We start from the raw sequence: 57,671 nt of genomic DNA, 5'->3' as shown, positions 1-57,671 counted from the left end.
GCGAATAATCAGTAAACGAGAGATAGACGCTGACGAGAAAAGGAACCAGCGTCAGCGAAAGCATCAGGATCGTTGCCGGCGCGAGCATCGACAGGATGAAGCTGCGCTCGGCGCGTTGAATGGTGATTTGGCTCGAAGGCACTACTCTGTCTTTCTTATCGGGAGCCCCACCGAAATAGTCCGTGAAGCTCGATAATCCGCGTCAGCCCTGAAGGGCGGCGTTGATCTTCGCCGTTGCGGCATCAAGCGCTGTCGGCGCATCGGCCTGACCGGTGACGACCTGATTGATCGCCACGGCGAAGGGATCCAAAATTTCGCTGGACTTGCGGTGAAACCACGCGGCCTTGAAGACCTTTGCATCGCCCGAATTGAGATTGAGAAGCGCCGCATTCGCTGCCGCCTCGCCGAAACGCTTCCGGAAGGCCTCGCTCTTCCATGCGGAGTTGCGCACGGTAGCAAGCCCGCCAGCGGAGCTCAGCATGCAGCCGGGTTTGGAGTTGAGGAAGCTCAGGAGCAGGAAGGCCGCTTTCTTCTTCGTCGAATAAGCGTTGATGCCGGCCTGCCAGGCCCAGATATTTGGCTTGATCGCATGCTCGCCCGCACGCGGCATCGCGGCATAGACGGCATCGGATGCAACCAGACTCTTGTCCGGATTGGAAATGTCGGTGGCGAAGTTGGAACTGTCGCAGCCAAGTGCAGCCGCGCCGCTGGAGAAATCGTTGAGCGCTTCGTACCAGTGGTAGCTGCCGACGCCTATCGGCCCCGCTTCCCGCAACAGCCGACCATACATCTCAACGCCGGCAATGGCTGCATCGCTGTCGAGTACGCAGCGCCCTTCTCCATCGATGATTTCGCCACCATAGGAGAAGACGAAACCACCGCAGGTCCATGGACCAGCCGAGCTATCGGACTTGGCGCGCATGGCGACCCCGGCGACAGTATCGGTTTTCAGCTTCAGTGCAGTTGAAAGCAGCTCGTCCATGGTCGCTGGAACGGCAAGACCGGCAGCGTCAAGCATCGCCTTGTTGGCAAAAAGCGTCTGCGCTTCCGCAGTGATTGACATTGAGTAATTCTGCCCGTCTGCCTGGGTCGGGAACTCGCGAGCCATAGCAAAGATATCGTCCTGGTCGTACCAGGCTGCATCGAAGATCGATTTGTCAGCATAGAATTCATCAAGTGGGGCAGCCCAGCCGGCAGACACAAACTGGCCGAGCGCATGGATCATCATCACGTCCGGTTGAGCCGACTTGGCACCCAGCTTGATCGGCATCTGTGATGTATATTCCGTCTCTGACTGGGTATTCAGCTTGACGTCGATACCCGTCATCTCCGTGAAGATTGGCAGGAGCGGTTCGATGGCAGCGCTCCAAGGATGGGTCATCGCTTCGATCGTCAGGCTCTCACCCTTGAACGCGGTCCAGTCAATGTCGGCCCCGGCAAATGCCGCACGCGCGTCCTCGTTTGCCTGGGCAAAACTCAGTCGCGGCGAAACTGTCAGCCCGAACGCCGCAGCTGCTGCACCCGTCATTAGTCCACGGCGGGTCAGATGGATACCTCTGCTCATTGTTCCTGCTCCTCTCAGTAAGGTTGCCGCAGAGTGCTTTGCCCCGATGCGCGTACATCGGCTCCTCTCTGCCTCCCAGCACGCTGAAAATATCGATACTACTATTCATGTCAAGTGTAGTATTATTATAATTTGTGTGGGACAGTTTGCACTTCAGGACTGTTTCAGCTATGTCAGCAGACAGAAGCAGAGCGTGGAGGGAATGCTTGAACCGGGAGCAGGACGACGTGGACACGCGGGGCGTCATATCGATCAACATTCATGAAACAATCGTCACGACGATGGGAAAACGCATCGTCTCCGGTTACTACGCGCCCGGCGCGGCGATTGGGAGCGAGACAGATATCGGTCGGTCGTTCAACGCATCGCGAACCGCGACGCGCGAGGCGTTGAAAATTCTTGGATCGAAAGGATTGATCGAAGGCAAGCCAAAGATTGGCATTGTCGTGAAACCAAGCGAGCGATGGAACATGATGGACTCCACGGTCCTCGGCTGGGCGCTGCAAGACACGAACCAAGCCAAGAAAGCCATTTCCGATCTCTATGTGCTTCGCAAGGCAATTGAGCCCAAGGCTGCGCGCATGGCGGCACGTAACTATACTCAGGCCGATGAAAGTGCCGTCAGGCGAGCGCTACGCGGTATGGCAACCTATCTAGATGAGAATGATCGCGTGGAGCAGGATGTAGCCTTTCACATCGCGATCCTGGCTGCATCTGGAAATCGCCTTTTCTATTCACTTGGCGAGTTGATTTCTGTTGGTCTACGCCATCTCTTCCATGCCGGCTTGCAAGCAACGGACGAGGAGGATGATCGCTGGATTACGCGTCATAAGCGGGTGGCTGATGCAGTTTTTTCCCGAGAAGAAGATGTCGCTGAAGCAGAAATGAATGCATTGCTGAAGGAAGCGCAGGAGATCCACGAGATCGAGCCTTCATAAGCCAGCACGTGGCATAGCCAAATCTGCGGGACTCAATGCAAAGCGATGATAAATCCATATTGCACGGGAGACGATCTCACGTGCAAGTGACAGCCTTTGAGGAAGGACATGTCGGGCAGAATAACCACCTAAACCAAATATCCTAACTGTGAACCGCGAACAGCTGGGTAATGCCATTGGAATGGTTATTTCATCCCCAAGATCATGTTGCCGTGATTTTTGCCTGCTCTAGGTCTTTTTCAGCCATGTCCAGCACCAGCTTGATAGCTTCAATTGCCTTGGCTTCATCTCTCATGCGTAATGCTTCCACGAGATTGCCGTGAGCTGTTATGGCGTCGTCTCGTGTATCTGCAATCTCGTTCGATGTTTGCAGTGAATATTTGAGAGCTGCACTGATCGTGTGGGAGAGCTGACGGAAAATCTGGTTGTGGCTGGCCTTGAGCAGGCAGGAATGAAAAAGCACGTCAGCTTCCGTGAAGCTTCCGATGTCATTTTCGGCATCCCGCATCATTTGCCAGGCCTTCTCGATATCCGCAATTTCCTGCGTAGTCGCCTTTCTTGCAGCGAGGACGACGGCGGCTGGCTCTATGGAACGCCTAGCTTCCAGCACACAATCAAGCAGGTTGAACTCTACAACCCGATCACCGAGCCATTCAATGACTTGCGGATCCAGAATATTCCATTCTTCATGTTCACACACAATGGTACCGACGCGGGAACGTCCACGAACCAAGCCCTTGGATTCCAACACTTTAAGCGCTTCGCGAATGACTGTCCGGCTCACATTGTAGCGTGCACAAAGATCATTTTCGCGCGGCAAAAAACTGCCCGGTGAGAAGGTGTCGGAGCAGATATCGAGAGCAAGTGCTGAAATGACATTGTGCTTCACGCGCGGGCGCGCCGACACGGATGAGGCTTCCGGCGTCGCTTCGTTCGATGATATTGTTGTCACTCTCAACCTCCACTCTGCAAAGTTACGGCAAGGCGCCTCAACGAAAACTGCGCGCAGTTTTGCCACTTCAGGCGCATTAACTGAAATCAATGGTTCGATCCACCATGACGGTGCGTTCCTATCAATCATGTATGATTATATGGATATTTAGATATTACAACAGGGATAATTCATCATACTAGCTAGTTGACGAATACGATCATTGAAGTTACGAATCTGCAACCGTCGAGGAGGCGGGATAAGTTTTATGGGAGGTCATCATGAGTTTGTTTAAGGCTGCGCTCGTGGCCGGAAGTGTTGCATTCGCCACCCTAACCTCGGCAATGGCCGCGGACGTGAAGATCGGCTTCGTCGTGAAGCAACCAGAAGAACCGTGGTTCCAGGACGAATGGAAATTCGCCGATATCGCGGCCAAGGAAAAGGGCTTCACCCTCGTCAAGATCGCTGCGCAGGATGGCGAAAAAGTGCAGGCTGCGCTTGATAATCTCGGTGCGCAGGGGGCACAGGGCGTGATTATCTGCACCCCGGACGTTAAGCTTGGACCTGGCATTGTGGCGAAGGCTGCAGCCAACGATCTGAAGTTGATGACGGTCGATGATCGTCTTGTCGGTGCCGATGGCCAACCGCTGGAGGACGTGCCTCATATGGGCATTTCCGCCACCAAGATCGGTGAAGCTGTCGGTCAGGCCATCAGCGATGAAGTAAAGAAGCGTGGCTGGGATTGGAAGGATGTCGGTGCAGTCCGCGTTTCCTACGATCAGTTGCCGACTGCAGTTGATCGGGTTGAAGGTGCGCTGTCGGCGATGAAGGCCGCAGGCTTGCCTGAAAGCAATGTTTTCGATGCGCCGCAGGCGAAGACCGATACGGAAGCTGCTCTGAATGCATCAACCGTAGTGCTGAACAAGAACCCTAAAATTAAATATTGGGTTGCCGTTGGTCTTAACGACGAAGCAGTTCTGGGTGCTGTGCGCGCCACAGAAAGCGTTGGCATTTCATCGGACAATGTCATTGCCGTTGGCATTGGTGGATCGGATTCGGCCATCAACGAGTTCAAGAAGCCAAACCCTACCGGTTTCTATGGCACGGTTATCATCTCGCCGAAGCGTCACGGTTATGAAACCGCGCTCAACATGTATGATTGGGTCGCCAATGACAAGGAACCGGAAAAGCTGATCCTCACCACTGGTGAACTTGCTCTGCGCGATAATTACGAGCAGGTGAGAAAAGATCTCGGCATCGAGTAAGTCGAGCTGTTCTTCCCGACGCGGTCGTTGGAACTTCACGCGGCCGCGTCCCTTTTTCACTATATGCGATACCAATCTCCGGAGATGTCATGGATAGCTTTCTGGCGTTCAGTCATATCTCGAAGTCCTATCCGGGTGTGCACGCGCTTTCCGATGTTTCCTTCACGGTGGCTAAAGGCAGTGTTCATGGCCTGATGGGTGAAAACGGCGCGGGAAAATCCACGCTGATCCGTATCCTTTCCGGCGATCAGGCCGCAAATAGCGGTACGATATCCATTGATGGGATCGAGCAGAAATATGCATCCGTTCGTGATGCCTTCCAGGCGGGCGTGGTGGTCGTCCATCAGGAGTTGCAGCTCGTACCGGAGCTGACGGTCGCTGAAAACCTCTGGCTTGGCCGTTTTCCCAATCAGGGTGGCATTATCAATGCCCGCCAGTTGATCGATGAGGTTACCAGAAAGCTTGCCGATATCGGCCTGGACATCGATCCTTCGATCAAGGTAGCGAGGCTTTCCATCGGCGAACGCCAGATGGTGGAGATAGCAAAGGCAATCATGGTCGATGCACGCGTGATTGCACTGGACGAACCAACTTCATCACTGTCTTCGCGGGAAAGTGAAATTCTGTTCAAGCTGATCCGCCGGCTCAAGGCCGAAGGTAAAGTGATCCTTTATGTCTCTCACCGGCTGGATGAGGTCTTCAACCTCTGCAACAGTCTCACCGTGTTGCGTGATGGCAAGCTTGCGGCCCATCACAGCAGCCTTGAGGGTGTCACACGCGATCAGGTGATCGCGGAAATGGTAGGACGAGAAATTTCCGATATCTGGGGCTGGCGAGGTCGACCGATCAAGGATGAGGTGCGGCTGCGGGTCCAAAATCTGAGCGGACCCGAATTGCCCGATCCGGCCAGCTTTGAGGTGCGCAGCGGTGAAATCCTCGGCCTGTTCGGCCTTATTGGCGCCGGGCGCTCCGAAATGCTGCGACTGCTTTACGGTGCTGATAGCCGCCTGAGCGGCAGTGTTGAAGTCGATGGCATAAAGGTTTCAGCAAACAGTCCGCGCAAGTCGATCGAGGCGGGCATTATGCTGTGCCCGGAAGATCGCAAGGCGGATGGCATCCTGCAGGGGCGATCCATTGAAGAAAACATCGCCATTTCGACACGTCGACATTTTTCCCCGATGGGACTGATCAGTCCCCGCAAGGAAGCAGATATCGCCGAAAAGAGCATCAAACAGCTGCGCGTGCGCACGCCGTCGCGCAAACAGGACATCGTCCATCTGTCGGGCGGCAACCAGCAGAAGGTTATTCTCGGACGCTGGCTTTCTGAGCAGAACGTCAAGGTTCTGATGATCGATGAGCCGACACGCGGCATCGATGTTGGCGCTAAAGCCGAGATTTATGAAATTCTCTACGGTCTTGCCGAGAGCGGCATGGCGATTGTCGTCGTTTCGAGCGAATTGCCCGAAGTGATGGGCATTTCGGACCGCATTCTCGTCATGTGCGAAGGCCGCATTGCCGCTTCCGTTGACCGCCCCGGTTTTGACGAGCGCACCATTCTTGCCGCGGCCTTGCCGGATCGCACAGCATCTATTCAATTTGACAGTCAGAAGGTTGCATCACGATGACCGCTTTGAAAAAACTCCTTCTCGGTGAACAGGGGCTGGTGGTGATTTTTGCCATCGCTTTTGCAGTCGTGGCGCTGACGGTTCCCAACTTTCTCACCGAGCGCAACATGCTGGGGCTGCTGCAATCAGTCGTAACCATCGGTATCGTGGCCTGCACGATGATGCTCTGTCTGGCTTCGCGGGATTTTGACCTTTCGGTCGGTTCGAACGTGGCGTTTACTGGCATGATTGCTGTAATGGTTTCCAATGTCAGCGGCTCCATTCTTGTCGGCTTGCTGGCCGCTTTGGCGGCTGGCTTTATTGTCGGGCTCTTCAACGGCGTCGTCATCGCGCGGTTCAAGGTCAATGCTTTGATCGCCACACTCGCCACCATGCAGATTGTTCGCGGCCTGGCGTTGATTTCCTCGGACGGTCGCGCCGTAGGTATCAACGACCCTTCTTTCTATCAGCTCGCGCTTTCGAAGTTCCTCGGTGTACCAACACCGATCTGGGTGATGATCGCTCTATTCGTCGTGTTCGGCTTTGTCCTGAACCGCACCGTCTTCGGCAAGAATACGCTGGCTATCGGCGGCAATCCGGAAGCGTCACGTCTGGCAGGTGTCAATGTTGTGGGGATGCGAATCTGGATCTTCGCGCTGCAAGGACTGATTTGCGCTATTGCAGGCATTTTGCTGGCTTCACGTATTACCTCAGGTCAGCCCAATGCGGCGACCGGTCTTGAGCTTTCCGTTATTTCGGCATGCGTACTCGGTGGTGTGTCGCTGGCCGGCGGACGTGCTGCCATGACAGGCGTGATCGTGGGTGTGCTCATCATGGGCATCGCGGAAAACGTGATGAATCTGCTGAACATCCAGGCATTTTACCAATATGTCGTGCGTGGTTTCATTCTGTTGCTGGCCGTGCTGCTCGACAATCTACGCTCCTCCACCATTGCGTTCAGAGCATAATCCGACCGGAGTGAAAACGAGGATCGATGAGATTGTGCTTTGTATAAAAGGAGTTAGAGCGCCGATCTGATACAATCAGATTGAAATGCGCTCTAGAAGCTGATGGCGACAGATAATGAGGAATGAAATGTTCTATGCTCTGGTCGATTGGGGCACCTCCAGCTTCCGGCTTTGGCTCGTCAATCAGGACGGCGCAGTGCTGGGCGAAAGCAAGAGCGACGAAGGCATGATGAAGGCGGTGGAAACCGGGTTTGCCGCTGTTCTGGAGCGACATCTTCACCAGCTTGGCGCTCCTGCCGATCTGCCCGTCCTCATAAGTGGAATGGCAGGCGCGCGCCAGGGCTGGGTGGAAGCGCCCTATTTGCCCGTTCCTGCACGGCTAGACCGTCTGGCAGAGGAAGCGGTTCATGTACCGAAAGCTGGACGCGATATCCGCATCATCCCCGGCGTCGCGCAAATTCGAAGCGATGCCGCCAATGTGATGCGCGGCGAGGAAACGCAACTTGCGGGTGTCGTTGAAACCTTGCCTGACGGGCTTGTGTGTATGCCGGGCACCCATTGCAAATGGGTCAGTATTGCCGACCGGCAGGTGACTGGCTTCACCAGTTTCATGACCGGTGAACTATTTGCGGTGCTGTCGCAACATTCGATCCTCAAGCACGCTGTCGATCCTGCGAACAATTTTGACGCCCAAACACCGGCTTTCGCACGAGCTGCCGAGCACAGCCTGAAGGCACCGGAACAGGCTCTCGCCATGCTGTTCCAGATTCGAGCCAGTCAGCTTTTGAACTTTGAACAGCACGCCGACGGCGCCGCCCATTTGTCGGGCGTGCTGATCGGCGCCGAAGTCGGCACGGCGTTGCGCAACTACGGTGGCGGCAAAGCGGGGTTGGTCGCATCCGAGCGGTTGAACCGGCTTTACCGGCCCGTAATGGAGCAGGCCGGCTTCAGCGTTCAACTCTTCGATGGCGAGAAAGTCGTGAGAGCAGGATTGCTGGCTGCTGCTCGCTTAATCCATTCCCAGTCTGGAGTATGAGATGAATACCAAACCTGTCTGGCCGTCGCTGCAACGCTCGCTTGTGGCGATTATCCGCGGCATTCGTAACGAAGAGGTGGAATCCATTCTCACGGTTCTGCTGGAAGAAGGTTTTGAGGTGATCGAAATCCCGTTGAATTCTCCACAACCGTGGGATTCCATCGGGCAGGCGGTGAAACTGTTCGGCGACAAGGCGCTGATCGGCGCCGGTACGGTCTTGACTGTGGATGATGTCGCAAAGCTGGCTGATTTCGGCGGCCGCATCATGGTCAGTCCCAACACGGATCCGGAGGTCATCAAGGCTGCGGCTGCACGCGGGCTCTATTCGATGCCCGGATGCTACACGGCCTCGGAAGCGCTTCTCGCACTGAAAAGCGGCGCATCAGCGTTAAAGTTCTTTCCGGCTGGAGCGCTCGGACCGTCCGGCGTCGCAGCGATCAAGACTATCCTCCCGGCAGATGCGGTAGTGGGTGCTGTTGGCGGTGTTTCCGATGCGAGTTTTGCCGATTATGCCAAGATAGGTGTTCGGACCTTCGGTCTCGGCACCAGTCTCTATAGACCCGGAGACGCGATCGAAACAGTCCGGGACAATGCACGCCGTACTATCGCGGCTTACGACCGGGTCTTCGGAACGGCTTGACCTGTTTCCCAAAGTGCGGAGCGGTTCCGCCTGACTTCGCAATGCTCCAGCTCTACGCGCTGACAAAGAGGCTCCCATGGCTTTGCACATCAATTCGAACAAGCTATCGGCCAGCATCTCCGCGCAGGGTGGTGTCATGCTCGGGTTATGGTGGCGACAGGAGAACGGCTCGCAGACTGCATTATTACGGTCTGCGGCGCATGATCAAGTTGGCCCGGGAGATAGCGCGGGGTTTCCCATGGTTCCGTTCGGAAACCGGCTTGGCGGCAACAGTTTCACATTCGAGGGTCGCATTCATCATCTTGCGGCCAACAGCGCGCATGATCCCCTCTACCTGCATGGGGACGGCTGGCTGGCATTCTGGAATGTGGTCGAACGGTCGGAAAACGCGCTGACCCTGAGCTACCGCCATCATAGCGACGGGATCAATCCTTATGATTATACGGCTCGTCAGGTTTTTCGCGTTGACGAGCATGGCTTCAGCCTGCACCTGTCCGTCGTCAACGAAGGCGCGGACGCCCTGCCCTTCGGTCTTGGCTGGCATCCTTATTTTCCACTGCGACCTGATAGTTTGCTTGAGTTTCAGGCCAAGAGTTTTCATGAAGAAGCAGAAGGTTCACTGCCAGGTAACGAGCTGGAATTGAGCGATCCTCTCGATTTTCGAAAGCCGCGTCAGCTGCCCGATCGCTGGATCAATAACGGTTTCTCGGGCCTGGAAGGATCAACACGCATTCTTTGGCCAGAAGCAGGTCTTGCGCTGGAAATGAGTTACGATCCGATCTTCGCCCATGCGTTTCTGTATTTGCCTTATGCAGCAAATTCCGCAACGGCCATGCCGGATTTCTTTTGCCTTGAGCCGATGACTCACAAGGCTAACGGGCAACACCGTCCCGATCTTGGCGGTTTGCGTATTCTTGCTCCGGGTGAAACCTTGGCCGGAACAATTCACCTGACCGTCGACACCCTCCCGAAATCCTTCAGAAGTGAGCGATCCAGATGAAGATAACCAAACTGACGACCTATATCGTTCCGCCACGCTGGCTGTTTCTGAAGATTGAGACTGATGAAGGGATTTTCGGTTGGGGCGAGCCGGTTATCGAAGGCCGGGCGCGGACGGTTGAAGCCGCGGTACACGAATTGTCCGAATATCTCGTCGGCAAGGACCCGCGGCTAATCGAAGATCATTGGAACGTCATGTATCGCGGCGGCTTCTACCGTGGCGGCCCTATTTTGATGAGCGCTATTGCAGGCGTTGATCAGGCACTGTGGGACATCAAGGGCAAGGCGCTCGGCGTGCCGGTGCACGAACTGTTGGGAGGCCAGTGTCGGGATCGTATCAAGGTTTATTCCTGGGTTGGAGGCGATCGTCCATCTGATGTAGCGGCTAATGCGCGGGAGATGGTGGATCGCGGGTTTACCGCGCTGAAGATGAATGGCGCTCAGGAACTCCAGATTGTCGACAGTCACGCCAAGATCGACGCCATTGTCGAAACGATTGGCGCTGTGCGTGCGGCCGTCGGCCCGCATGTCGGTATCGGTGCCGATTTCCATGGGCGGGTCCATCGTCCGATGGCAAAGGTTTTGGCCCGTGAACTGGACCAGTTCAAGCTGATGTTTATCGAAGAGCCAGTGCTGTCTGAAAATGTAGAGGCATTGGTTGAAATTGCCAATCACACATCGACCCCGATTGCTCTGGGCGAGCGGCTTTATTCGCGCTGGGATTTCAAGTCGATCCTGTCGCGCGGTTATGTCGATATTATCCAGCCAGATCTGTCCCATGCAGGCGGTATTACCGAATGTCGTAAAATTGCGGCGATGGCCGAAGCTTATGACGTGGCGCTGGCACCACATTGTCCATTAGGACCAATCGCGCTTGCCGCATGTCTGCAGGTGGATGCGGTAAGCTACAACGCCTTCATTCAGGAGCAGAGCCTGAACATTCACTACAATGAAAGCAATGACATTCTCGATTACATTACCAACCGCGAGGTTTTCGAATATCGCGACGGTTATGTCGCTATCCCGCAAGGGCCGGGTTTGGGCGTTGAGATCGACGAGGATTATGTCAGGGAACGGGCCAAGATCGGCCATGACTGGCGCAATCCCGTCTGGCGTCATGCTGATGGCAGTGTGGCGGAATGGTAATACCAAAACTCGATGAGCTTGACACATTAGGTTTTGGTTAAGCCATTGCCGCGATTGAGCATTTTCAAGGCGTGATGCATGAGCATCTTAGCGTCTCGGTATAAGAGGGAAATAGAGTTATGGCTGACCGGCTTGTCGGAAAACGGATATTCGTCACAGGCGCGGCGCAGGGTATCGGCCTTGCCATCGCACGGGCTTTTGCAAAGGAAGGCGCGCGGCTGTTTCTCATCGACATGGATTTGGAGCGCCTTGAGCATGAAGCTATCGCTTTACGCGAGCAGGGAGCAATATTGGGTTTCGCAAAGGCTGATATTTCAGATGCTTCCGCTATCTCTGCAGCCGTTGTACAGGCAAACGACGAGATCGGAGCCGTCAATGCGCTTGTGAATAATGCCGGCATCAATGTTTTTGCGAAACCGCTGGAAACGAGCGACGATCAATGGAACCGTTGTTTTGACGTCAATCTCAAGGGCGCGTGGAATTGCAGCAAGGCTGTTCTGCCGGGTCTGATAGAACAGGGCGGCGGCGTTATTCTCAACATTGCCTCCACCCACGCTTTCACCATCATCCCACACACATTTCCGTATCCGCTGGCAAAACATGCACTGATGGGCATGACCAAGGCACTGGGTCTGGAATATGCACCACAGCAGATCCGCGTGAACGCAATTGCGCCGGGCTATGTCGAGACCCAGAAAAATGTCGATTATTGGAACAGTTTTCCTGATCCCATGGCGGCGCGAGCGGAAACAATGGCGCTGCATCCGGGCGGGCGGATCGCCTCACCGCATGAAATCGCGATGGCGGCAGTGTTCATGATTTCGGACGAATGCCCGTTCATGAACGCGACATGCCTCACTATCGACGGCGGCCTGAGTGTTCAGCAACATCCTGCATAGGAATTTACCGGAGACACGAAAGCATTTCACTCTCCGTCGTCGGTTTGGGTGACCGTGCTGCCAGGACGAGATCGGTGCGGTCTTCAGGTGTTTTTTTCGATGTAGCGTCCCGTCTCCGCAAGCAGTTCCTTCATGTTCTGTCTCGCGGCGGCGGCATCTCCACGATAGATAGCTTCCGCGACCTGATGGTGGTTCTCGATATTATCGGCGAATGCCTTCGTCGTATAAGGAAACAATGCGTCGAAGATGGCTTCGATGACTTTCTGAAAGCTGAGCAAGACCGGGTTGCCTGTAGCAGCGAGAATCGCCAGGTGAAATGCCTTGTCGGCCGCAACAGCCTTGCTCTCCTCTTCCTGATTGTGTGCCATTCGGCGGTAAGCCTCGATTATTCGTTGTTTTTGGCTCTCGTCGCCGCGTAAGGCAGCAAGCGCTGCAGCCTCCGGTTCTATGATTTGGCGGATTTCGGAAAAGGCCAGCAATTCCTGCTTGGCCAAGGTGCTGGTTGACAGCCACCTTATCAAATCGGCGTCGAGCCAGCTCCAATATTCCCTACTGTTGACATGTGTGCCATGCCTTTGCCGCACGGTGACGAGCCCCTTTGCGGACAATATTTTTATCGCCTCGCGAATGACCGTCCGACTGACCTGATATTCTCGCTCCAGCTCAGGTTCCGAAGGAAACACGACATTGATGGCAAACTCACCCGATACGATGCGTCTTCCCAGCGCATCAACCACCGTCTGTGTCCGGTTCGGCTTCTTCTGATTCATTTGGCCTTCTCCGCTCGTCTGCTTCTGCGTTGGCACGGGTGAAAGGGATTGGCAACAGGCTAATAGCTTAATCCTGTTTGTCGGGTGTCCAGATCCCAAGCTTCCGCTTCAACTCTAGCAAATTTCGGTCTTGATAATCAAACATCATATGTTAAACGTATGATGTTTAAATCAACCATCAAATGTCGACTGGGGAGGAGACGATGAGTAAGGAACACCAGGCCACAATGCGGAAGATAAATCTCCGCATCTTGCCTTTCTTGATGCTGCTGTACCTGATTGCCTATATCGACAGATCCAATATCTCTGTCGCAGCGTTGGGTATGAATGCCGATTTGGGACTGACCAGTCGAATGTACGGGTTGGCTGCAGGTCTGTTCTTCCTTACCTACATCATCTTTGAAGTGCCCAGTAATGTTGCGCTGACCAAGTTTGGAGCGCGACGCTGGATTGCGCGCATCATGATCAGCTGGGGGCTGGTGGCCATGGGTATGGCCTTCATTACCAGTGCGTATCAGCTATACGGGATGCGGTTGCTTTTGGGAGCTGCAGAAGCCGGTTTTACGCCCGGCATCATCTATTATCTGGCGCGCTGGTATCCTTCACAGGAGCGCGCGCACGCAATGTCCTTCTTTTACATCGGTGCTGCTCTTGCATCCGTCATAGGGCTCCCACTTTCAGGCCTGCTGCTTCATGCTGACGGAGCTTTGGGCGTGGCAGGCTGGCGCTGGGTGTTCTTCGTGGAAGGTTTGCCAGCGGTCCTGCTCGGATTCGTCGTGTTGTGGTTCCTGCCAGATCGACCGACGGATGCCAGCTGGCTCTCGCAGGCGGAAGCCTATGAACTGGAGCGAAAGATCGACGCTGAACAAGGCACGGGTCAATCTGAGCATAAGACAGGCTGGCAAACAGCATTCCGAAACGGAAAAGTCTGGCTGCTTGCTGCCTTCTGGTTGTTGCAGGCATTTGGGACGATTGGAATTACGCTTTTCATGCCCTTGATCGTGCGAAGCATTTCAAGTGGCGACGATCTAGCCATCAGCCTGCTATCCGCAGTGCCTTTCATAGCAGCGTGCATCTTCATGTTCTTTAATGGATGTCATTCTGACAGCACGCGTGAACGCGCCTATCATCTGGGTGTACCGCTGACACTTGCAGGCCTGCTGTTGTTAGCCGCGGTATATATTGACAATGCCCATCTTTCTTATGTTCTCATCGTTCTGTCGGTCGGCCTGAACTGGGCGGTTATCCCCATCTTCTGGGCTGTGACAACGGAATATGTTTCGGGGCTGACGGCTGCCGTCTCGATCGCACTCATCAATGCACTGGCCAACGTGGCTGGACTGGTGTTGCTTCCCGCTATCGGCTGGATCAAGGACACAACCAATAGCTATGATCTTGCACTCACACTCGTTTCGGCAGCACTGATACTCGGCGGCTTGTTGGGCATTTCTCTTGCAAAGAAGCTGGCAGCGCCAAAAGGCCTTCAAACGATTATCGATATCCGCAACTCGGCTGATCCTGTCGGCTCCAGCAAAAGACATTGAGATTGATGTATGTCCCGTTTTTCTCCTAGCACCCTTCACGGTATCCACGCCATTCTCTATGCGCTTTTCGATCGGGATGAAAATCTCGATCGCGAAGCGATGCGCCGGCAGACCGAATTGTGCCTTGCGCAGGGCGTGCATGGCGTGGCTGCGCTGGGGCTGGCCACAGAAGCATCCAAGCTGAGCGAAGCCGAACGGTGCCAGATCATGCAATGGCTCGTTGAGGACACCAAGGGACAGGTGCCTGTGGCAATCACCATTTATGGTTCATCTGTCGCAGAGCAGGTACGTCAGGTGCGTGAAGCAGAAAGATTGGGCGTTGATTGGCTCATTCTCCAGCCGCCCATGATCGGGCAGTTTCAGGCCCGCGAATATATGAGCTTTTTCGGCCGCGTTGCAGATAGTACCTCTCTTCCGGTTGCCATCCAGAATGCCCCCGCCCTGATGGGCCGCGGCCTGAATGCCGAAGATATTCGTGAGCTCGGTGAGCGGCATCCCAATATAAAGCTGATCAAAGGCGAAGGGCCGGTCGTTGACATTGCCAATCTGATCCAGGTCACCGCAGGACGGATGCCGGTATTCAACGGACGCGCCGGGCTTGAGCTGCCGGACAATCTGCGGGCGGGTTGCAAAGGGCTCATTCTTGCTCCCGATTGTATCGACTACGCCGTCAGGACCTATGAGTTCTTCATGGATGGGTGGGATGAAGAAGCTCAACGTTCTTACGAGACAATGCTCCCGGCGGTCGTCAATACCATGCAGGGCATCGAGCATCTGATGTGCTATGGCAAGCGTCTCTTTGGGCTACGAGCAGGTATCGAAATTTTTGATCGGGCGCCTGCGCTCAGGCCTACCGAAGCTGGATTGGAGATGGTAACGCGTTTCGCCAAGTCTCTTGGGCCTTTGATCTACGAGGACAGCTAAGCGACCGTTGAAGATCGCCACGCAACATTCGTCTCTATTCCAGCCTAAATATACGGCTCTGTCGAATATTTCAGGGTGTGTTGCAAAATGTGGTTGGGACGGAGCGAGCTGCCTCTGGGCGTCGTTATGCCATGAGCGTTATGAACTGTTGTTTGAGGAAAAGCGCTTTTTCTGGTGAGCAGATGCGAGCATGTCATCTACCATGCCTAACGCATCGTTGCAGCTTCATAGTAAACCATAACAATACCATGACCAACTTATTGGCGTTGACGAATTCCTGTCTGAATGTACTGTTAAATTATAGTATCCACTCCATTATTATGCGTTCATCCTATCGCATGTAGAATTAAACATGCGCATATATTGCAAATAGTGATTTTGCAATAATAATTTACTTTGTAAGTATTGTTCTTTGCGTTTGGAACAGTTTCACTGGGTAGTCAAAAATGAATTTCCGAGTACCTACCTGCATGCGCCGGTGAATCTGCAATATTACTTCAAATAGATGAGTAATCTCTCAGCTATTAGCTCCTTAGTCGGCCTTTTATATTGTTCACGCTCACCTCAGTAGCCGATACTTCTGGTGATCACATCTGCCTGCCCTTTGCAATACCTAAGAAAGAAAATCAAATCAGACGGAGATTATAATGTACGCCAGGAATATTCTATTCAGCATATCATGCCTTATGGCATCTGCAGCCTTTATACCTGTAGCTAGTGCAAAAACCACTACTGGTAAATTGACGGTAAAAATCAATATTGGACAGGCGTGCCAAGTAACGAGCGGTGACAATTCTCTTATCGATTTCGGATATGTCGATGATATCACTCATAACGTTGAGGCTCAAACAAGTGATACATCTGGAATTGAGGTTAAATGCGGCAAGGATATTGCATATACAATAGGTCTTGATGATGGTCAGTCTCCATCAGAACCCGGTCCTGCTTTCCGTAGAATGAAGTCCGCCGCAGGCAACTTTGTCCCTTATAGGCTCTTTAAAGATTCCCAACGCACAACACAATGGGGGACCGATCCAAATTCCGTGAAAGCTACGGGGACTGGGGAAGTACAAAAATTCCCCGTTTATGCCAAGATTTTCAATCAAGACGCAACACCACCCGCTGGTGAGTATACCGACATCGTGAGTGTTATCGTTACATACTAGTTTCCCTTCCCGGAGATATTTCCATGTCCAGATTTACTGTCTTGCTGGCTTCTGTCTCCGGGTTGGTGTGCGTGAGCAGCGTTCAGGCGGCATCCTTGCAGGTATCGCCTGTTTCCCTCGACCTCACCGCGCCAGTCCGTGCATCATCCATAACGCTTCGTAACAATAGTGATGACCGATCCAACGTTCAGATTCGTGTTTACAAATGGACCCAAGTCGCAGGGAAAGACCAACTGACACCCGCCACAGAGGTTATCGTCAGTCCACCAGCCGCCGCACTACAACCCGACAAGGCTTATACCATTCGCGTTGTCCATCTCACCGCTCCTTTTAGGAGTAGCGAAGAAAGCTACCGGCTATTGATTGATGAACTTCCTGAAATCAATGTCCGTCGTCGCGCTGCCGCCGTCAATTTGGCCACACGCTATTCCATTCCGGTGTTTTTCTCAGATCGCTCTGCAACGGCAGATTTGCACTGGAAAATACAGCGTTCCGGCAAGGAATTGGTGATCGAGGCAACCAATACCGGCAATCGCCATGCCAAAATTGCCAATTTGACTGCTTCAACATCCAGTAGCCATGTCAATTTTGGCGGAGGCCTCAATGGCTATGTCCTACCCGGTAGCACGGTGCGCTGGACCGCCTCTGCAGGCCCCATTCAGGTCGGTAGCCATGTAAATATTACGGCCAAAGGGGACGATTATGCGGTTAACCAGACAGCCATGGTCTCGGGCCGCTAAATTGACATTGACAGTCTGGTGTCTGCTGATGGCAGGCACCAGATTACCGGGGGCTCAAGAAGCCGTTTCCGCCAGTCAGCAGGCACAAACATTAATGCTGGGTGTCGTCATCAATGGCCAACCTACTGGCGCACTCGCGGCATTCAAACGTCTTCCCAAGGACAAGTTTGCTGCGACACCCGGCGACCTGCAAACTGCCGGAATTAAGCCTGAAACAGGCAAGCTTGGGCAAGATGGCCTGATCGCACTGGATACGCTGGCTGGCGTCACCTGGCGCTATGATGAACCGGGGCAGCTTATCATATTCACGGCCCCGGATGCAGTTCGCGTTCCCAACCGTATTAATGTCGGCTCAACCAGCAAGTCGATCGATTTTTCCAAGGTACGCTCCAATTTTGGCTTTATTCTCAATTATACGCTCTACGGCGCCACGGGCTGGAACGGGGGCTCTCACAGAGCCTTTAGCGGTAGTTTCGATACACGGTTTTTGACACCTTTCGGCGTCACTTCGACCTCGGCGCTGGGTAAGTTCGACGCAGTTGTAGACAAGACAAATGATTTCAGGAACGGGCTAACCCGTCTTGACAGTTCTTGGCGTTATACCGACCCCGAGAAAGCCCTCGTTTATCAAGTTGGCGACAGCGTTTCAGGCGGTCTTTCGTGGAATTCGTCCTGGCGATTTGGCGGCATCCAGTTCAAACGCAACTTCGCCGTTCGCCCTGATCTCATCACCTCTCCGGTTCCCAACCTGTCCGGAAGCGCTTCCGTGCCTTCCACACTTGATCTTTATCTCAATAACATCAAGACGTTCTCAGGTGACGTCCCCGCAGGGCCGTTCGAATTCAGCGGACTTCCATTTTTCAACGGCTATGGCGATGCGAGCATTGTCATGCGCGATGCGCTGGGCCGGGAAATCCGCACGCGACACACTTATTACTATGGGCCGGATATGGTTGGTAAGGGTGTCTTTGATTTTTCAACGGAGTTGGGCTTTCCGCGCGTTGGATATGGCTACGACTCTTTTGAATATGATCGCAATCTCGCTGGTTCGGCAAGTGTGCGTTACGGTCTGACGAACTGGCTCACCACGGAAGCGCATTTCGAAGCTACCCAAGGCTTACTCAATGGCGGCGGCGGCTTCATCACCAGTCTGGGCTCTTTGGGATCGCTCCGAGCGTCGTTGGCCGTTAGTCGCTTCAGTGGACCGGACAGGATCGAAAGCGGCGGCAAAGCCGCGATAGGCTTCCAGACCGGGTATAATGGTTATATATTTTATATCAGCACCAATCGCAATTTTGGCGATTATAACGACATTGGCCTTGTCACTGACCGGCGACATAGCGAACAAGCGCCCATTTCAGTGCGCGCCAGTAGTATCGACAGCATCGGCTTTTCTTTCCCGCTAGGGTTTGATCCCTCTTCGCTTGCTATTAATTACTCTCGCATTCGTGGTGCAGGTAAAGACGACGATGCCAGTCTTCTCAATGTTTCCTGGTCGCGGACAATTTTCAAAAACGCTTCACTTTATGCGACCGGCTATACCGATCTGGATAAACATAACAATTGCGGAATTTTTGTTGGCTTCAGTATTCCTATCGGCGAAAATATGACCGCCTCGGTCAGCGCTGACAATAATGGCCTCGATACGACTTTGACAAAATCCGCGCGTCTTGGCGAGGATCCCATCGCTTGGTCATTGAGGGATCGGGAAAACATAAAAAGCAGAGGCAGCCGTTCGGCAACAGTCGACTATCGATCTTCCTTTGGCGACTTCTCCGGTTCAGTTGACCAGTCCGGTGATGAAGGTCGTATTACAGCCACCGCTGATGGTGCTTTCATTATTGCAGGTGGTGGCATATTCTTTGTCAATCAGGTCAGCGATGCCTTTGCCGTGGTAAAAGGCGGAGGACCGAATGCGCGGGTTTCCCTCAATGGCCGTCATGTCACCAATACCAATTCCGCCGGCCGTGCTTTCGTGCCCGATTTGCAATCCTACCAAAACAACACAATCGCAATTGATCCTACCAATCTGGCTGTAGACCTTCAGCCAGATAATACTCAAGCGATTGTTGTACCCGCTGATCGTTCCGGCGCCGTTATTGATTTCGGTACGAAAAGGATACAAGCCGCAACTGTCATATTGATAGATGCAAATGGCAAACCATTGCCCGTGGGTGCTGAAGTTTTGCGTGAGGGAACCGATCAGCCTGCGATTATGGGCTACGACGGGCGCGTATGGCTTACCGACCTGTCCCCGAAAAACAACCTCACCGTTACGCTACCTGAAGGGTTGGGCACCTGTCACGCCAGTTTTGATTACAAACCTGTGGTGGGCTCTATAGCTGAAATTGCGGGTGTCGTATGCCACTGAAACGGAGAATGTTCATGCGTATGTCCTGTATGCACCGTAACTGCTGGCTTTCAAATATTCAAAACGCTTCTAGGTTCCTTCCGCCGTTTTGCATGTTGGCCATAGGTATAATGGTTATCCTGATTTCACTGTCTTCCCCGGCCGCAGCCGGTGGTGGGGTTTGCAGCCTCAGAAGCCTCGGCACATTCGGCAATACAGTGGTCGACATCGTAGCAAACGCAGCCGCATCAGCCACAAGCCGAGTGGAATACAACTGTAGTTCGCCGACGAAATTCAACAGCATTCAGTTTTGTACCTACATACAATCTGCAGATAGCGGCCTCGCAAGCTCAATCGCAAACAACACATTCTATCAGACACGCGACGCCAACTCCCAACTTGCCTGGCAGATGAGGCTGCAAGGCAGCGGAGACATACCTATAGCAAAATTTGGCGGCTCAAAATCGACGGCTGGCTGGACGCATTATACCAACTGGACGCCAGCGCAACATAGTACCATTGCGGCACAACAACTGACCCTGACTTATCTCGACCGGCAACAACAAGATCGTGTCCAGTCAGGCGTTTACAGCAATGCTTATCAACTGGTCACACAGTACAAGTTCAACAGTGGTGAAGCATCATCATGTGGCTCCGGCATTGCCAATCCGGATGGAACAATTATCAGTGATTTCATCGCAACCGCGACCGTTACCAAGGACTGCCAGATGGAGAATTTTCAAGACATTGATTTTGGAACCCAAAGCAGCATCGAGATTGCATCTAAGAACGCGGGCCAGCTTCACGCCTATGGTAATGTGGGAATCCGGTGCACGTATAAAACACCTTACAGTATAAGCATTAATACTGGCGACAATGCTGAAAATGGCATCGCCCGGCTGAAAAACGGCAATAATTTTTTACCCTACAAGTTACTTCAAAACGAATGTAAGACTGCGTGGGATGACAAAAGTACTCTTTCAGGCTTCGGAAATACCGTCAACGCGATCGATAATCATCAGGTCTGCGCCGAAATCATTACGCCGCTCGCAATAGCACCTGCCGCAGGAGCTTATTTGGATACCGTTATTGTAACCGCAACCTTCTGAAACCAATAAATATGGGCATTGCCGGTTCTGATGGGACGGACGCCCCTCGGATAACTCGATCCCGGCTGACACGGTTTGCGAAGGCGTCCGAAACAGTTGACCCGAACAGCCCAACCGCCGGCAGCAAACAACTTTTGGCAATACCGTATAATCGCCACGTATACGCCAACTCAAACCAAGGCCGTGTAAAGCTACTTAAAAAGAGCGCCGTGAGAATTTTTTGCAAATCTGTTCCAGCCCCCATCTTCTTGCGGTGTTCTCTTTGGCGTGCCTGTGTTGATATCTCATCATGACCACTCAAAACATAGATGAGGATCACATGCTGTTTAAAACCATGATCATACTGGCTTCACTCAGTGTTCCATTGGCTCCGCTTGCTGTACAGGCAAAGCCGGTTACCAAATACCCCATGACGGCTTCATTTAAAGCAGATAATTTTAAGGAGCTTTCACCTCACACAACTGAACTGTCAGGAAATGTTTCTATCAAGGTCGGCGGTTCTGAGATAAAGACGGATCGCGCGACGCTGACACGGAAAAATAATAGGACGAAAATCTCCACCAAAGAGTTTGAAATTTCGGTCAAACAATAATCTGACACGGGGTATACGCGCCGTCCGCCGCCATAATCATTCCAATACGGAGCTGCGTTTAGTATGTCCCGCTCTGTAGTCTGACGCACTGCCTTATGATTAAACTCTTCGCCAAAATTCGACTTATCACAATGCTCTTGCCACCTCAGATTTGGAAATGAAGGCGCCTACAAATCTCGGAGTTAATCAGAAGAGCGTCGGGACTGCGCTAAAAAAGAGTTTATGCCTTGTTCAATGGCGGCCGCCATCACTGCCTGCTGGCACACCCGCTTGATTACCAGTCATGAACATTTAGAGCATGTCTCCCAAAAGTGGGAACCGGTTTTTTGGGATAAAGACATGCGTGAAAACAAATAGATAGAGTATTTCCAACAATTCAATCAAAACAGGAAATGCTCTAGGTGCCGTGACAGGCACCTGGCGCATTTTTTGAGTAAACAGAAAGCGTTCCCACGAAGTTAATCACCTTAAGAGAACGCTCTAGTCGTAAGTCAACTGTCAGGTGTTATACTTGTCGTGATACATTTGCATCATCGCGATGTAGTCGGCAATGTATTTCGCGTCATACCAAACACCGAACAAGAAGCTGGAGCGGCGCCGCGATTGGAATGGCAATCCCAGGAAGTAGATGCCCGGCTCCTTGGAGACACCAAGTTCGTGAACAGGATTGCCGTCCTCATCGAATAAATCCAACTCAAGCCAGCTATAATCACGCTTGAAGCCTGCAGCCCATATGATCGAGGTGATGCCGGCCTCGGCGAGATTCAGCTCAAGAATGGCGTTCTTCTCGTATTCCGTCGGCGGAAGCAGGTTACGTGCATCAGGATATTCCGGCAGATCAAGCCCATTATACTCAATATATTGATCGATCACATCGAGCGTACTGAGGTAGCTCTTGTTGCCTTCGTCAATGTTCTTGGCCAGATCATCCGCAAAGGTGAGCTTTCCATCGTTATAACCTTCCGTACGGCCAACCAGGACGGCACCCTTGGAGGCCAACAGACGATAGTCGATTGGCATCTTGGTATGGACGCCGCTGATCGCGAGAGCAATATTCTGGACATTCTTGTCGCGGTTGACCGTATCCCATCGACCCAGCACACCTGTCCAGTATGCGCCTTCACGATCGCGATAAAACCGCGGTGGACGGATGTGACGACCCAATGACAGATAAACCTTGCGACCAGTATCAACCAGTTCTTCAGCGATCTGGCCACCCGAGGCACCCGCACCGACGACAAGCACTGCGCCATCGGGCAATTGGTCCGGGTTCTTGTAGGCGACCGAATGCATCTGGACAACGTCGGCAGTTTCAGGAACGATCTGGGGCGTTACTGGAACTTGGAACGGACCGGTTGCCGCGATCACATTTATCGCTTCGAAATCACCCGCCGTCGTTGATACAAGAAAGCCCTGCTTCTTGGGCAGCTTCTTGACCGAAAGCACTGTAACATCTGTCCGAACTGGTGCTTTGGTGTTCTCGGCAAAGCTCGAGAGATAGTCGACCAGTTTTTCCTTGGGCGTGAATACATCTTGTTCGATATCTGGGATTCTCATGCTCGGCAGCCGATCGTGCCAAGCTGGACCATTGGCCCGCAGCGAATCCCAACGTGCCGAACGCCAGCTCTCGGCAATTCGCCCCTTTTCGAGAACAACATGGCTGATATTAGCGTTGCTCAGGTGCTCGCTCATCGACAGGCCGGCTTGGCCCGCCCCCACAACTACCGTGTTAACTTTTTCCATTGTTCTTCAAACCTTTCTCCGATGCACGGCCCAAACCTGTTTTCCATTGGCTGAACGAAGCGCGCACCAATCCCGTGCCACCGCACCGGGGAGGAGCGCGGCAGTTAAATCCGTCTGTTTTTCTGAGTTGAGTTCTACAAAGCGGGTATCACATCACTCATGAGACGACGCTGTTTCATGACCGGCATGTTTTTGCGAATTGAGTGGAGATTCTCCATATCCAATTTGGCTGTGATAATGTCTGCCTCCTGCCCGGCACGCGCCACGACCCGCCCCCAGGCATCGACAATGACGGAATGGCCATAGCAGCGCTTTTCCTGGCCATCGACAACCACGCTGCCGCCAAGGCCACAGGCAATGAAATGGCATTGCGTTTCCGCAGCACGAGCGCGAGCCAATAACTCCCAGTGAGCCTCACCGGTAACCATAGTATAGGCGGCGGGAAGCGTGACGACCTCAGCCCCCTTTAGCCGCAGAGCGCGGAAGAGTTCGGGAAACCGGACGTCGAAGCAGATGGCGGTACCGAAGGTAACACCCTCAAACGTCCAGGTGACAATCTCATCGCCTGGCTTGATATAGTCCGATTCACGGAAAGCGCCGCTGCCCAGATCACCCATATCGAACAGGTGCATCTTGCGATATTCCGCGATTACCTCGCCCTGCCGATTAAAGACGACCGATACGTTTTCGACGCGCTCGTCGCCGAAAACCCTGGCAAGGATCGTTCCTGCCTGCACCGCGACATCGTGGCGCTTGGCAAACGCCTGCGCCATCCGGAAAGCGGGCGTTTCGCGCAAGGGCTGGGCAAGTTCGACCGAGCGCCTCTGGTCAGGGCCGTAATAGCTGAAATATTCAGGAAGAATGAGAAAGTCTGGCCGTTCCTCGGCCTGCATTGCTCTTATCATCGCAGTTTCCGCTGCCGGCACCGTGACGTCTGGCGACAACCCCATCAACGTTTGAACCGCTGTGACTCTCATTGTCTAGACTCCTTGGATGAAAGAATTTCCAGCGAATTGGTTGCCCGTCCCCCTGAATCTGGATTCAGAACACGCTCTACGAAGGTGGCCATTTGCGGCTCATAGGCCTTCCAGAGGTTACGCAGTTCTCCCAATGGCTCGGCGGCCTGATCAATGCGTAGATCAACCGAACAAAAATCCGGATATTCAGCGATCTTGAGCGCTGCTGAGGACAACGGGAAAATTTCGCCTCCAGCTTCCAGCGCAGCATCGAGCGCCGCCAACAGTCGCTCGGCCATCGATTTGTCGGTTGTTTCAAGCGCTGCTGTCACCATTGCTGCCGGAACCTGATCATTCCTCAGAATATTGCCGACTGCGACGATCCCCGAAGCAGATGCGCTTGCATAGATCGGCTCCTGATGGGTGCCCTGCCGTAACGCTGTCGCGCCATCGCGATCGACGATTGCAAGTTCGCGCCATTCAATACCTGGCGCGGTTGCGATCTTGTCCAGTGTTTCCTGGGCTGACAGTCCATTCCTCAGATGATGGAGCGCCGCAACGCCCAAACGCGGATCGGTGCGGTGCTGTGTGATGACAGCACCAGCATCATGATTGACGAACAGACAACGCGCGCCCATTGCCATCGAAGAGGTCGCGCCGGCAACACCGAACTGTCCCGTTTGTGGACAGCGAAGAGCGATAGAGAAAGTCATCAGTTCAGCCTCAACATGGATCTGGCAGGAGAAAACGGTGAAAGATCGATACTTGGTTTATCGCCCGTCATAAGCTCGGACACGAACTTGCCGGTAATACCGCCGAGCGTTAGCCCAAGGTGACCGTGACCACATGCATAAATGATGCGGGGATCCTTGCGGGATGGCCCGATAAAGGGGAGGCTATCAGGCGTGGAGGGGCGGAAGCCCATCCAGGTGTCCTGCCTGTCACCCAATGCGGGCAACATTCTTCGAGCTTTATTCTCAAGGACATCGAGGCGTGATTGACGTGCTGGCTTATCCAGACCGCCTAGGTCTACAGTCCCCGCCGCGCGGATCTGATGGGACAGCGGGGTGAGGAAAAACCCATCGGATGGATACATGACCGGATGTGTCAACAGCGGCTCGTGGTGCTCGAATGCGACGTGATAACCGCGCTCGGTATTCATGTTAAGGCGATCGCCAAGCTGATTAGACAGACCACGCGACCAGGCACCAGCTGAAATCACGATGCGGTCAGCAGAGATGACCTCGCCTCCAGTACGGATGCGCACGCCATCGGTGCCACTTTCGATCCGCTCGGCCTTCGCCGTAACGAAACGGCCGCCGTGCTTTTGGATTGCCTGGGCAAGTCCCCTGCAATAGGCTTCAGGACTGTCGACCACAAAGCAACCGGGGAAAATCGTGCCGCCGATATAACCCCGCGCGAGATTGGGTTCCATGGCAGCTATTTCGTCCTGTAAAAGGTACTGCGCTTCGATACCCTCAGCGCGCCGCCGGTCGTTGGATTTCTTGGCGTTCTGAGCTTCCTCTTCAGTGCGGTAAAGGTGAATCGAGCCCGTGCCGCGCCCGAAACGAATGCCACCGACTTCTTCCATCAGGGGAGCGTGCCCCTCTTCGATCACCTTCATCAGCGAGCCAAGCGCCGAAATGGTCCCGTCCTGGCGGCTGCGCAATGACGCAGAAAGGAATGCTGCGAGCCATGGAGCAAGATCGAGAAGATCACGCCAATAGAGCGTAAGCGGTCCATCGCGACGCAACAACATTCCCGGGATTTTCCAGAGAATTCCGGGAGCGGCAGTGGGGAAGATTCCCGAAGGCGCGACCGTCGCGGCATTGCCAAACGACGCGGCATTGCGGAACGATACGCCTGACAAGGGCGGTGTCGGGTCAACGAGGACCACATCCAATCCCTTTTTTTGCAGCCAGCGTGCTGTGGAAAGGCCCACGACGCCGGCACCAATCACCGCAACGGTAAGCTTGCCGCACTTCTTCGTCTGCATTGGAGGCAGTTCCCTCAGATTGCCGCAGTTACGATGATCTCGACATCGTAACCGTGCGCCGCAGGCGGTACGACACCGGCAGCGCGGGATGGCTGATTTTCTGGGTCGACCCACTGCTCCCACACTTCATTCATGGCGTCGAAGTGCTTCTGATCTGAAATCCAGACCGTGGCGCGCAGGATCTTGGATCGGTCGGTTCCGGCTTCCTTGAGCCAACGGTCGACCTTTTCAAGCGCAACGCGGGTCTGATCCTGAATGGTTTCGCCCTGATTGCCGCACATGCCAGCCACATAGGCGATGCCGTTGTGGATGGAGACCATCGAGGTGCGCTTCAGTCGTTCAATACGGATTACATCGGCCATGTTATTTCACCAGCTTTCTGACCCCTTGGGACCATTGATTTTCGAGAGCTCGCCAAAAGGCCTCCAGCTACAGCCTCAGGCTCTTTTGGAAGCCCATGAGCTTTTCGAGCAGCGCGACCGCAATCACCGAGAGAACGATCAGTGCTGTTGCCATGGCAGCTACAGTCGGATCGTCAAAATCCTTGATGTATTGATAGGCCGCGACGGGCAGTACCTTGGTCCGATCATTGGTGAGGAACACGGCGATCGAAAAATTGTCGAGTGCCTCAACGAAGATGAACACAGACGCTGCCAGAATGCCCGACTTCAATTGCGGAAGGACAATGACAAAGAAGGTGCGGAAGGGGCCGGCACCAAGGTTGCGTGCCGCCTCTTCGATCCGCGGATCAAGGCCAAGGAGATTGGCTGAAAGTGCACGAATGGCAAAGGGCAGTGTGAAGACCAATATGCCAAGGCAAAGACCAAAAAGACCAATACGGACGCCACCTGCCGACAGGAGCGAGAGGAGCGAGACACCCGTTACAACGCCCGGAATGATCAGAGGTGACAGGATGATTTGCTGGATCAGCCCTTTGCCTTTGAAGTCAGTGCGCACCAGTGCGTAGCTCGCGGGAATTCCGATCAGCAGGCTCAAGGGCATTACGATCAGAGCCATCGTAAACGAGTTCTTCGCGGCGTCCATGAACATGGAAGAATTATAAAAATTCTTGTGCCAATCGAGTGTGAACCCGGAAGGTGGCCACTGGAAATAGCGCGTCGGGCTGAACGAATGAAGCACGACGAAAACCACCGGCAGCAACAGGAAAACGACCGCTATTGACGCCAGAGCGATTACGACGACGCCAAATTTCGCTTCAAGATCACGCTTAAACATCACGAAACGGCCTTCTTGATTTTCTTCGCGGCGAGGTTGATCAGCCAGATCGAAGCGAACGCGCTGATGAGAAATACGACAGCCGTTGCAGCAGCATAGGGAACGTCATATTCGGTAAACATGCGGTCATAGATCTGGTTTGCCACCATCCTGACCTTTCCGCCGCCCAGAACCATAGGGAAAAGGAACGAGGCCAACGCAATTGAATAGACAAGAACCAGCGTAACCATGAGCCCTGGCAAGAGGATCGGCATGGTAATGCGCCAGAATGTGGTCGTGCGGCTGGCGCCAAGACTACGCGCCGCTTCCTCGACCGAAACGTTCAGGTTCTGGACGACACCGATGAGCGTAAAGACCGCAAACGGCAGCAGGTAATGGGTAATGGCAATGCCAACACCTGACCAGTTGTAAAGAAACTGGATCGGCTTGGCGACGATACCAAGCTCGATCAGGCTCAGGTTTATCAGTCCCCGGTTGCCAAGAAGGACAAGCCAGGAATATGCGCGCGTCACACCACCGGAGAGGAAGGTAACTGCGATCGCGAGCATAATCAGTGTCCCGACCCATTCTCGCTTGGAACGCACGATTACCATGGCCATCGGCACGGCTATTGCGACGGTAATTACCGACATCACAAAAGACGCCCAGAGCGTGGTGAAGAGGATCGACTGGTTGGCCCCCATGAACAATACACGCCAATAATTGTTGAGTGTAGCCTCACCGGCAAACTGCGTTCCCGGCGGGCCCTTCAGGAAGAAGCTTGAGAGACCGAAATAGCTATACGCCGCAACGATAAGCAGGCCGATAATCAGCGCGGGGGTGATCAGATATTTGGCGCGGTTGTTATTCGCCTCCATCATGCCCTCAACACAATTGTATGAGCCGGATCGAGCACAAGCTTGACTGACTGGCCGGCGGCATATCTGGCGCGATTGTTGTTTCGCGGAGAGTTCGCATCAATAGTGAGGCCTTTGACCTCAACCTGATAGACTACTCGCTCGCCAAGCTCGTGGGTGGTCTTGACGGTTCCATTGAGCCCTTCTCGCGGGTCTTCAACACCGACAATTTCGATATGGGAAGAACGGATCGAAACCTTGCAATCAGCGCCCGCGAATTGACCGCAAGCGTCATTGACAACAACCTGCTGTCCAGCAAGCGACAAAGTTGCGCCACTACCGTTGACCGCGACGATCTTCGCATCAAAGATATTGGCCACGCCGAGAAAACGGGCAACGAATTCGCTCTTGGGCCTATCATAGAGTGCGATCGGAGCATCAAGCTGCTCGATACGACCCTGGTTCATGACAGCAATATAATCGGAAAGATAGAGAGCTTCATCCTGGTCATGCGTCACCAGGATCGATGTGATGCCCAGCTTCTGCTGAAGCTCACGCAGCTCGGATTGCAATCCTTCGCGAAGATGCCGGTCGAGCGCACCAAGTGGCTCATCGAGAAGCAGGAGCTTGGGCCTGATGACGACGGCACGCGCAAGAGCGACGCGCTGTTGCTGACCGCCTGACAATTGGCTCGGATAACGATCCGCGAGGTGGGACAACCGGACCATCTCAAGCACGTCGCGTACGCGCACGGTCTGCTCTTCCTTTGAAACACCACGCATCTTGAGACCGAACGCAATGTTGGATTCGACAGTCATATGGGGGAAGAGAGCATAGTTTTGGAAAACCATGCCAATGTCGCGAAAGTTCGGCTCGACCCCGCTGATGTCCGTGCCATCGACGACAATTTCACCGGATGTCACATTGAGAAAACCGGCGATCATTCGGAGAACAGTACTTTTACCGCAGCCGGATGGTCCCAGGAGCGTCAAGAGCGATCCACGTGGCACCTCCAGATCAAGGTTGCTCACGGCCTCGAAGGAGCTGTACCGCTTGGTCAGATTCCTGAGTTGCAACGTGCTGCTCTGCAGATGTTCCATGGTTGCGGTTCCGTCAAAGAATAATGGGGGGTGAGCGCGTTCGGCCTAGGCCGAACGCCTGAATAATCGTTCTGGTTTGATTTTGCAGATTGGAGGCGTGCTAGTCTTTATCCAGGCTCAATGCAGCGGGCCTCCTGAATGCCGGACCATCCCGCAATCTACCAAGTACAGCATATACGATCCGGGGATAAGCACCGTCCTTCATTGTTATTCCGCTGTCTGGTTAAAACCGCGGATCAGGTGAGCTCTCATCAATTGCTCAGCCTTGTCTGCTTCCCGCGCTTTAATCGCCTCGAGAAGTTTGACGTGATCTTGGATTACTTCCTGCGACTGCGCCTGATTGAGGGCCGCAAGACTGGCTTCGCTCATGAAAAAGCCGGCATAGTTTTCGATCGCATTCTGGAGTTCCGGTACGCCGCAAGCGTTGTAGATTCTCCAATGAAATACGTTGTTGTTGCGCACCCGCTCGGTACGAGCCTCTTCCGGGAGGTTCAGCGCCAATTCGATTGAAGCCTCAAGAATCTGGAAATCGTCCTCGTTCAGGTGGGGTACCGCGAGCTTCGTTGCGTAGCCTTCAAGCGCAATCCGGATTGCGCGGATGCCCTTGAGGGCGGACAGCACATCCGCAACGACAACGCCGGAAGACGTGCGCTCAAGAAGCCGGTTGGAGATGAGACGCGTGAAGGCTTCACGCAGCGGCGTACGACTTACCCCGAGCTTCTGAGCCAGCTCCACTTCCCGCAGACGCTGGCCTGCCTCAATCCGTCCGTCCAGAATGAGTGACCGCAACAGTTCATAAACGGCATCCGCCGAGCTCACTGCAGCCAGCCGACGACCGCCCAGATCGTCAATTCCATTGGCATCCATGATTTCTCGTCTCCATATACTCATTGACTCGCTCTAGTTATGCCGCGATCACCTATTGGCTGCCAGTCCCCATATGGCCTGTTTGCGTCTTATCCCTTGTTCCCGACATTCCCGTTCTCGGAGAGCGTGGAGATCAGTGTCGAGAACACTGCGCCTCGACCCACGAGACTATCAATGACGATTGTTTCGTCGCGTGAACAGATGTCATTGCAGATAGGACCCAACCCGTCGATCGTGGGCACCCCGAGCGCGCCGCAGAAGCTGGCGTCAGACCCGCCCGAAACATTGGTCAATTCAAAGCAGGGCGCGCCGATTTCCTCGGAGGCCTTGGCTACGATCTCGTAAAGCGCTTGCGTTTCAGGCGTCCTGGCCCATGCAGGCCGCGTCCAACCGCCTTTCAGAACCACCGAAACGCGATCCGTCGAGACCTCGGAAATCAGCTGCTCAACTTCCTTCTGCAGCTTTGCAGCCGCTTCGGGCGTGCGGGCACGCATGTCGACATGGAGTTTAGCATGGCCAGGAATGACCTGCCTTGCATCACCACCTTGGAATACGCCAACATTCACGATGACACCATTCTCGAGATCCGTCAGGGCCTCGATACGGGGCACGAGGATTGCGAGCGGCCGAACCGCAGAAGCGCCCTTGAGATAGTTGGCCGCCGCGTGCGCAGTCTGCCCGGACGCTTCGATAAAGAAGGCACCAACAGCACCGCGGGAGGTAAAATACCCGCCTCCTGGACGACCAGGCTCAAGAGTCAGGACCCAATCGGAAGTCTTTGCATGCTCCTCGATCCAGCCGCGCGAGAGCGGACTTCCCAGTTCCTCATCGCTAACGACGAGAAACTTGATCTCTTCAAATTCGGCAAGTCCGGCCCTTGAAGCAACATCAATTGCATTGATAGCCAGCACAAGTCCGCCGCGCATGTCACCAACACCGGGACCTGTCGCAAGTTCACCTTTTATCTCAAAGGGCCAGCTCTCCAGCGTGCCGCGCGGCCAAACGGTATCGGCATGGCCGAGGATCATCAACCGGCCTTTGCCCTGCCCTTTTCGAACCGCCAACAAGCGATTACCGCGCTCGGGAACTTCTTCGTAATGAAGTTCAAACCCCTGCGTCTGCAACCGCTCGCCGATCCAACGTGATGTGCGGGTCACACCTTCCACATCGTAGGATCCTGCTTCAATGCCGACAAGTTCGGCAATATCTGCAATCATCGCGTCAAGACGGCCCGCAAAAACGCCGCGAAATCTACTAGCCAGATTCAAGAGAGCCTCCCAGTTTGTATTCTTGTATACAAGCATACTCGTATGCATTTTGCAATAGAAAACTGCCCTCCAGACTGGAGAAAATTACCATCGCGAAACGGTCGCTATTTCAGCAAATCTAATTCGCTCGCCGTCTTCAGACTAAAAAGCGAGAGCGGGGAAAGGCCGTTTTCCTGAAGGCGGCTACCTAGCGCCAGCAGCGCAAAGTCGGCATGCATTGGAGCCATGATCTGCATGCCAATCGGACACCCACGAGAATCGCGACTTGCAGAAAACGCCAGCGCCGGCAGACCAGTAAGGTTGGTCGCCGCAGTGAATTCCAGTGGATTGCCGAGCCCCTTGTTGGGCGCGCCGAACGCGTTATCAAGCAGCGGCGGAATGACCGCATGAATGGGCATGGCCAGCCAGTCGATATCATCGAACAGCTTGTTCCACAGAACGGTAATCTCGGCATACCGCTTGAGAGCCTGGGCATAGTTCTCGTCGGACAGGCTCAATCCCTTTTCGATCAACGTGGCGAGTGCCTGACCATAGGCTTTGCTTTGTGTGGGATAGCTGGTGGCATGGCTGCGTGCGGTCTCTTTGGCGCAGATGCAGTCCCATGTCTCCTGCAGATCAGGAACGGCAGGCGCGGTGCAAGCGACGAGGTCGAGACCCATTCGCTCGGCTGTATCAAGCAGACGGCGATAGGCTGCTTGAACCTCCGGGTCGAGCCGTGAACTGAACAAATCGGGAAGATAGCCAAAACGGCGAGCCGACGTTGGAGAAGGTGGAAGCGTATTTCCGCGGCCGCTCATCGCTCCGAGCAACAGAGCGCACCCATCCGCACTGGACGCCATCGGACCGAGATGATCGAGACTGGGCGCCATGGTGCAGATGCCCTCCGTGCTGACAAAACCGCGGCTGGGCTTGAGCCCGGTCACCCCACAATAAGCCGCTGGAAACCGGATTGAGCCGCCTGTGTCGCTGCCAATGGCTGCAGCTGCCAAACCTGCCGCGACGGCAACACCCGATCCCGACGAAGACGAACCGACACGGAACGATGCGCCCCATGGGTTTACCGGAACCGGCATTTCAGGATGGTGGGTGGAGCAAGCTCCCTCAGCCATGGCCAGTTTACCAAGGATGACCGCGCCAGCCGTCAGAAGATTAGTGACGACCGTTGCATTGCGGCCAGTCTGGCGATCACGAAAGATAGCCATACCATTGGACGTCGGCGCGAAATCCGTTTCACATAAGTCCTTGAGCGCAACGGGTACGCCATGTAACGGTCCAAGGGACCTGCCCTCGGCGAGGGCTTGGTCGGCTGCACTTGCTTGCGAAAGGGCGGTCTCGGCGGTGACCATGACATACGCCTGCAGCGACGGATTCAACCGCTCGATCCGCTCAAGATAATATTGCGTAAGCGCGACCGAGCTTACATTGCCGGTTGCGATCGCATTTGCGATATCTGGCAACGGTTTTGCGATGACTTCAGGAAGACTGCTGGCAACAAGCGGGGCGGTCTGGATCATGGGTGCTCGAAGGATATGAGTGCCAGCCTGGGAGCCGAAACAAACTACCAGCGGCTGTTTATTGTGAAATCAATTTGAAAAGTGGATCAGGTGGCTTTCGCCACCTGATCTGTTCAGTAACTTCCGCATGAAGGGATTAGCGGGTCGTGATCTGGTCAAACCGGACGGACCAATCGCTGATATTTTTCAGGACGACACTGCCATCCATCACGATGCCTTCGCCGTCAGCAGGCAGAGAATCTGCAAGCTCTTTCGGTAGTTCCACGTTGCGGTTAACCGGAGCCATGTTTACCCGAGCCAGCATCTCTTTCTGGGCAGCCGCCGAGATAATGTAATTGATAAACTTAGCTGCCTCTTCCTGATGCGATCCGCTGGTCATCATCATGACGTCGAAATACATCGGTGCCGGGCGGGGGGAAATCATCTTCATTTTGATGCCTTCGCCTGCAACCGCATTCATATGTGAACTTTGGCCGATGAGGATCGTCCCCTCGCCTTGCACTATGGACTGTCGTGCCTGGGAGTCCGACGTATAATAGAGCGAGACATTCTCGTTGAGCTGCTCAAGCGCCTTGAATCCCGGATCGTAATTTTCCGAGGTGCCGCCATTGATAGTATTCGCAACCGTGAGAAGCGAGCCGGAGTAGATCGACATGGCAGGGGCGATGATCTGACCTTTGTATTCAGGCTTCCAGAGATCTTCCCACGAAGTCGGCGGCACCGGCACGGCATCCACATTGTAAACGATACCCATCGGGTAGTAGTAGATACCGACCCAATCATCGGCAATCGCCCCCTTGATCAGCTCGTCGCGGTTACTCAGCTTGTCACGCGGAATCTTGACGAACAGCTTCTGATCCTGAGCCGCCTCGCTCGCAATGGTATTGGTTGCGAACCAGACATCCACGATGGGATTGTCACGATCAACCTGGAGCTTGACGAGGCCCTCGCCCGAGGATGACTGCGTCACGGCATTGACCTTGATACCCGTTTCAGCCTCGAACTGCTGTGAAATGGCTTTCAGGCCATTTTCCCACGTCGAGCCCCAGATCTGAATGGTAATCTCGTTCGATTGTGCAAATGCAGAGTTGGCTGCAACGAGCACTCCGCACGATAAAAGCAGAGACTTAATGTTCACGGTTACTCCTCCTGAGTTTTTGGGAAAGACTTTCTTCAAGGTAGACGTGTGGCCGCCGCACAAACGTCACCCGTTGAGATGAAGTGCACTCATCGACCAGAGAGCTTCGTTAAAAGCTCGCCGCCCCGCCGATCGTGGAATGATTGTTTTTTAACGAGAGCCGATACGCTTGAACCCCGACGAGTTCGAACGGTCTTTGATCGAAACCCATGTGAACAAAGCCAAATAGCACTTGCGACTTGACGTTCAATCTCACTGAAAAAGTCAACAGCCGACCCTCCAAACTGTGTGCGAGGATACTTGCATACAATAATGCAAAGCGCAACTATATCGTTGCCCTGACAGGGAACAGAATGGGAGATGAGATTGAAGCTCATTCGAATTAACGGATCAGCACGGCCGAGTAGAGGTCATCGGAGACTGATGCAACCACTCACTACGAAGCCTGAACAATAGTCTTCACACAGTAAGTGTTTTACAACTTAAGCAAGAATATTCTCGCGCAATGAACGTAAATTTCGGTTTTTCTTAAAAAAAGAGTAAATTATTGAGAATGACTATATATAGAGACTAGATTTACTAGTTACTGATCAGAAATCAGAACGACGACATTTATGCCGTTAATCAACGACGCCATACAACGTAAAGGGAACTGGCGACCAAGACCGCAACACCTAGAAAGGTCACAGAGTCAGGCACTTGCGCAAAAAATAGCCAGCTGAAGAAGGTTGATGTGATAATTTCAATATATGCAAAAGGCGCGACGAGTGAGGCTTCGCCATAATGATAGGCTTTGATGATCAGATATTGGCCCGCAAGACCAACCAGCGTCATACCAATTGCTATCGTCCATTGAAACAAATCCAACTCCTGCCAGAACACGAACACCAAGGGCGTCGCTACAATGAGAGCCGAAAAATGCGTCTGAAAGGTCAGAGCAATCGGCGGTACGCGGCGCACCCCGCTTGAGCCCTTCTTGATGGCGATAACATATCCAGCCATCGCCGCACCCGAGACGAGAGCCAGCAGGCTACCCATTTCCAGTGCATGATGCGTTGGCCGAATAATGATCAAAGTGGCTGCAAAACCGATCAGCAGTGCAATCCACCGGGTAAAGCGCATCCTTTCCTTCAGAAGCAGACGCGAAAACAAGGTCACAAATAGCGGCTGAACAAAGCTAATCGCCACCGCATCCGCGATTGAGAGAAATTTCAGGGAACTAAAGAAGCAGACACCAGCAAGAATGCTGAAGAAGCCCAATGCGAAAGCATTCCGCCATCCCTGCGGCGGCGGAAACACCGGCTGACGGTCAATGATCATAAAAGGCATCAGAAATAATGTTCCAAGCAGCATGCGTAGGAAAACGACCTGCATGGCCGGTATCTGGTCGCTCACCAGATATTTTGCCTGAACATCAATCAACGGAACAAGCGTCATCGCCAGCACCATCATTACAATGCCGGTTCCATTTGTATCGTTATGACGTGCCATCATCACATCTGACGACATGATATTATATGCCCCTCGTGCATATTTTGGACGAGCCGGTTTTATCTGGCTCTCGGGAATACCCCGCCTCGTCTCGCGCTTTCATTTTGCCCGGTAAAGAAGATTGCCGCTCATCACTCGAACCAGCGTGCTGCCCTGTCCTGGAAGCGATACCACGTCCCCACCACCGGCAAGAACCAGGGGTTTCCGTTATAGAAATAGAGACGCGGGAAATGGCTTCCGATTGTGCCGCGATCCGAATTTGGAGCTCCCAACATATATTCGGCCATCCGGTGACCCAAATAGGTCTGGTTGGAAATGCCACCACCATTACAGCAAGACAAATAGTAGATACCGTCTTCCATCCGTCCGCCGTGTGAGCAGAAGTCATAAGCAAAGCAGACATTACCGAGCCAGCCATGGCTCAATTTCACGCCGCGCGTTTCTGGGAAAGTATGTTCCATGAAAGCACGCAATCCCGCGGCACCTTGTTCTTCGGTGGAATTACGGAACCGCGCTCTGCCCCCGAATAAGATACGCTTGCCGTCTGGAGAGCGACGGAAATAATAGAGAATATGCTTGGTATCACCCACCGCCCGGTTGTTGGGGATCAGGCGTTCCAATAGGTCGAAGGACATTTCCTCGGTAGCGATCATATAGCTCTGGACTGGAATGGTTCGCTGGCGAAGCCACTTCACTTCCGGCCCGACATAGCCGTTCAAACCCAACAGGATCTTCTCCGCCTGGATTTCCACAGGGGACTTGTTCTGGACATTATCCAGAAACGCAACATGTCCCTCGGCACTTTTGCGGGCACCCTTATAGCGCCAGCCGGTAAAAATACGCACGCCCAGCGCCCGGGCGCGATTAGCCAAAGCGCGCACATATTTGGCCGGATGGATCGTTCCCTGATCGTGGCGAACCATCGCGCCGCGGTAAATATCCGTCTTGAGCACACTATGAATCTGCGTCTCATCAAGGATTTCGTATTTTTCTCGATCTTGCGAGGAGAGACCATCACGAAACGCGCGCAGCTTTGCCAGATCCTTGCGTGAATGGGCAGCAGCAACGCTCCCCACAAAGTTCAGGTCAATGGGCTCCGGGAGAGACCGCGCACGCTGGATCATGAACTTCATGGACGAGCCATAATCATCCATGATTTCCCGAGCGCGTTTCTCCCCAAAACGCGCAGTTGCCTGAGCAAGCGTGAACTTCGGCGCATTGCCGATCTGTCCGCCGTTGCGTGAACTGGCGCCCTCCCCGATGCGCATGGCATCGACAACCATAATATTGGTCTGCCCGGCTTCGGCCAGCGTAATGGCCGCCGAAAGGCCCGTATAACCGGAGCCAATGATCAGAACACTGCATGATGTCTTGTCGAACACCCGTTCGCCATGTTGCGGTTCGGCCGCTTCCCACCAGAAAGGCGTGGTTTTCATAATATCCCCTCCGTCATAACCGGACATTCACTGAGGCAGCTAAGAGCGCTCAAACGCGGCTGTCCAAAGCTGATCCGTCATTGGTTTGTTGTGAAATAGATTTTCTTTACTGCGCTGGTGGTCTTCCAGCTGCCGGTAAATCCCGGTTCAAGCACCACCAGATCACCCGGGCCGAAATGCCTTGGCTGATCCACGCCATCCTCAAAAAGCGTGATCTCTCCTTCGAGAATATAGAAGGTTTCAAGTGTGCTTGCGTCGCGCACGACGCGATGATGCCCTATTGTCGCCGACCAGACCCCGCTTGCTATTCGTCCGTCGAGCAGCGGCCAGGATTGAAACTCTGGTGCTCCCTCAAGCACAAGGGCGGGATTGGGATAGCTGGCCTCACCGAACCCGAGATTGCCAGTTGTTGCTGATTTGAGTTTATTCACGAGTTCATTCCCTGTTTAATTGAGCAAGATGCAGTCTTTGGCATCGAAAGCGATCTGTACGGGCGCGTTCGTCAAAAGCGCTCCGTCACGTGCGCTGCCGTAAGTTGTAATTGCCCGGCCGTTCGGCAGTGACACTGTGTAAAGCACCCGGTCACCGGAATAGGTTGATGTGGCCACAACGCCGGAAAGCACAATGTCACCGACGGTGTTTACAGTGCCGGATGATGCGTCAAGCCGGATATCTTCGGGGCGCACGACCAGTTCCGCCTTACCAATTCGATCCGTCGCCGAGTTTAATTCTGTACCGCCAAGTTTGAATTCAGCCGTGGCGAACTGCGGTCCGGAGGCCGTATGACTGAGTGCGCCTTCAAATATGTTCGACTTGCCGATGAAGTCGGCAACGAAGCGCGATCCTGGCCTACGATAGAGTTGATGTCCGGTATCGTATTGTTCGATACGGCCATGGTTCATGACAGCAATGCCATCGGACATATGCATGGCTTCCTCCTGATCATGCGTGACATTGATGAAGGTGGTTCCAAGCCGATGGTGGATGTCTCGTAATTGATCCTGCAAGTCGATGCGCAGCTTCTTATCGAGCGCCGACATGGGCTCATCGAGCAACAGAAGATCCGGTTCGAACACCAATGCTCGCGCAAGCGCCACACGCTGCTGCTGGCCGCCCGACAGTTCGTGGGGTTTGCGCCGGGCGAACTTCGTGAGTTGAACCAGCTCAAGCATGGCATTGACCTGACTGGAAATCTGATCACGGCTCTTGCGGCGAACTTTTAGCGGATAGGCAATGTTGTCAAAGACGCTCATATGCGGGAACAGCGCATAGCCCTGGAAGACGAGGCCCAAATTGCGCTTTTCCGGTTTGAGCGCGGTGATATCTCGTCCTTCGAGCCGAATATCGCCGCTCGACACATCTTCGAACCCGGCCAGAATTTTCAGCAAAGTGGTTTTCCCAGAGCCGGACGGCCCGAGCAAGGTCACAAAACTGCCTTTCGCGATGCTCAATGAGATATCGTGCAGGGCCTGCATAGTTCCGTAAAACTTGTTGATATTGCGGATGTCGATAAAAGCCATGGTAGTGCTCCGTTTTATCGGAATTTCAGTGTTTGGCCGGTTTGCCGAGTTGCTGTAACCAGTGCATCGCAGCGAGCAATGCAAAGCTGATGAGCGATAGCAGCAGCGCCACCACAACCAGCGTTGGCTGCAAGCGATCCCGCAGGCCCGAAAACAGCATAACCGGCAAGGTTGTTGATTCCGGCGAGGCCAGAAAAAGCGCCGCAACCACTTCATCAAAGGACGTCGTGAAGGCAAAAAGAGCACCAGCCATAAAGCCGGGTGCGGCAAGCGGCAAGGTAACGGTCATGAAGCGATGACGATGCGATGCCCCCAGCGAAGCCGCAGCCCGGTCAAGATCTGGATCGAGCCCGCGCAATGATGTCATCACCGAAAGAAATACCAACGGTGCGGCAAGAATGGAGTGGGCAAGCACCAACCCCATATAGCTGCCGGATAGTCCCATGCGACCGAAGGAATAGGCGAAGGCCACACCAATGACGATACTGGGAACAACCATCGGCGACACAAACAGCGCCGTTAGAACGGTTTGCAGCCAGCGGTTAAGGAGCATGACGCCGGTGGCCGCCAAACCGCCCACCAAAAGCGCAACCACCGTCGTACCGATTGCCACTTTCAAACTATTGACGAATGAGCGTACCCATTGCTCCTGCGCAAAAACTTCATGGAACCATTTCAGCGAGAAGCCTTCCATCGGATAGGTCAGGAAAGAGCTCTCATTGAAAGCCAATGGCATGATCAGCACCAGTGGAACGATCAGAAAAGCCAGTGCAAACAAAGTCGAAGTCCAGAAGATGATACGGGACATCACGCGATCCCTCCCCTGCGATTTGCAAGCCAGCGAAGCGCGCCAAAAAGCGAGACCAGCATCACGACGATAGAGAGAAGCAGCACCGAAAGCGCCGAGGCCATACCCCAGTTGAGAGCGCGTTTGACAAAGTCTGCTATGTAGAAGGATAGCATCTGGTCTTTTGGGCCGCCCGTAAGTGCCGGTGTGATATAGAAACCAAGTGCAAGGATGAACACCGTTCCCGCCGCAACGCCAACACCGCGCAAGCTCTGCGGAAAATAAACGCGCAAGAAAGATTCCACCGGACCTGCACCGAGACTGCGGGAAGCATCAACCTGCGATTTGGGGATTGTCCGCATCACATTCATCATCGGAATGATGGCAAATGGCAGCAGCACATGCGTCATGGCAACGATGACGCCGAAACGGTTGAAGATCAGCTGCAGCGGTTCCTTTATCAAACCGGTCCAGAGCAGAAATGTATTCAGAACACCCGAAGTTTGGAGCAAAATCACCCATGCGGTTGTGCGCACGAGGATAGAAGTCCAGAAACTCATCAGCACGGCGACCAGAATAAATGCCGCCATTTTGCGCGGGGCGTGCAAGGCCGCATAAGCCAGAGGATAGCTGATCAACAAGGTGACAAGAGTGACCTGAATCGCGATGGTCAGCGTTCGCCACATGATCTGAAGATATATGTCGTCGCCGCCAGTCTCGAGTCTGCCTTCCTCGTTCACTTTGAGACCGGTGGCTCGTTCGAAATGACGAAAGCTTATCCTCTCGGAATTCTGCGCTATGACCCTCCAGTATTTTTCTTCGTTCCAGCGTGGATCAAAACCTGTAAGTCCAGCGAGTTCGGGCTCTATCGTATCCGCCGCGCGGGCCGTCTTGAGGAACAGCGTTCGAAAGCCGCTTAGTTCCTGATTGAGTTCGCGAGCAACGGCCGCCTGCCGACTACCATCCATCGCCCGCATATCGGCCACAAGAGCCGCAGCCTGGGCATTTCGATCTTGACTGTCCGCGCTGCTGAAATTCACCAGACTGCTCGACAGTTCCCGATTGTCGAGACTGATCGAAATGACCGAACCTATCGGCACCAGATAGAGAAATATGTAAATGACAAGCGGCACAGCCAGGCAGACAAGTGCTGCCAGTCCGCTGCCGCCCGGCTTGCGGGACGCTGCAATCATTCTGCTTACCTTTTGGGGGCTTCTGCTCCGGCAGATTAACCGCCGGAGGCACTCAACAAGGAGTTTTTGGCAGCCGAAACTTTACTGGGTTGCCCAACGGTTCCAGCGCTCGGTCAAGTCATCCAAATGTTCCACCCAGAAAGAGTCGGAATAAAAGGCTGCATCCTTGATATTATCGGCTGCTGGCAGTTCCTTAAGCATTTCCGGCGTCAGGGATTCCGCCGCCTTGGTGTTGGATGGGCCATAGGGCATAAGAGAAGAAAACTTGGCCTGGTTCTGCGGATCATTGACGATCTTGAACAGATCGTTGATCCTATCCTTGTAAGGCGAGCCCTTGACCATCGCCCAGCCATCCATGTTCACGAGGTGGTTTTTCCAGACAAATTCGATAGGTTTGCCTTCCCGCTTGGCCATGACTGCGCGACCATTATAGCCAGTGGACATGGCGACATTGTTGGAGGCGAGCCATTCGATAGGCTGGGCGCCGGATTCCCAAAATTGCAGCAGATCCTTGATCTTGTCGAATTGCGCAAAGGCGCGATCCACGCCTTCGGGCGTTGCCAGCACTTCATAGACCTTATCCGGGGCCACACCATCGGCCATGAGTGCATATTCGAGATTCATGCTCGGACTATTACGAATGCCGCGCTTGCCGGGAAATTTTTCGCGATCGAAAAAGTCCTTCCAGTCCTGTGGGGGCTGCGGAAAGGTTTTGGAATTATAGGCATAGCCATTGCCTATCACCACATTGCCGACACCGCATTCGGTCGCAGCGCCCGGCAATAGATTGTCCTCGCCAATTGCCTTCCAGTCGAGCTGTTCCAGCAGACCCTCATCGCAGGCAAGCTGAAGTTCCGAACCGCCCATGATCAGAAAATCCCACGTGACATTGCCGGTATCGACCATGGCCTTGATTTCAGCCAGACCGCCCAGATAAGTCGTCTCGACGATGTTGACACCCAATTTTTCGGCGATGGGTTTGAAATAGGCTTCACGCTGGGCGTCCTGATAATTGCCGCCCCATCCCGCAACGGTGAAATCTCTGGCCATTGCAACGGCGGAAACGGACGTCATAACAGCACAGATGGCTGCAATTTTCATAGCTCTCATGATGATTCCTCCCAAAATCCCGAGACATTGTTCCCCACGCTTGATCGATACTGATAGGCCTGTTCTTTCTTGCGATCTGTACGTGTTTTGCTAAAATTATGATCATATTAAATTTTTTGTCAAATATTTTTAACGCTATTAAATTAATGAGCATAGTTTATAATCGCTCAAGTTGAGTCTCTGCGAGGGTGGGAAATGTCGACGGAACTGAATGTCCTTGATCCGCAAAGTGATGCTGTTCAGGTTGGCGAGACATTGCGCCTCCGTCGACAGATGCGAGGCATGTCGCTGAAACAGGTGGCGGAACCAGCCGGGATATCCGTCGGCATGTTGAGCCAGGTAGAGCGAGGATTGGCAGCTCCCTCAATCAAGACCCTGAGAGCCATTTGTTCGGCAATGGATATGCCGGTCAACTGGCTGTTTCATCGTGACAGCGACTCTGAAAATCAGGCCAACGGATATATCGTGCAGCGTAATAGCAGGCGCTTCCTTACCTATAATGACGGTGCGCTGATCAAGGAATTGCTGACACCTGACACTCAACCGCAAATTCAGATGCTTCGCTTTCTGATGGAACCTGGCGCAGATTCAGGTGAGCCCTATTCCAACACGGACGGGGGCAAATGCGGACTGGTTCTACAGGGAACGCTCGGACTTGAACTCGACTCACGCCAGTTTGTCATCAATACCGGCGACAGTTTCGCGTTTCCCGCACGGGCCATGGTTCGGTTCTGGACGATAGGTGACAGTACCTGCGAGGTGATATGGGTGGTTTCGCCTGCAACGGTTTGACATAACAGGTTGTGTCTCAAAGTTTGCAATGAGCTACAAGCGCTTTTCCTCGGCGGTACTTATACTGCAATTTCAACAAGGCTCACTGACGCCGAATGGGACGTCTTGAAGCCCGTCATTGGTTTGTAAACACCTGATGAAGCGGTGATCCTGTTCGAGGCTACTGTTGAGATACTTGACCTCGCGGATTTCATGACCCTGCCAATTCTGGTGAATTTCAGGATCGCGTTGGCAGCCGCTGGCCGACCAAGTTGGCTCAATTCTTGTCGATGACAGCCCTCTTTGCAACGTGGTTGGCTGCGATGGCCTTTCTGAAAACAAATCTGCGTGGCAATCTGGTGCGAATATCGAATAATCCAACGGTCCAAAGTTGCGTAGCCGACTATTATACCGTGTTCGGCCAGAATTTCCTGAAGTTCGCGATAGGAAACGGAGTGGCGCACGCAGAAGAAGACCACATGCACGATGACACCATTGTGAAAATGCGCCCTTTTGAAATCGACGGGCATCTGCCTCACGTCTTCGACCATGCATAGCAAAAGCGCCACAGCGTTGAAGAGATTAATATTTGCGACAAACCTGAGTGTGTCGGCCATCGCGAGGAAATCTGCAGCCGGTCGACAGACAATCATGCGTGTTCGCGACGAAAGCTTATGATCCGTTTGATCTCAACCCGATGACCGTCGTTCCCGCCAGTCTGAGAGCATGGTGGTTAGTATAGAAACTGCTTATGCCACCAACGAGGAAAATGACGGTAACGCAGATGAAGTATATTGGCCTTGATGTTCACAAAGAGACAGTTGCGGTTGCCGAGGCAACACGAGACGGCGAAGTCTTTTTTATAGCACGGTCTTAACACGCCCGAAGCTATCCGGCGTCATTTCGAGTGGCTGTCCGCCTCACGCACCGTCGAGCTATACTTTTGCTGTAAAGCTGGCGGGTGTGGGTATGGAATCTACCGGCAATCAACCAACTGGGAGCATCTTGCGATATCATTGCGCGGCGACCGGATCAAGAATGACAGACGCGATGCTGTTACACTTACGGGGCTTCTGCGTTCGGGAGAACTTACTGCGATCTCGGCCCCCGACGAGGATCATGAAGCCATGCGCGATCTAGTCAGGGCTCGTCGGCAAGCAAAAGACGATCTGGCTGCCGTTCGGCAAATGCTGCTGGGTTTCCTGCTGCGGCACGGACGCAGGCAGACAGGCAAGTCGAACTGGACACGCTTGCACTGGCGATCACTAGGAGAGCAGGCCTCGGCTCGCCCCACCAGCAATTCGTCTTTGGCGAATGCATACGGCGGGTCGAAGAAACGCGAGCCCGATGTCACCGCTTGGACCAGATGCTCGTGGAGGCAATGGAAGGTTGGTCGCTAGCGCCGCTTGTGTGGGCGCTTCAGGCATTGCGCGGTGTTAGCTTGGTAATTGCTGCATCGTTGGCGACCGAGATTGGTGATCTCAGCCGCTTTCGGACACCGAAGCACCTGATGAGTTAGCTGGGTCTGGTTCCTTCAGAGGCGTCCAAGTAAGTGGTACACGACACGGCGCGGAACGATTACAAAGACCGGGAATGGTGAAACCAGAGCCATGTTGGTGGAGCTGCCCGATCCTATCGTCTTCCGGCTCGGGGGCGCGAACTAGGTTGTGTCAACGATATCGGCATCTTACGGCGGCAGGTAAGATACCGGCCAAGGTGATTACGGCAATCCTGCGTGAATGGGTGGCTTTGTTTGGGATGTGAACTGGCATGTGTCGTCCGCCCCTCTCGAACAGAAAAGGTAAGCTGACATTATCTACGATCCGGAAATGATTTGAATCATAGCAACCTGACCGGTATGCCGCGAAATCCAGGCATATGGGAAATGCGGCAACCAATCCGCGGATAAGAGTGTGATCAATCGTCGTCCGATCGGATCGCTGCACACCAGTCAGGTTGGAATTGAACGACGGCGATCTAAACTCGGCGATGCAGTTTTATGCCTTCTACCATCCATGACGGTTGTGAGAGCATGTCTCCGGGAGCATATCTTCAAGTCATGCAACAGCGCGCTGCACGTCTCCTCTGGAACCTTTCCTCTCTTCCGGGTAGAAGGGGAAAGATTCGAGGGGCTTGAAAAATGGCAGAAAAGATCGATAGGCTTGACGAGGAGAAGGAGCAGAAGGCTCCCCGCAGCCAGACGCTGCTTCGCGGGCTCGATATCCTTGATGCTGTGGCCGACAGGTCCCGCACGATCCAGGAAATCGCCGCCGTCACCGGGCTGACCTACAGCACCGTACACCGCATCGTCTCGGTCCTTCTTGAACGGCGCTTTCTCAAGGCCGACAATGCGCGCGAGTTCGGGCTAGGACCGCACCTCATCGAGCTTGGCTTTTCCGCCTATTCGCGGGTCGATCTGGTGCAGGTCGCACGACCATTTCTTGAGGAGCTGTCACAGTTCACCGGTGATACCGTGCATTTGGCACAACGTGAGGGCTGGGAAGTTGCCTATCTCGACAAGCTGCGCGGCACCCGTCCCGTCGAGATCAGTTCGCGTATCGGCGGCCGCAAGCCGGTGATTTCGACCGGCGTTGGCAAGGCGCTGATGCTGGATGAACCGACGGCCGTTCTGTCAGAGCTTTACAAACGCGACCACCAGCTTCTGCCAGGCAACATGACCGAGGCCGACTGGCTGATCCAGATGGCCAATTACCGTTCCGGCGGCTACGCCTATGATCTGGGCGAAGACCAGCCGTCCATACGTTGCGTCGCAGCGCCCTTGCGCGATGCGACGGGCCGTGTGGTGGCTGCGATTTCCGTTTCATCGACGCTTGAATTTATGCCGCCATCGCGCATGCGGGACCTGGTGCCAGAAGTCCAGCGCGTCGCGCGCGTCATTTCCTCCGAGCTCGGTGCACGGACAAGCTGAGGCCCGCCACGGCAGCGAAACCATCAACCGGCTTTGGATCAGAGCACCTTGCCGGGGTTGAGAATGCCCTTCGGATCAAGGCTTGCCTTCAGCTGTTGCAGCATGGCGAGCTCGTTTTCCGAGCGGCTGTAGGCGAGCCACGGCTTCTTGTGCAGGCCAATGCCGTGTTCAGCCGAAACGGAGCCGCCATAGGCGCGGATGATCTCGTAGACGGTCTTCTCGATGCCGTGGCCGGTAGGGTCGATCTCGGAAATCGGGCCGGCAACGAGGTGGATGTTGCTGTCGCCAGCATGACCGAAGAATATCACCTGCAGGGTGGGGAAAGCCACCGCCAGCGCAGCGCGGATTTCCTCGACGCAATCACCGATCCGGGCCAGCGGCACGGAAACGTCAAAGCTGATGGCCGGTGCGCGGCGCGACAGGATTTCAGCGATCCCATCTCGTAGCGACCAGAAGGCTTCCACCTCGCGCTGAGATTGCGAGACGGCTGCGTCCATCAGCAGCCCGGCCTCGAATGCCGATTCCAGCATAGCCTCGAAAACAGGTCTTTCGGCATCCGGATCGGCACCCTGCATTTCCACCAGCACATAGACGGGATGATCCGGATCGACGGGTGGGCGCAAGCCTGTTTCGGCCAGAACCGCCCGGTAATAATCGTTCCACATCAGTTCGAATGCGGTAACCCGACCGGAAAGCGTGCGTTGCGCATGGCGCAGAAGACCCGCTGCTGCGGCGAAATCGGGCACGGCCACCAGCGCCGCATTGGCCCCGCCAACTCCCGGATGCAGTTTCAGTACTGCCTTGGTGATGATGCCGAGTGTGCCTTCCGAACCGATGAAGAGATGTTTCAGGTCGAGTGCGGCATTATTCTTCGGCATGCGGTTCATCATGGGCAGGATGGTCCCATCCGCCAGCACGACCTCAAGCCCGAGCACGAGGTCGCGCGTCATGCCATAACGGATCACACGGTTGCCACCGGCGTTGGTTGCGATGTTGCCACCGATCTGGCAGGAGCCGCGCGCACCGAGATCGAGCGGGAAAGAAAGGCCCGCTTCAAGCGCAGCTTCCTGGATACGCTGGAGAATACAGCCCGCGCCGACCACCATCAGGCCGGAGGCAGCGTCGATTTCCTCTATTTTGTCGAGACCGGCCAGCGAAAGCAGCACAGCGCCCTCGCTTGGCACCGCGCCGCCGGCAAGACCCGAGCGACCGCCTTGCGGCACAACCGGCGTCGAGAACTCGTGGCAAAGCTTCATGACGGCGGCAACAGCCGCGGTATCGCGTGGTGTCGCCAGCGCCAACGGCTCGCCGCCACGCTCGTCGCTCCAATCGCGAAGGGCCGCTTCCGGAACGTCGGTTCCGACCTTCAGATTGCTCGCGCCGACAGCCTCCTGAAGGGCCGCAAGGAGTGCTGTTTTCGGGTTCTCGGATTGCATTACGTCCTCCCAGTCTGCTTTTACAATCGACCTAGTGGCGGAATTTCTCACATATTGCAAATGCATTTTACTATTTGACAAAGAATCGCCGTCTGTTTACTTCGTGATGCGGGGGAGGAGCGGAGGCATCGGCCTCCCGTCCAGCTTCACTTATGAAGTGCCCGGCTGAAAAACTGGAAATCTCTCGGGTTTTCCGCACTATTTTGGGAGGACAGAAATGTCACTTATGAATGCCGCGCAGGTTCTGCGCGCAGGTTTCGTTGCCGCTTTAGCCGTGGCCGCATCTTATGGCACGGTTGCCCAGGCTGCGCCTGAAATCGTCTTCCGCGCCGCTCATGCCTCGGCGCCGACCTCGACCGGCCACAAGGCCTTCGAATTCCTCGACAAGGAACTGCGCGAAAAGTCCGACGGACGCATGGGCCTCGAGATTTTCCCGAATTCGCAGCTCGGCGGTGAACGCGAGCTGACCGAGAACATCCAGTTCGGCAATGTTGACCTGACCTTCGTTTCGTCGGCTCCTGTCGCCTCCTTTGCCCCGCAATTCTTCGCCTTCGACATTCCGTTCCTGTTCAAGGATCGCGAGCAGGCCTACAAGGTGCTCGATGGTGAAGTCGGCCAGGAAATCCTGAAGTCGCTCAACGACAAGGGTATGGTCGGTCTCGCTTATTGGGAAAACGGCTTCCGCCAGTTGACCAACAACAAGAAGGAAATCCGTTCCCCGGATGACCTCGCGGGCCTGAAAATGCGCACCATGGAAAACGAAGTGCATATCGCGGCATGGCGGGCAGAAGGCGCGAACCCGGCACCCCTCGCCTTCAACGAGCTGTTCACCGCGCTCCAGCAGGGAACCTTCGACGCACAGGAAGGCCCGATCAACCTCTTTTATGATATGAAGTTCAACGAGGTGCAGAAGTACATCTCGAAGACCAATCACATCTATTCGCCCTGGCCACTGCTCGGCAATCCGGAAAAGCTCGCCAGCCTGAGCCCGGAAGACCGCGCGATTTTCGACCAGGCCGTCAAGGATGCGACCGCCTACCAGCGCGACCTCGCCAAGGAAGCCGACGACAAGGCCGAAGCAGCCATGACCAGCGTGCAGTTCACGACGTTGACCCCGGAAGAGCTGAAGGCCTTTTCCGACAAGGCAGCGCCGATCGTTGAACTCGTCAAGGAGAAGGCTGGCGCCGATCTGGTGGACCGCCTGCTGGCCGCCGCTGCCCAGTAAATCCTGAACTCAAAATGCCCGGCGAGCGCCAATCGCCGGGCAATTCCATTCGAACAAACGAACTGACCGTCAATGCGTCAGGCAGCGCCCGGGACCGGTTCCCGCGCGGCGCGGGAGAGACTCATGCTCAAAATCATCGATGAGCATTTCGAGGAGGCAATCGTCGTAGCCCTCATGGCTCTGATGTCGATCCTTATCGGGGTGCAGATCTTCATGCGCTACGTGATGGGCGCTTCCCTTTCCTGGTCGGAAGAGCTGTCACGCTACTTCTTTATCTGGGCAACCTATATCGGCATTGCCTATGCGGTGCGCAAGGACGCCCATATCCGCGTAACCATGGGTACGGAGTTGCTGTCGCGCACCGGCCAGACCTATGTGCGGGTTCTGACCCATGTGGTCTTCGGTGCCTTCGCGCTGTTCGTTATGTACCAGGGCTGGTTCATGGTCGAGAAGACCTTCCGCTTCGGCCAGAAATCCGCCTCGCTTGGCATCCCCATGGGCATTATCTACCTGGCACCCTTCACCGGCTTCCTGCTGGTCGTGCTTCGCCTGCTGCAGGCCATCGTGCTCGACCTGCGCCGCGCGCGGGAAGGAGCAGCCCAATGATCACGCTCATTCTCTTCGGTCTTCTCGCCGTCCTGCTGGTGTTTTCCGTTCCGATCGCTATCTCGCTGGGTATCGCTTCGACGCTTGCGCTCATCGTATCGGGCAAGGTCTCCGGTTCTTATGTCCCTCAGGGCCTCGTGACTTCGATCGACAGCTTCCCGTTGATGGCCGTTCCGTTCTTCATTCTCGCCGGCGATCTCATGGGCCAGGGCGGCCTGTCGCAGCGACTTATCAATGTCGGGCGCATGTTCTTCGGTCGCTATACGGGTGGTATGGCGATTATCGCAGTTGTCACCTGCATCTTCTTTGCCGCGATTTCCGGCTCTGGTCCCGCGACCGTCGCCGCCGTCGGCACCATTCTTCTACCTGCCATGACGAAAGACGGCTACAAGCCGAGTTTTTCTTCGGGACTCATCTCCTGTTCCGGTTCGCTCGGCGTCATCATTCCGCCGTCGATCCCGATGGTCATCTATGCCACCTCGGCCAATGTCTCGGTTTCCAAGATGTTCATGGGCGGCGTGGTGCCGGGCCTGCTGATCGGCTTTGCGCTCATCAGCTATGCCTGGTGGCAATCGAAACGCGATGGCCAGAAGCCGGGCGACTATCGCCCCTCCAGCCGCGAGATGCTGGCCGTCCTTAACGATGCCAAGTGGGCGCTCATGGTGCCGGTCATTATCCTCGGCGGCATCTATGGCGGCATTTTCACCCCCACGGAAGCTGCAGCAGTCGGCGTGATCTACGGTTTCGTGGTCGGCACCTTCGTCTACAAGGAGCTGAGCCTCAAGGATCTCTACAAGATCTTCGCTGGCTCCGGCCTGACCTCGGCCACCATCATGCTGATCGTCGGCACAGCCACCATCTTCGGCCGGGCGCTCGCCATTGAGGGCGTGCCGGTAATGCTGGCAAACGCCATCACATCGGCGGTGGATCAGGCATGGCTTCTGCTGCTCGCCATCAATGTGATCCTGCTGATCGTCGGCACCTTCATGGAGACTATTGCCGCCATCATCATCCTGACACCGATCCTGCTGCCGCTGGTGACAGCCCTCGGGGTGAGCGCGGAACATTTCGGCATCGTCATGATCGTCAATCTGGCAATCGGCATGGTGACGCCACCTGTCGGCGTGAACCTGTTCGTCGCCTCGCGCATCTCCGGCCTCTCGCTCGAGACGGTGGTGAAAGGCGCAATCGCCCCGATGCTCGTGATGATCGTCGTGCTCATGATCATCACCTATGTGCCCGCAATTTCGCTGGCGCTGCCGGCACTCTTCGGAATGTAATGTAAAGGATACTTATGATGAGCAAGAAACTCAGGGCGATCATCATCGGGCCAGGCAATATCGGCACCGACCTGCTGATGAAGATGCAGCGCTCGCAATGGGTGGAGCCGGTCTGGATGGTCGGCATCGATCCGGCTTCTGAAGGCCTGAAGCGGGCGGCCGAAATGGGTATCAAGACCTGCGCAACCGGCGTCGACGGCGTTCTGGAGCATGTTCTGGCCGACGAAATCCGCGTCGCCTTCGATGCCACCTCTGCCTATGCTCATGCGGAGAACTCCCGCAAGCTCAATGAGCTCGGCGTCATTATGGTGGACCTGACACCCGCCGCCATCGGCCCATTCTGCATTCCACCGGTCAACCTGGCCGATCATGCCAAGCGGCTCGAGATGAACGTCAACATGGTCACCTGCGGCGGCCAAGCCACCATTCCGATGGTGGCTGCCGTTTCCCGCGTGCAGCCGGTGGAATATGGCGAGATCATCGCCGCCGTTTCCTCGCGTTCGGTTGGACCGGGCACCCGCAAGAATATCGACGAGTTTACCCGCACCACAGCGCACGCCATTGAGAAGGTTGGCGGCGCAAAGCGCGGCAAGGCGATCATCATCGTCAATCCGGCAGAACCGCCCCTTCTCATGCGTGACACCGTGCATGTGTTGACGGAAGGCGAACCGGATCAGGCCGCGATCACCGAAAGTGTGAATGCCATGGCCGCCGAAGTGCAGAAATACGTGCCCGGCTACAAGGTCGTGAACGGTCCCGTCTTTGATGGCAAACGCGTTTCGATCTATCTCGAGGTCGAAGGTCTCGGTGATTTCCTGCCGAAATATGCCGGCAACCTCGACATCATGACGGCGGCGGCCCTGCGCACCGCCGAACTTTTCGCGGAAGAGGCCGATAAGGGCGTCTTCACCCTGCCGGCACGCGGCTGAGGAGATTGAAATGAGCATCGAAGGACGCAAGATCACCCTTCACGAGATGAGCCTGCGCGACGGCATGCATGCCAAGCGCCACCAAATCTCCACCGAACAGATGGTCGAGATCGCCAAGGCTGCCGATGAATCCGGCATGCCGTGGATTGAGGTGACCCATGGCGACGGGCTGGGCGGCGCTTCCGTAAACTACGGCTTCTCGGCGGCAACCGACGAGGAATATCTTTCCGCCGTCATCCCGCATATGAAGAAGGCCAAGGTTTCGGCGCTTCTCCTGCCCGGCATTGGCACCGTGGACACGCTGAAGCGCGCCATGGATTGCGGAATCTCCGGCGTGCGCGTCGCTACCCACTGCACTGAGGCCGACTGCGCCGAACAGCACATCACCTATGCCGCCAAGACGGGCCTCGACACCGTCGGCTTCCTGATGATGGCGCACCGCGCCAGCCCGGAAAAGCTGGTCGAGCAGGCGCTTCTGATGGAAAGCTATGGTGCCAACTGCGTCTATTGCACCGACTCAGCCGGTCACATGCTGCCCGATGACGTGACCGCGCGCATCACCGCCATCCGCGCGGCGCTGAAGCCGGAAACGGAACTCGGCTTCCACGGCCATCATAACCTCGGCATGGGTATCGCCAATTCGGTGGCAGCCGTTGCCGCAGGCGCAAACCGCATCGACGGCGCGATCGCAGGCCTTGGTGCGGGTGCCGGCAATGCGGCGACCGAACTGCTGGTCGCCGTGTTCGAGCGCATGGGTGCCATCACCGGCGTCGATCTCTTCACGATCATGGACGCTGCTGAGGATCTGGTCGTGCCGATGATGGATCGTCCGATCCGCGTGGACCGCGGCTCGCTGGTTCTCGGCTATGCCGGCGTCTACTCGTCGTTCCTGCTGTTCGCCGAGCGCGCGGAGAAGCGTTACGGCGTTCCTGCCCGCGACTTGCTTCTGGAACTCGGCCGCCGCGGCATGGTCGGTGGTCAAGAAGACATGATCGAGGACCTGGCGCTGACGATGTCCCGCGCCGCGAAGGCCCGACCTGTAGGTCTGGCAGCTGGATAAACCTGGATATCGCACTTCGCAGCGCTGTTGCCGTTGCGAAGTGCCGATGAAGGAATTAAGTGTCTCATCTGCCGCATTCGTCGGCAATGCACGAAGGCCCGAGCGTATCAAGGGGCTTTCGACTTCAGGGAAATGGAGCAGGATATTGAACCCGACCACGATCCAGTTGATCGCTGCAGTGTTGTTTGTGGTCGCAATCCTGCACACGTTCTCAGTCAAACTGTTCGAACGGCTCGCCCATAACGATCCGCGTCATGGCGGCGTCTGGCATCTTCTGGCCGAGGTCGAGGTCGTCTTCGGCTTCTGGGCAATGGTAATGATGCTGTTCATGTTCGCCATCGAAGGGTCCGAAACCGCAGCGCGTTATCTGGACGGGCAAAACTTCGCAGAGCCCATGTTCGTCTTCGCCATCATGGTGATTGCCGCGACGCGACCGGTGCTGCAGTTCAGCCAGGCGGTGGTCAAGGCCATCGCCTCGATCATTCCATTACGTCCGCAGATCGCCTCCTTTTTCACCGTGCTGTTCGTCGTGCCGCTTCTCGGCTCCTTCATAACGGAGCCAGCCGCGATGACTGTTGGCGCGATGATCCTTTCCACTGGCACGTTTTCGCGCAACATCTCGGCCCGACTGAAATATGCAGCCCTTGCCGTCCTCTTCGTCAACGTGTCCATCGGCGGCACGCTTACGCCCTTCGCCGCACCGCCGATCCTGATGGTCGCCGGCAAATGGAACTGGGACATGCCGTTCATGCTGGAAACCTTCGGCTGGCGCTCGATTCTTGCGACAGCGTTGAATGCGGGAATACTTGCGTTCCTCTTCCGAAAGGAGCTTGCGGCCCTGCCATCCGGCTCAGAAACGGTGGGCAACCGGGTTCCCATACCGCTGATCGCGGTACATCTGGCTTTCCTCGCTCTGGTGGTGACCTTCTCCCATCATCCGGCGGTGTTCCTCGCGCTTTTCCTGTTTTTCCTCGGTGTCACTCAGGCCTACCGTGCCCATCAGGATCGATTGATGCTGCGTGAGGGATTGCTGGTCGCCTTCTTCCTCGGAGGTCTCGTGGTGCTCGGTGGACAGCAGCAATGGTGGCTGCAGCCGCTGTTGATGAGCATGAATTCCGACGCTATCTATTTTGGCGCGACGGTGCTGACAGCTGTTACCGACAATGCGGCGCTTACCTATCTGGGCTCATTGGTCGAAGGTCTGACGGACGAGTTCAAATATGCTCTTGTTGCAGGAGCCGTCACCGGCGGTGGCCTAACCGTGATCGCCAATGCACCCAATCCGGCAGGCCTTTCAATCCTCAGGGGTCATTTTGAGGACGAGACAGTCAACCCGCTCGGCCTGCTGGTCGCAGCTATACCGCCAACGCTGGTAGTCGTAGTCATCTTCTGGCTTATCTAGGATTGGATCTGGGGGGATTATCCAGTCCTTGGCGACTTCTGGAGAGCTGAGCATACTGGGCCAAAAGAGATGAGGCAGTTCATCCGTCAAAGATGGGTTAGTTTTTTTGCCCGGCGCACAAGGTACCACACGGCAAGAATGATGACGGGGAAGCCTGCCAATGTCAGGAATGTCTTCATGCCGGAGATCGCCTCAACATGGCCAAGGCTTTCCAGAAGCGTCTTGTAGAGACCGATGGCGTAATAGCTGATGGCGACGATTGAGAACCCCTCGACTGCTTCTTGCAGCTTGGTCTGCACCTGCACACGCTTTTCCATCGATTCCAGCAATTGCAGGTTTTGCTGTTCCAGTTCAACCTGAACCGATGTCCGCAACAAATCGCTGGCGCGCGAGACGCGGGTTGCCGAGTTTTCGATGCGTTTGCTGGCTTGCGCGCAAAACCTGATAGCGGGGCGGAAACGACGCTCGATGAATACGCCAAGCCTCTGATAACCGTCGACGTGCTGTTCACGCAATTCGGCAAGCCGCGCAAACACGAGTTCTGAATAGGCCGCAGTTGCACTGAAGCGCTCACCCGTATTGACTGATACGTCGAGAATTTCGCTGGCAAGCTGTGCCAAATCCTTGAGAAGACGCTCCTGCTGGTGGGCTTCTTTGCCAAGCGCATCAACAATTGTCTGCAACCGGGTCTCGAACACGGAACAGCGCGTGAAAGTGTCCTGCGCCAGTGGCAGGCTGATCAGCGCCATAAGTCGGTAATCTTCGATTTCAAGCAATCGCCGAACCATACGTCCGGTCCGGAATGCATTGAGATTATGGTTGAGCAGGACGAAGCGCGTCGCGCTGGCCTCATTGAAGCGGAACGTTGACCAGATTTCAGCATCGCAATTGCCTATAGCAGAAACCGCAACATCCGTATCCGTATGCGCACCGAGCATAAGCTTCGCATCATGCGTACCCGCGAGACCAACGACAATTTCAATGGAATTGATGCGCTGTCCCGGCATTTCATTGACGAGCTTGATCCAGATTTCTTCTCTGAGCGGGATGGCATTGTAGTCGCCGCTCCATTGAATGACATAGGTAAGCGATACAAACTCGGCGTGAATTTCCCACTTGATGCGACCGCTCGTCGTTTGCGCAATGCCACTTTTGCCGTCGCTCGTATTCGTCAAACCAAGCTTTAAAAGAGTGTCGGGAGCATGTGTGGCCTCATTACCGACGAAAAAAGCTTCGTGCCAGACCACCGCCGGAGCATCGAAATAAATCGATGGACGCGAGTGAAGCTCGTCGTTGAGAACGCCACGCCACGGATAATCTTTGGTCATCGGGGAGCGGTCCCATCCGGTTTTCAAGACTGATTGAAAAGATTGAAAGTTTTCAGCGGCAGTAGCCTATTACGGCCAGCCGATCGATCAAAGGCATTTTTTGTGCTCACTGTTCCGGGTAGCTCAGCCCATCATCGCGTTGATGAGATACGGGCCGTCATGCGCGATTGCTTCTTCAAAGGCATCGCGCAATTCTTCAAGCGTGGTGACGGTTTTCGCCATAACGCCAAAGGATTGTGCAAGGCCGGCCCAGTCGATGGCAGGCTTGTCCAGCGATAACATGGAATGCGCCGTTTCGCCCGGATTAGCGCCAACCTTGGCATATTCGCCCAGCAGGATTTCATATTTGCGATTGTTCAGAAGTACGGTTGTACAGGGCAGATTTTCACGCGCCTGCGTCCACAGAGATTGCATCGTATAGGCGGCAGAGCCGTCTGCCTGAAGTGATACAATTCGCCGTTCGCTCTCGCCGTTTTCGGCTGCACCAATCGCAGCACCAGTTGCCATCGGCAACCCGCCGCCAATGGCTCCCCCCACCATCGTCATCCATTGGCAAGGGGCCATGCTGGCGAGGCGAGACGGAAAGCCCCCACCCTGCGTCAGAGATTCATCGGAGATGATCGCATTTTCCGGCATTACGGAACAAACAATTTCCGCCAGGCCATCAGGCGTGATGCGGCCTTCGACCTCTGTAAATGGGCGCGTAACCACCGGCGGGCTGCACGGTTCGATTTCCAGTCTGCCGGCCAGAGCCTGCAACGCAGCAATGGCATCCTGCTCGGGACGCGAAAGGTGAAATACTTCGGCATCGGGCCGGGTGACACGGCTGGGACGTCCCGGATAGAGGAAGAAAGCAGTCGGCGGCGGGCAATTGACCAGAATGACGTGGTCATAGGGAGCGAGCGCTTCCAGCGCGACATCGACAACATAAGGCACGCGCGGGATTGCCATCCGCCCGCGCCCGACGGGGACCAGCCCGGCAAGCTGGCTTATCCGCAAATCGATGCCTGCCTGCTGCAAACCTGCCAGCAACGGCTGCGCCTCAACCACAAGTGCCGCACTTCCAAGAACCATCACGACGCGTCCGCCACTGCGGCACGCCGCGGCAGCGCGATCAATCTGCAAGGGCGACGGGCTCTGCGGCCCGATATCAGGCAAGATACCCCCCACCTTGCCGCCCTCAGTCCATGAGACGTCGGCGGGCAGGATCAACGAAGCGACATGACCGTTATCAGCGCGCGCAGCCTGAATCGCACGTGCCGCATCCACACCTATGTTTGCCGGTGAGGTGGAATAGGCAACCCAGTCGGAGCAGGTTTCAGCCAGCGAAACCACGTCGGCCGTCAGCGGACTGTCGAAAGCGACATGCGGGACAGCATGATCTCCGACGATATTGACGATGCCTACACCCGCGCGACGTGCATTGTGCAGATTGGCAATACCGTTGGCGAGCCCAGGGCCGCAATGCAGCAATGTCGATGCCGGTTTTCCGGTGACGCGGAAATATCCATCGGCCATGCCTGTCACAACATTTTCCTGCAAGCCCAGCACGCAACGAATGCCTGGAATACGGTCAAGTGCCGATACAAAATGCATCTCGCTCGTTCCCGGATTGGCAAAGCAGGTGGTCACATCCCCGGCGATCAAGGTGTGCACAAGCGCTTCGGCACCGATCAGATAAGGATCGTCGTTGGGAGGTGTGTTCGACATGGCTCTACTCACTATTGTGTCGGCTAAGACGCGACTGGATCAGTAAGGATTGGTCGCTGCGACTTGCGGCAATGCCGAAAACGCATCGAACCATGCTGCAACTTTTGGAAAGTCGCCCCGCCAGCTCAATTCTGGAATACGATTGTCGATAAAAGCAAGGGGCACGAAGATCGAAATAACGCCTATATCGCGACGTCCGCTGAGATGATCGGGCCGCGTTTCGAGCCATGTCAGAGTATCGATGATTTTCGATGCCCATGCATTCCGCCATTGCTGCCATTGCAGTTCACTGGGGCGCAGGCCTATCTCGTAGCGTAATTGTAGTGCAGCGTCGCACATGGAGTCACCCAGCGCCTGATCGCGCAGGTTACGCCAGCGTTCGTCACCGCGACCGATCAGCTTGCCTTTGGCAAAATCGTTCAAATACTCGCAGATTACCGGACTGTCGAAGAGCGCTTCCCCCTCGTCGGTCACCAGCATGGGAATCTGGCCGGACGGGTTGAGCTTGCGGAACTCCGGGTCACGTAGCATCAGATTGCCCTTGCCGGCAACCAGTTCGATCTTCTTCGAAATGCGCAGAAAGCCTGCCAGAATGGTGACTTTGCGTACAAAAGGCGACAAGCCTGAATAGTGTAGTTTCACATTGATTTCCTCAAGCCCGCAGAGGTTCCGGTAGACGGAATTTGTCATGCCCGCGTAGAAATTCACGCGTGCGCTCCTGTTTGGGTGCCATCAAAACTTCTGCTGGTGTGCCCTGTTCATGGATCAGCCCCTGATGCAGGAACACAACGCGATCGGCGACGTGATAGGCAAAGCCCAGCTCGTGCGTAACGATGACCATGGTTACGCGATCTCGGCTCAGCGAACGCATCACTTCCAGCACCTCGCCCACCAGCTCGGGATCGAGAGCTGAGGTGGCTTCGTCGAACAGCATGACCTGTGGCTCCATCGCCAGAGACCGGGCAATGGCAACGCGCTGTTGCTGGCCGCCAGACAGGCGCGACGGATAAACGTCTGCTTTATCGGCGATGCCTACTCGCGCCAGTTCCTCAAGCGCACGTTCACGCGCCTTTTCCTTGCTGACGCCTTTGACCTTCATAGGGGCGATAGCGATATTTTCGGCCACCGTCAGATGGGGAAACAGGTTGAACTGCTGAAACACCATGCCCACTTTCGTGCGGATAGCAGTCAGATCCTTCTCCCGATACTGAATGGTGCCGGACGCAGTCGCTCCAACCTGCGTGCCGTTGAGCCAGATGCGGCCTGCACTGGGAACTTCCAGGAGATTGAGACAACGCAGCAAAGTACTCTTGCCCGAACCGCTGGAGCCAAGCAGAACGACGGTCTCACCTTCATTAACGGTGAGGTCGATGGATTTGAGAACCTGCAGAGGACCAAAGCTTTTGCTAAGTCCTTCGACGCGGAGAACTTCCGTCATGGGACTGCTACCTCGCTGTATGAAGTCTGTCCTCAAGGCTTTTTGCAAGGACACTAAAGGGGACGATGACGATGATGAAAATGAGCGCCACAATCGTGAAGGTTTGTCCGACATCAGCGCCTTTGAGACAAAACTGGTTTAATTAAGAAGAGAGGATTTTTGGCTCATCATAGCTTTATCA

The 57,671-nt window shown here is 54.9% G+C and carries 53 protein-coding genes and 1 pseudogene (1 of these 54 running past the window's edge); 25 read left to right on the top strand and 29 right to left on the bottom strand.

Translation table 11 applies throughout. The features are described from left to right. A protein-coding gene (locus tag HWX93_RS18275; protein ID WP_235969136.1) for a carbohydrate ABC transporter permease crosses the window boundary here: on the bottom strand, positions 1–142 show its 5' end (the start). It extends 755 nt beyond the left edge of the window; the window shows 142 of its 897 coding nt (coding positions 1–142); its start codon is at positions 140–142; its stop codon lies beyond the left edge, outside the window. 60 nt (positions 143–202) lie between these two features. Further along, positions 203–1,564 carry an ABC transporter substrate-binding protein gene (locus HWX93_RS18270; RefSeq protein WP_176038200.1) on the bottom strand — a complete coding sequence of 454 codons (1,362 nt, stop codon included), beginning with the start codon at positions 1,562–1,564 and terminating at the stop codon, positions 203–205. Positions 1,565–1,770: 206 nt separating this feature from the next. Here HWX93_RS18270 and HWX93_RS18265 point away from each other — a divergent pair, with 206 nt between their 5' ends. Continuing rightward, positions 1,771–2,502 (top strand): FadR/GntR family transcriptional regulator, encoded by a 732-nt coding sequence (locus HWX93_RS18265; RefSeq protein WP_176038199.1) that lies wholly within the window; start codon positions 1,771–1,773, stop codon positions 2,500–2,502. Positions 2,503–2,704: 202 nt separating this feature from the next. Here the strand turns inward: HWX93_RS18265 and HWX93_RS18260 are convergent, their stop codons facing one another. After that, positions 2,705–3,454: a FadR/GntR family transcriptional regulator gene (locus HWX93_RS18260; RefSeq protein WP_419191073.1), complete on the bottom strand. Its 750-nt coding sequence runs from the start codon at positions 3,452–3,454 to the stop codon at positions 2,705–2,707. A 260-nt stretch (positions 3,455–3,714) separates the two neighbouring features. Here HWX93_RS18260 and HWX93_RS18255 point away from each other — a divergent pair, with 260 nt between their 5' ends. The 8 genes from HWX93_RS18255 to HWX93_RS18220 all read left to right on the top strand — a co-directional run bounded on the left by HWX93_RS18255 (position 3,715) and on the right by HWX93_RS18220 (position 11,990). Further along, positions 3,715–4,698, top strand: a complete 984-nt coding sequence (locus tag HWX93_RS18255) for an arabinose ABC transporter substrate-binding protein (RefSeq protein ID WP_109989650.1) — start codon at positions 3,715–3,717, stop codon at positions 4,696–4,698. A gap of 89 nt (positions 4,699–4,787) precedes the next feature. Beyond that, positions 4,788–6,323, top strand: a complete 1,536-nt coding sequence (araG, locus tag HWX93_RS18250) for an L-arabinose ABC transporter ATP-binding protein AraG (protein WP_109989649.1) — start codon at positions 4,788–4,790, stop codon at positions 6,321–6,323. Further along, complete coding sequence (gene araH / locus HWX93_RS18245; RefSeq protein WP_109989648.1) at positions 6,320–7,270, top strand: L-arabinose ABC transporter permease AraH; 951 nt, start codon at positions 6,320–6,322, stop codon at positions 7,268–7,270. The genes araG and araH overlap by 4 nt, the downstream gene beginning before the upstream one ends. Before the next feature lie 115 nt (positions 7,271–7,385). Then, complete coding sequence (locus HWX93_RS18240; protein ID WP_109989647.1) at positions 7,386–8,306, top strand: 2-dehydro-3-deoxygalactonokinase; 921 nt, start codon at positions 7,386–7,388, stop codon at positions 8,304–8,306. Position 8,307: 1 nt separating this feature from the next. Further along, the gene (locus HWX93_RS18235) at positions 8,308–8,946 is read left to right on the top strand and encodes a 2-dehydro-3-deoxy-6-phosphogalactonate aldolase (protein WP_109989646.1); all 639 of its coding nucleotides are present in this window, start codon (positions 8,308–8,310) and stop codon (positions 8,944–8,946) included. Between the two features lie 76 nt (positions 8,947–9,022). After that, on the top strand, positions 9,023–9,946 hold the full coding sequence (locus HWX93_RS18230) for an aldose 1-epimerase (protein WP_176038197.1): 924 nt from the start codon (positions 9,023–9,025) through the stop codon (positions 9,944–9,946). Beyond that, on the top strand, positions 9,943–11,091 hold the full coding sequence (gene dgoD / locus HWX93_RS18225) for a galactonate dehydratase (RefSeq protein WP_176038196.1): 1,149 nt from the start codon (positions 9,943–9,945) through the stop codon (positions 11,089–11,091). Before HWX93_RS18230 ends, dgoD begins: the two co-directional genes overlap by 4 nt. A 119-nt stretch (positions 11,092–11,210) precedes the next feature. Then, positions 11,211–11,990 carry an SDR family oxidoreductase gene (locus HWX93_RS18220; protein WP_176038195.1) on the top strand — a complete coding sequence of 260 codons (780 nt, stop codon included), beginning with the start codon at positions 11,211–11,213 and terminating at the stop codon, positions 11,988–11,990. Between the two features lie 83 nt (positions 11,991–12,073). On the opposite strand, the gene HWX93_RS18215 is transcribed toward HWX93_RS18220, so the two are convergent. Continuing rightward, complete coding sequence (locus HWX93_RS18215; protein WP_176038194.1) at positions 12,074–12,727, bottom strand: FadR/GntR family transcriptional regulator; 654 nt, start codon at positions 12,725–12,727, stop codon at positions 12,074–12,076. A 236-nt stretch (positions 12,728–12,963) separates the two neighbouring features. On the opposite strand from HWX93_RS18215, the gene HWX93_RS18210 reads away from it, so the two are divergent. The 7 genes from HWX93_RS18210 (at position 12,964) to HWX93_RS18180 (ending at position 21,185) form a co-directional block, all read left to right on the top strand. Further along, positions 12,964–14,304, top strand: coding sequence for an MFS transporter (locus HWX93_RS18210; protein ID WP_176038193.1), 1,341 nt, complete (start codon positions 12,964–12,966; stop codon positions 14,302–14,304). Positions 14,305–14,313: 9 nt separating this feature from the next. Next, entirely contained in the window at positions 14,314–15,228 is a 915-nt protein-coding gene (locus tag HWX93_RS18205) for a dihydrodipicolinate synthase family protein (protein ID WP_176038192.1), read from the top strand. Between the two features lie 686 nt (positions 15,229–15,914). Further along, positions 15,915–16,394, top strand: a complete 480-nt coding sequence (locus HWX93_RS18200) for a spore coat U domain-containing protein (RefSeq protein WP_176038191.1) — start codon at positions 15,915–15,917, stop codon at positions 16,392–16,394. A gap of 23 nt (positions 16,395–16,417) precedes the next feature. Further along, the gene (locus tag HWX93_RS18195; RefSeq protein WP_176038190.1) at positions 16,418–17,134 is read left to right on the top strand and encodes a molecular chaperone; all 717 of its coding nucleotides are present in this window, start codon (positions 16,418–16,420) and stop codon (positions 17,132–17,134) included. Between the two features lie 28 nt (positions 17,135–17,162). After that, positions 17,163–19,505, top strand: a complete 2,343-nt coding sequence (locus HWX93_RS18190) for a fimbria/pilus outer membrane usher protein (protein ID WP_235969134.1) — start codon at positions 17,163–17,165, stop codon at positions 19,503–19,505. Between the two features lie 110 nt (positions 19,506–19,615). Next, positions 19,616–20,593 carry a spore coat U domain-containing protein gene (locus tag HWX93_RS18185; RefSeq protein ID WP_235969133.1) on the top strand — a complete coding sequence of 326 codons (978 nt, stop codon included), beginning with the start codon at positions 19,616–19,618 and terminating at the stop codon, positions 20,591–20,593. 289 nt (positions 20,594–20,882) lie between these two features. After that, complete coding sequence (locus HWX93_RS18180; RefSeq protein WP_176038187.1) at positions 20,883–21,185, top strand: hypothetical protein; 303 nt, start codon at positions 20,883–20,885, stop codon at positions 21,183–21,185. Positions 21,186–21,683: 498 nt separating this feature from the next. Here HWX93_RS18180 and HWX93_RS18175 read toward each other — a convergent pair whose 3' ends face one another. From HWX93_RS18175 to HWX93_RS18085, 19 genes are all read right to left on the bottom strand, one after another. Next, complete coding sequence (locus HWX93_RS18175; RefSeq protein ID WP_176038186.1) at positions 21,684–22,928, bottom strand: flavin-containing monooxygenase; 1,245 nt, start codon at positions 22,926–22,928, stop codon at positions 21,684–21,686. Positions 22,929–23,062: 134 nt separating this feature from the next. Beyond that, positions 23,063–23,905 carry a carbon-nitrogen hydrolase family protein gene (locus HWX93_RS18170; protein ID WP_176038185.1) on the bottom strand — a complete coding sequence of 281 codons (843 nt, stop codon included), beginning with the start codon at positions 23,903–23,905 and terminating at the stop codon, positions 23,063–23,065. Beyond that, the gene (locus tag HWX93_RS18165) at positions 23,902–24,597 is read right to left on the bottom strand and encodes a DUF1028 domain-containing protein (protein WP_176038184.1); all 696 of its coding nucleotides are present in this window, start codon (positions 24,595–24,597) and stop codon (positions 23,902–23,904) included. Before HWX93_RS18165 ends, HWX93_RS18170 begins: the two co-directional genes overlap by 4 nt. Beyond that, positions 24,597–25,880 carry an NAD(P)/FAD-dependent oxidoreductase gene (locus HWX93_RS18160; protein ID WP_176038183.1) on the bottom strand — a complete coding sequence of 428 codons (1,284 nt, stop codon included), beginning with the start codon at positions 25,878–25,880 and terminating at the stop codon, positions 24,597–24,599. Before HWX93_RS18160 ends, HWX93_RS18165 begins: the two co-directional genes overlap by 1 nt. 14 nt (positions 25,881–25,894) lie before the next feature. Beyond that, positions 25,895–26,242, bottom strand: a complete 348-nt coding sequence (locus tag HWX93_RS18155; protein ID WP_109989728.1) for a RidA family protein — start codon at positions 26,240–26,242, stop codon at positions 25,895–25,897. Between the two features lie 67 nt (positions 26,243–26,309). Continuing rightward, positions 26,310–27,116 carry an ABC transporter permease gene (locus HWX93_RS18150; protein ID WP_235969138.1) on the bottom strand — a complete coding sequence of 269 codons (807 nt, stop codon included), beginning with the start codon at positions 27,114–27,116 and terminating at the stop codon, positions 26,310–26,312. Further along, positions 27,116–27,973 (bottom strand): ABC transporter permease, encoded by an 858-nt coding sequence (locus tag HWX93_RS18145; protein ID WP_176038181.1) that lies wholly within the window; start codon positions 27,971–27,973, stop codon positions 27,116–27,118. Before HWX93_RS18145 ends, HWX93_RS18150 begins: the two co-directional genes overlap by 1 nt. Then, a complete protein-coding gene (locus HWX93_RS18140; RefSeq protein ID WP_176038180.1) occupies positions 27,973–29,052 on the bottom strand; it encodes an ABC transporter ATP-binding protein in 1,080 nt (359 codons plus the stop codon). Before HWX93_RS18140 ends, HWX93_RS18145 begins: the two co-directional genes overlap by 1 nt. 207 nt (positions 29,053–29,259) lie before the next feature. Beyond that, positions 29,260–29,919 (bottom strand): GntR family transcriptional regulator, encoded by a 660-nt coding sequence (locus HWX93_RS18135; protein ID WP_176038179.1) that lies wholly within the window; start codon positions 29,917–29,919, stop codon positions 29,260–29,262. Between the two features lie 89 nt (positions 29,920–30,008). Further along, on the bottom strand, positions 30,009–31,187 hold the full coding sequence (locus HWX93_RS18130; RefSeq protein ID WP_176038178.1) for a M20/M25/M40 family metallo-hydrolase: 1,179 nt from the start codon (positions 31,185–31,187) through the stop codon (positions 30,009–30,011). Positions 31,188–31,291: 104 nt separating this feature from the next. Further along, on the bottom strand, positions 31,292–32,701 hold the full coding sequence (locus tag HWX93_RS18125) for an amidase (protein ID WP_176038177.1): 1,410 nt from the start codon (positions 32,699–32,701) through the stop codon (positions 31,292–31,294). Positions 32,702–32,837: 136 nt separating this feature from the next. Next, a complete protein-coding gene (locus HWX93_RS18120) occupies positions 32,838–33,839 on the bottom strand; it encodes an ABC transporter substrate-binding protein (RefSeq protein WP_176038176.1) in 1,002 nt (333 codons plus the stop codon). A 624-nt stretch (positions 33,840–34,463) separates the two neighbouring features. Beyond that, on the bottom strand, positions 34,464–35,348 hold the full coding sequence (locus HWX93_RS18115; protein WP_176038175.1) for a DMT family transporter: 885 nt from the start codon (positions 35,346–35,348) through the stop codon (positions 34,464–34,466). Between the two features lie 113 nt (positions 35,349–35,461). Next, positions 35,462–36,766: an NAD(P)/FAD-dependent oxidoreductase gene (locus tag HWX93_RS18110; RefSeq protein ID WP_176038174.1), complete on the bottom strand. Its 1,305-nt coding sequence runs from the start codon at positions 36,764–36,766 to the stop codon at positions 35,462–35,464. Positions 36,767–36,843: 77 nt separating this feature from the next. Beyond that, entirely contained in the window at positions 36,844–37,197 is a 354-nt protein-coding gene (locus tag HWX93_RS18105; protein ID WP_176038173.1) for a cupin domain-containing protein, read from the bottom strand. A 15-nt stretch (positions 37,198–37,212) separates the two neighbouring features. Next, on the bottom strand, positions 37,213–38,286 hold the full coding sequence (locus HWX93_RS18100) for an ABC transporter ATP-binding protein (protein WP_176038172.1): 1,074 nt from the start codon (positions 38,284–38,286) through the stop codon (positions 37,213–37,215). Between the two features lie 25 nt (positions 38,287–38,311). Next, positions 38,312–39,094: an ABC transporter permease gene (locus tag HWX93_RS18095; protein ID WP_176038171.1), complete on the bottom strand. Its 783-nt coding sequence runs from the start codon at positions 39,092–39,094 to the stop codon at positions 38,312–38,314. Beyond that, positions 39,094–40,266 carry an ABC transporter permease gene (locus HWX93_RS18090; RefSeq protein WP_176038170.1) on the bottom strand — a complete coding sequence of 391 codons (1,173 nt, stop codon included), beginning with the start codon at positions 40,264–40,266 and terminating at the stop codon, positions 39,094–39,096. The genes HWX93_RS18095 and HWX93_RS18090 overlap by 1 nt, the downstream gene beginning before the upstream one ends. 81 nt (positions 40,267–40,347) lie before the next feature. Next, a complete protein-coding gene (locus tag HWX93_RS18085) occupies positions 40,348–41,376 on the bottom strand; it encodes an ABC transporter substrate-binding protein (RefSeq protein ID WP_176038169.1) in 1,029 nt (342 codons plus the stop codon). A 195-nt stretch (positions 41,377–41,571) separates the two neighbouring features. Here HWX93_RS18085 and HWX93_RS18080 point away from each other — a divergent pair, with 195 nt between their 5' ends. Beyond that, positions 41,572–42,168 carry a helix-turn-helix domain-containing protein gene (locus HWX93_RS18080; protein ID WP_109989743.1) on the top strand — a complete coding sequence of 199 codons (597 nt, stop codon included), beginning with the start codon at positions 41,572–41,574 and terminating at the stop codon, positions 42,166–42,168. Positions 42,169–42,227: 59 nt separating this feature from the next. Here HWX93_RS18080 and HWX93_RS18075 read toward each other — a convergent pair whose 3' ends face one another. Continuing rightward, positions 42,228–42,764, bottom strand: coding sequence for an IS6 family transposase (locus HWX93_RS18075; protein ID WP_176038168.1), 537 nt, complete (start codon positions 42,762–42,764; stop codon positions 42,228–42,230). A gap of 167 nt (positions 42,765–42,931) precedes the next feature. Here HWX93_RS18075 and HWX93_RS23270 point away from each other — a divergent pair. Further along, positions 42,932–43,952: pseudogene (locus HWX93_RS23270) on the top strand (IS110 family transposase). 335 nt (positions 43,953–44,287) lie between these two features. After that, entirely contained in the window at positions 44,288–45,076 is a 789-nt protein-coding gene (locus tag HWX93_RS18065; protein ID WP_176038167.1) for an IclR family transcriptional regulator, read from the top strand. Between the two features lie 38 nt (positions 45,077–45,114). On the opposite strand, the gene HWX93_RS18060 is transcribed toward HWX93_RS18065, so the two are convergent. Further along, on the bottom strand, positions 45,115–46,512 hold the full coding sequence (locus HWX93_RS18060) for an FAD-binding oxidoreductase (RefSeq protein WP_176038166.1): 1,398 nt from the start codon (positions 46,510–46,512) through the stop codon (positions 45,115–45,117). A gap of 217 nt (positions 46,513–46,729) precedes the next feature. On the opposite strand from HWX93_RS18060, the gene HWX93_RS18055 reads away from it, so the two are divergent. From HWX93_RS18055 to HWX93_RS18030, 6 genes are all read left to right on the top strand, one after another. Further along, on the top strand, positions 46,730–47,737 hold the full coding sequence (locus HWX93_RS18055) for a TRAP transporter substrate-binding protein (RefSeq protein WP_176038165.1): 1,008 nt from the start codon (positions 46,730–46,732) through the stop codon (positions 47,735–47,737). A 123-nt stretch (positions 47,738–47,860) separates the two neighbouring features. Then, positions 47,861–48,343, top strand: a complete 483-nt coding sequence (locus tag HWX93_RS18050) for a TRAP transporter small permease (RefSeq protein ID WP_176038164.1) — start codon at positions 47,861–47,863, stop codon at positions 48,341–48,343. Next, positions 48,340–49,623 (top strand): TRAP transporter large permease, encoded by a 1,284-nt coding sequence (locus HWX93_RS18045; protein ID WP_176038163.1) that lies wholly within the window; start codon positions 48,340–48,342, stop codon positions 49,621–49,623. The genes HWX93_RS18050 and HWX93_RS18045 overlap by 4 nt, the downstream gene beginning before the upstream one ends. A 17-nt stretch (positions 49,624–49,640) precedes the next feature. Beyond that, complete coding sequence (locus HWX93_RS18040) at positions 49,641–50,552, top strand: acetaldehyde dehydrogenase (acetylating) (RefSeq protein ID WP_176038162.1); 912 nt, start codon at positions 49,641–49,643, stop codon at positions 50,550–50,552. Positions 50,553–50,562: 10 nt separating this feature from the next. After that, positions 50,563–51,612 (top strand): 4-hydroxy-2-oxovalerate aldolase, encoded by a 1,050-nt coding sequence (dmpG, locus tag HWX93_RS18035; RefSeq protein ID WP_176038161.1) that lies wholly within the window; start codon positions 50,563–50,565, stop codon positions 51,610–51,612. A 46-nt stretch (positions 51,613–51,658) separates the two neighbouring features. Next, positions 51,659–53,014, top strand: coding sequence for a putative Na+/H+ antiporter (locus HWX93_RS18030; RefSeq protein WP_176038160.1), 1,356 nt, complete (start codon positions 51,659–51,661; stop codon positions 53,012–53,014). An 86-nt stretch (positions 53,015–53,100) separates the two neighbouring features. Here the strand turns inward: HWX93_RS18030 and HWX93_RS18025 are convergent, their stop codons facing one another. The 4 genes from HWX93_RS18025 to HWX93_RS18010 all read right to left on the bottom strand — a co-directional run bounded on the left by HWX93_RS18025 (position 53,101) and on the right by HWX93_RS18010 (position 57,490). Beyond that, a complete protein-coding gene (locus HWX93_RS18025) occupies positions 53,101–54,342 on the bottom strand; it encodes a DUF3422 domain-containing protein (protein WP_176038159.1) in 1,242 nt (413 codons plus the stop codon). A gap of 123 nt (positions 54,343–54,465) precedes the next feature. Beyond that, positions 54,466–56,052: an acetolactate synthase large subunit gene (locus tag HWX93_RS18020; RefSeq protein WP_176038158.1), complete on the bottom strand. Its 1,587-nt coding sequence runs from the start codon at positions 56,050–56,052 to the stop codon at positions 54,466–54,468. Positions 56,053–56,091: 39 nt separating this feature from the next. Beyond that, entirely contained in the window at positions 56,092–56,760 is a 669-nt protein-coding gene (locus HWX93_RS18015; RefSeq protein ID WP_210267234.1) for a glutathione S-transferase family protein, read from the bottom strand. After that, positions 56,705–57,490, bottom strand: coding sequence for an amino acid ABC transporter ATP-binding protein (locus HWX93_RS18010; RefSeq protein ID WP_176038157.1), 786 nt, complete (start codon positions 57,488–57,490; stop codon positions 56,705–56,707). Before HWX93_RS18010 ends, HWX93_RS18015 begins: the two co-directional genes overlap by 56 nt. Positions 57,491–57,671 lie beyond the last annotated feature (181 nt).

Origin of the sequence: Brucella tritici (assembly GCF_902825325.1) — a bacterium.
GTDB lineage: Bacteria > Pseudomonadota > Alphaproteobacteria > Rhizobiales > Rhizobiaceae > Brucella.
Note: the sequence above shows the minus strand (reverse complement) of the source record. Positions and strands in the feature narration are given on the sequence as shown.

What these genes read in the sequence shown, in the direction of transcription:
- HWX93_RS18270 (WP_176038200.1), bottom strand. Translation starts at nt 1,564, where the DNA reads ATGAGCAGAGGTATCCATCTGACCCGCCGTGGACTAATGACGGGTGCA.
- HWX93_RS18255 (WP_109989650.1), top strand. Translation starts at nt 3,715, where the DNA reads ATGAGTTTGTTTAAGGCTGCGCTCGTGGCCGGAAGTGTTGCATTCGCC.
- araG (WP_109989649.1), top strand. Translation starts at nt 4,788, where the DNA reads ATGGATAGCTTTCTGGCGTTCAGTCATATCTCGAAGTCCTATCCGGGT.
- araH (WP_109989648.1), top strand. Translation starts at nt 6,320, where the DNA reads ATGACCGCTTTGAAAAAACTCCTTCTCGGTGAACAGGGGCTGGTGGTG.
- HWX93_RS18240 (WP_109989647.1), top strand. Translation starts at nt 7,386, where the DNA reads ATGAGGAATGAAATGTTCTATGCTCTGGTCGATTGGGGCACCTCCAGC.
- HWX93_RS18235 (WP_109989646.1), top strand. Translation starts at nt 8,308, where the DNA reads ATGAATACCAAACCTGTCTGGCCGTCGCTGCAACGCTCGCTTGTGGCG.
- HWX93_RS18230 (WP_176038197.1), top strand. Translation starts at nt 9,023, where the DNA reads ATGGCTTTGCACATCAATTCGAACAAGCTATCGGCCAGCATCTCCGCG.
- dgoD (WP_176038196.1), top strand. Translation starts at nt 9,943, where the DNA reads ATGAAGATAACCAAACTGACGACCTATATCGTTCCGCCACGCTGGCTG.
- HWX93_RS18220 (WP_176038195.1), top strand. Translation starts at nt 11,211, where the DNA reads ATGGCTGACCGGCTTGTCGGAAAACGGATATTCGTCACAGGCGCGGCG.
- HWX93_RS18210 (WP_176038193.1), top strand. Translation starts at nt 12,964, where the DNA reads ATGAGTAAGGAACACCAGGCCACAATGCGGAAGATAAATCTCCGCATC.
- HWX93_RS18205 (WP_176038192.1), top strand. Translation starts at nt 14,314, where the DNA reads ATGTCCCGTTTTTCTCCTAGCACCCTTCACGGTATCCACGCCATTCTC.
- HWX93_RS18200 (WP_176038191.1), top strand. Translation starts at nt 15,915, where the DNA reads ATGGCATCTGCAGCCTTTATACCTGTAGCTAGTGCAAAAACCACTACT.
- HWX93_RS18195 (WP_176038190.1), top strand. Translation starts at nt 16,418, where the DNA reads ATGTCCAGATTTACTGTCTTGCTGGCTTCTGTCTCCGGGTTGGTGTGC.
- HWX93_RS18190 (WP_235969134.1), top strand. Translation starts at nt 17,163, where the DNA reads ATGGCAGGCACCAGATTACCGGGGGCTCAAGAAGCCGTTTCCGCCAGT.
- HWX93_RS18185 (WP_235969133.1), top strand. Translation starts at nt 19,616, where the DNA reads ATGGTTATCCTGATTTCACTGTCTTCCCCGGCCGCAGCCGGTGGTGGG.
- HWX93_RS18180 (WP_176038187.1), top strand. Translation starts at nt 20,883, where the DNA reads ATGACCACTCAAAACATAGATGAGGATCACATGCTGTTTAAAACCATG.
- HWX93_RS18175 (WP_176038186.1), bottom strand. Translation starts at nt 22,928, where the DNA reads ATGGAAAAAGTTAACACGGTAGTTGTGGGGGCGGGCCAAGCCGGCCTG.
- HWX93_RS18170 (WP_176038185.1), bottom strand. Translation starts at nt 23,905, where the DNA reads ATGAGAGTCACAGCGGTTCAAACGTTGATGGGGTTGTCGCCAGACGTC.
- HWX93_RS18165 (WP_176038184.1), bottom strand. Translation starts at nt 24,597, where the DNA reads ATGACTTTCTCTATCGCTCTTCGCTGTCCACAAACGGGACAGTTCGGT.
- HWX93_RS18160 (WP_176038183.1), bottom strand. Translation starts at nt 25,880, where the DNA reads ATGCAGACGAAGAAGTGCGGCAAGCTTACCGTTGCGGTGATTGGTGCC.
- HWX93_RS18155 (WP_109989728.1), bottom strand. Translation starts at nt 26,242, where the DNA reads ATGGCCGATGTAATCCGTATTGAACGACTGAAGCGCACCTCGATGGTC.
- HWX93_RS18150 (WP_235969138.1), bottom strand. Translation starts at nt 27,116, where the DNA reads ATGTTTAAGCGTGATCTTGAAGCGAAATTTGGCGTCGTCGTAATCGCT.
- HWX93_RS18145 (WP_176038181.1), bottom strand. Translation starts at nt 27,973, where the DNA reads ATGGAGGCGAATAACAACCGCGCCAAATATCTGATCACCCCCGCGCTG.
- HWX93_RS18140 (WP_176038180.1), bottom strand. Translation starts at nt 29,052, where the DNA reads ATGGAACATCTGCAGAGCAGCACGTTGCAACTCAGGAATCTGACCAAG.
- HWX93_RS18135 (WP_176038179.1), bottom strand. Translation starts at nt 29,919, where the DNA reads ATGGATGCCAATGGAATTGACGATCTGGGCGGTCGTCGGCTGGCTGCA.
- HWX93_RS18125 (WP_176038177.1), bottom strand. Translation starts at nt 32,701, where the DNA reads ATGATCCAGACCGCCCCGCTTGTTGCCAGCAGTCTTCCTGAAGTCATC.
- HWX93_RS18115 (WP_176038175.1), bottom strand. Translation starts at nt 35,348, where the DNA reads ATGTCGTCAGATGTGATGATGGCACGTCATAACGATACAAATGGAACC.
- HWX93_RS18110 (WP_176038174.1), bottom strand. Translation starts at nt 36,766, where the DNA reads ATGAAAACCACGCCTTTCTGGTGGGAAGCGGCCGAACCGCAACATGGC.
- HWX93_RS18100 (WP_176038172.1), bottom strand. Translation starts at nt 38,286, where the DNA reads ATGGCTTTTATCGACATCCGCAATATCAACAAGTTTTACGGAACTATG.
- HWX93_RS18095 (WP_176038171.1), bottom strand. Translation starts at nt 39,094, where the DNA reads ATGTCCCGTATCATCTTCTGGACTTCGACTTTGTTTGCACTGGCTTTT.
- HWX93_RS18090 (WP_176038170.1), bottom strand. Translation starts at nt 40,266, where the DNA reads ATGATTGCAGCGTCCCGCAAGCCGGGCGGCAGCGGACTGGCAGCACTT.
- HWX93_RS18085 (WP_176038169.1), bottom strand. Translation starts at nt 41,376, where the DNA reads ATGAGAGCTATGAAAATTGCAGCCATCTGTGCTGTTATGACGTCCGTT.
- HWX93_RS18080 (WP_109989743.1), top strand. Translation starts at nt 41,572, where the DNA reads ATGTCGACGGAACTGAATGTCCTTGATCCGCAAAGTGATGCTGTTCAG.
- HWX93_RS18075 (WP_176038168.1), bottom strand. Translation starts at nt 42,764, where the DNA reads ATGGCCGACACACTCAGGTTTGTCGCAAATATTAATCTCTTCAACGCT.
- HWX93_RS18065 (WP_176038167.1), top strand. Translation starts at nt 44,288, where the DNA reads ATGGCAGAAAAGATCGATAGGCTTGACGAGGAGAAGGAGCAGAAGGCT.
- HWX93_RS18060 (WP_176038166.1), bottom strand. Translation starts at nt 46,512, where the DNA reads ATGCAATCCGAGAACCCGAAAACAGCACTCCTTGCGGCCCTTCAGGAG.
- HWX93_RS18055 (WP_176038165.1), top strand. Translation starts at nt 46,730, where the DNA reads ATGTCACTTATGAATGCCGCGCAGGTTCTGCGCGCAGGTTTCGTTGCC.
- HWX93_RS18050 (WP_176038164.1), top strand. Translation starts at nt 47,861, where the DNA reads ATGCTCAAAATCATCGATGAGCATTTCGAGGAGGCAATCGTCGTAGCC.
- HWX93_RS18045 (WP_176038163.1), top strand. Translation starts at nt 48,340, where the DNA reads ATGATCACGCTCATTCTCTTCGGTCTTCTCGCCGTCCTGCTGGTGTTT.
- HWX93_RS18040 (WP_176038162.1), top strand. Translation starts at nt 49,641, where the DNA reads ATGAGCAAGAAACTCAGGGCGATCATCATCGGGCCAGGCAATATCGGC.
- dmpG (WP_176038161.1), top strand. Translation starts at nt 50,563, where the DNA reads ATGAGCATCGAAGGACGCAAGATCACCCTTCACGAGATGAGCCTGCGC.
- HWX93_RS18030 (WP_176038160.1), top strand. Translation starts at nt 51,659, where the DNA reads ATGAAGGAATTAAGTGTCTCATCTGCCGCATTCGTCGGCAATGCACGA.
- HWX93_RS18025 (WP_176038159.1), bottom strand. Translation starts at nt 54,342, where the DNA reads ATGACCAAAGATTATCCGTGGCGTGGCGTTCTCAACGACGAGCTTCAC.
- HWX93_RS18020 (WP_176038158.1), bottom strand. Translation starts at nt 56,052, where the DNA reads ATGTCGAACACACCTCCCAACGACGATCCTTATCTGATCGGTGCCGAA.
- HWX93_RS18010 (WP_176038157.1), bottom strand. Translation starts at nt 57,490, where the DNA reads ATGACGGAAGTTCTCCGCGTCGAAGGACTTAGCAAAAGCTTTGGTCCT.